The organism is Pseudomonas sp. T8 (assembly GCF_024610635.1).
Lineage (GTDB): Bacteria > Pseudomonadota > Gammaproteobacteria > Pseudomonadales > Pseudomonadaceae > Aquipseudomonas > Aquipseudomonas chlororaphis_I.
In genome coordinates, this window is record NZ_CP102374.1 from 566567 (window position 1) to 623694 (window position 57128).

Sequence of the window (57128 nt, forward strand, 5' to 3'; positions counted from 1 at the left end):
TACTTCTTGTCGAACAGGTTGTCGACGTTCAGGCGCAGGGTCGCGTCCTTGACCACTTTCTTGTCCACCGGCAGGTAGATACCGGCGCCGAGGTTGAATACGGTGCGGCCGGAAATGGACTCGTCGTTGGTCAGGTCGCCATACAGCTTGCTGGTGTACTTGCCGCCGAAGGTGCCGTAGAAGCGCCCGTCGTCGTAGCCGATGTTGGCCGCCAGCATGTTCTTCGGCACATTGGCGAACTGCTTGCCGCTGGTGGGCAGGACAATGGCCTTGCCGGCGTTGTAGACGGTCAGGTCGTCCTGCTGCTCGGCGCGGGTGTAGGTGTAGGAGGCGTAGTAGTTGAAGTGGTGGGGCAGCAGGCCGCTCCATTCCAGTTCCAGGCCGCTGTTGTCGACGGAACCGGCGTTGATGTCGGCGAAGTCGCCGTTGATGTCCCTGGAGGAAACCTGGCGGTCCTTGAACTGCATGTAGAACAGGGTGGCGGCCAGGGTCATGTCGTCACCGCTGTAGCGCCAGCCCAGCTCGTGGTTCCAGCTGGTTTCCGGCTTGGAATCGATTGAGCCGACGCCCTGGTCGTAGAGCACGTAGTTCTGCGGGATGCGCATGTTGCGCGACAGGCTGTAGAACAGCTGGTCGCGCTCGTCGAGCTGGTATTTCAGGCCGACGTTGGGCAGCAACTTGTTATAGGTCTGGCTGCGCTTTTCCGGCTGCTCGGTGAGGCTGCCGTGGTTGGTGCCGTCGCGCTTGACGTCCATGTAGGCCAGGCCGGCCACCAGGGTCCAGTCCGGGGCGAAGTACCAGGTGTCCTGAGCCCAGACTTTCTGCGCCGGGGTAACGGTGAAGCGGTCGCGGCCCTGGACCTTGTTGCCATTGGCGTCCACCACGTTATCCGAATCCGGCCAGGTACTTTGCGGCTTGCCGCTGCTCTTGAGCGGAATGAACGGCTGGGTCTGGCTCTGGCGCGCGCGCTCGTACCAGTAGCCGAATTGCAGGCTGTGGTCGCCCAGGTCCCAGTTCAGCTTGGTGGTGATGCCCGGGCGCCAGGTCTGGGTTCGCGAAGGGCGGTAGTAGACGCCGCTGGTGGAGGAACCGTCGGCGTTGTACTGGGCGGCGGTCTGCAGGTTACTGAGGTCGAACACGCCGCCCCGGTTCGAGCCGCTGTTCAGCGCATAGCTGGAGGCGCCCACGCCACTGCCATTGCCCCAGTAGTAATACGGGATGACCGACAGGGCCAGGTTGTCGGCCAGTTTGAATTGCGTGTTGAGCACCGCGGTAAAGGTCTGGAACGGGTTCTGCGCCAGGGCGTAGTAGCTGCTGACCTTGCCGTTGCTGCCCAGGGCCGGCGTCGAAGGGTAGGGGTCGTACTTGCGACCGTTCTGCTGGAACTGGGCCTTGGTCAGCTGGCTGTAACTGTTGTTGTCCTGCTCGTGGTACTTGAGGATCAGGTTGGCCGTGTTGCCGCTGCCCATGTCGAAGAAGCTGTTCCACTCCACCTTGTCCGCCCGCACCGCACCGTCGCCGCGCCATTTCTCGCCCTCGGTGTGGGACAGCGAGAGCCAGTTGCTCAGGCCGTTGACTTCGCCGGTATTGAGCCGGGCGAAGGTCTTGAAGGTGCCGTTGCTGCCTGCCACCTGCTTGACGAAGGCCCCGGTTTCCTTGGTCGGGCGGATGGTCACGATGCCGATGTTGCCGCCGCTGGAGCCGATGTGCGGGCCATCGGCTTCGGCCGCGCCCTGGGTGACGAAGATCTGCTCGATGTTTTCCGGGTCGCCCAGCAGGTTGGAGTACAGCGCGTAGTTGCCGGAGTCGTTGATCGGCATGCCGTCCACCGACATCCCCACCTGGTCGGAGTTGAGCCCGCGCATGGTGAAGCGGAACCCCGAAAGCCCGGTGGCGTCTTCGCTGGAGATGTTCAGGCCCGGGGTGTACTTGAGCTTGTCGACGGCGTTGCCGGTGGCGGTCTGTTTGTCCAGCGCCTCCTTGGTCACCGTGGAGCGCGCCTTGATGCTCTCCTCCTGGACCATGTAGCCACCGCCCGCCGTGGCCTTGCCTTGCACACCAATGGTGCCGACGTCGCTGTCGCTGGTGTCTGCCATGGCGATCCCATGGCCCATGCTCGCGGCAACGAGTGCCAGGTGAATCCGGGTGAACTTCATCACTGTCGTCCTGCTGTTGGGTGCTTACTGCACGCTGTAGTTGAAGGTGGCGGTAAAACGTTGCTCGTTGCGCCCACCGAAGGCTTGCTCGGGGAACGGCTTGACCTGCTTGATCCGGCGCAGGCTGTTGGTGGCGGCCCGGTTCAGCAGCATGCTCGAGGCCTGGGTCTGGATCCCGGAGTCGAGGACGCGGCCCTGGCGATCCACCAGCAACCAGACCACCACCTCGCCACTGGGGCGTTCGAGGGACGCCTGGCGTCCGCTGGGGTACTGCTTGTAGGTGTCCAGCTCGTTGCGCAGACCTTTGAGATAGCCGCCTTCCAGGGCCTGACCGTCGACTTTCGGCGCCGGCGGTGGGGCGGGTGGTGCCGGGGTCGGGGCGACGGCGGGCTGCACGGGCTTGGCGGCGACCGGAGGTGTGGGAACCGGCGTTGGCTTGGCGGCCACGGGCGCTGGCTTGGGCAGCGGTTTTGGCTTGGGCTTGGGTTCAGGTTTCGGTTGTGGCTTGGGCGGCGGCGGAGGAGGGGCCGGCTCGGCTTCCTGGTCTTCGATGACCGGCGGCGGTGGCTCCTGTTCCACCACGGGCTCGGGGGCCACTTGCGGCTCTGGTTCGACCAGGGCGATTTCGACCGCCGACTCGTCATACACCGGCTGCACTTTCAGGGTTTGCGACTGGATACCCAGTGCGATCAGCACCAGCGCGATCAGGGCCGGAACGCTGCCCAGCAGCTGACGCGCACGAAACAGGGCGTACATGATCAGGACTTGCGCGTGGCGATGGACACCGAGGTAAAGCCACCCAGGCGCAGGGTGTCCATGACCTCGACCAGGCGCGAGACTTCCACGCCCTTGTCGCTGTTGACGATGATGGTCGACTTGCTGTCAGGCTTTTGCGCGGCCTTGAGCGCCGGCACCAGGGCTTCGACGCTGAGGTCCTTGCCATCGAGCTGCAACTGGCCTTCCAGGCCCAGGGTGAGGATGAACTTGTTCTGCGGCTTGAGCTGTTGCGAACTGCTGGCGCTGGGCAGCTGGGTCTTCATGCCCAGTGCCGGAATCACGTTCAGGCTCACCAGTACGAAAAACACCAAGAGGAACATCATCACGTCGATCATCGGGATCAGTTCGATGTGCGCCTTGCGTTTTTTCGGTTCGTCCCAGGTTCTCATTCCGTTACCCCGTCATTGATTAGGGGCGACACGCTAGCAACGAAAAATGACCGAATGGTTAACTTTAATTTAAGCTTTTAGGTGTCTAGGACGGGGCTTGCAGAAGACCAGTCAGTCATTTTTTGATGGTCATGAAACTGACATGACCGGGGTGCATTTTTGCGAATTTATCCGGCGAGCACCCCGACATGAGCGCTGCACTTCCTTCTTTATTCACCCCGCGACTGGCGCTGAAAGCGCTGCAGAAGCAGCAGGCCGAGACACTGTCCGAGCTGGCCAACGGGGCCGGGATCGCTGACAACACCGTAGCGATTCCATCACCGTACACCCTGGAAACGGCGCTGACTTTTATCGATGGCCAGGAGGCGAATTTCCGTTCCGGGCAATCCCTGGGGTTGGGCATTCATCTGCGCGAGAGCGACGAATTGATCGGCGTGATCAGTCTCAGGTTGTCCGCGGCTCATCGCAGCGGTCACTTGGGGTATTGGGTCGCCGCTCACCGCCGCAACCAGGGCTATGCCGCCGAGGCGGCCGGCGCAATCATGGCGTTCGGCTTTACCGAACTGATGCTGCACCGCGTCGGTAGTCAGTGTTTCGCCCGTAACAAGGGCTCGGCCCGGGTGATGGAAAAAATCGGCTTGGGTTACGAAGGCTGCATGAAAGGAGCCATCCTCAAGAACGGGATTCATGAGGACATGTTGCTGTATGGGCTGTTGCGTGCCGATTGGCAGACCGCGTCATGAGCGACGATATCCGCAAGCCGGTGGATCTCGACCGTCGCCGGGTGCTGTCGGGCCTGGCGGTGGCGACGGCTTTTTCGATCCTCAGCCCCTTTGCCCGCAGTGCCGGCATCGACTATCCCTTCACCCTGGGCGTGGCCTCGGGCGATCCGCTACCGGATGGCTTTGTCATCTGGACCCGCCTGGCGCCACTGTTCAACGCGGCCGATGGGCGTGGCGGCTTGAGCCGCGCGGTGCCGGTGCGCTGGCGGGTGGCCAGTGACGCGGCGATGAAGCGGATCGTGAAACAAGGCGTGGTCACGGCCACTGAGCGTTTCGCCCATTCTGTCCACGTCGAGGTCGCGGGGTTGGAGGCGGGGCGGCCCTATTGGTATCAGTTTGAAAGCCTCGGGGCGCAGAGTCCGACAGGGCAGTCGCGCACGGCGCCGCCGCTGCACGCGATGGCGTCGGCGCGGCTGGGCTTTGTCTCCTGTTCTCACTGGGAGCGCGGCTACTTCAGTGCCTACCGGCACTTGGCCGCGGAACAGCCTGACCTGGTGTTCTTCCTCGGCGATTACATTTACGAAAAATCCTATGCGCCCGACTCCGGCAAGATCATTCGCCCCCACGGCAGTGACGAGGCGCTGGACCTGGCGGGTTATCGCAACCGCTATGCCCAGTACAAGACCGATCCCGACTTGCAGATGCTCCACGCCAGCGCGCCCAGCGTGGCGACCTGGGACGATCACGAGGTGCAAAACGACTACGCCAACCAATGGTCCCAGGATCCGGGGACTCCGGTAGCCGCGTTTCTCAAGCGGCGGGCGGCGGCGTATCAGGCTTTTTATGAGCACATGCCACTGCGCGCCCGTAGCCTGCCCAAGGGCGCGGACATGCGTATTTACCGGCGCCTGGACTTCGGCCGGCTGGCCCGTTTCCATGTGCTGGACGGCCGGCAGTACCGCTCCGAGCAACCGTGCATTGCGCCCAATGGCAGCCATCAGGGGCATATCGCCGAAGACAGTTGCCTGGATTTGCGCAACCCCAGGCGCACCATGCTGGGCTGGGAACAGGAGGCCTGGCTGGACCAGGGCCTGGCCCAGTCCCGGGCGCAATGGAATGTGATCGCCCAGGACCTGCTGGTGGCGCCGCTGCTCCAACGGGTCCCGGCGAGCCAGGCACTGGGACACTGGACCGACGGATGGGACGGTTACAGGGCGACTCGCGAGCGCGTGCTGGCCTCCATCGAACGCCGACGAGCCAGTAACCCGGTGTTCTGGGGCGGCGACATTCATTCGTTCTGGGTCACGGACCTGCATGCGCGGGCCCATGACCCGGATTCGCGGATCGTCGCCAGCGAATTCGTCGGCACCTCGGTCACCTCCGACGGCCAGTCGTTCAACGCCATTCTGCCCCTCAATCCCCATGTCAGGTTTTTCGAGAGCCGCTGGCGGGGGTATGTGGCGGTGGAGCTGGAAGAACGAAAGATGCTGACGCACCTGCGGATCATTTCCGACCCCCGGGATCCGCATGCCAGTGTCTCGACCCTCAAGTCCTTTGTGGTGGAGTCGGGGCGGGCGGGGGCGCTTGCGGTCTAGTCCGTCCAGTTGTAGCGCATTACCCGCCTGACCTTTTCTTCGACAAGGCCAGGCGGGTTTTCGAGCGGTGAGGGCAGGGCAGGTGGCCCGGATTACGGCTTTGGTTTCCAGGCCGTCGACTCCGCCGCCGCCTTGAACTTGGCACGGTTTTCCGCGGTGGCCGGGGGTTCCGAATCACCGAAAATCGCCTTGAGCCAGTGGCCGTCGGTAGGGTTCGGGAAGAGCACGAACTTGCGTCCGAACTGCTCTTTGTCTTCCGTCATCAGGCTGTTGCGTTGCTTGACGTCCGCGACGTAGTACTTGCGTTTGAAGTCATTGAGGTTGTCGCCCAGCATGACCACCACCTCGTAGTCCTTGGCGATTTCCGTTTGCCGGGGCTCTTTGTTGGAGCTGTCGCGATAGACCGTCAGGTGTTTTTCATCGGCAAACGGCAGCTGGTTCTTGCGCAAGTTGGCCAGGGCGTATTCCTTGGTTTTTTCGCCCTGGTCACGACTGGTGACGTAGAACACCTCGACCCCCTTCGACTGTGCGTAATTCAAGAACTCCAGGGCACCGGGCGTGGCGACCGGACCATTGTCGGCGACCCATTGGTCCCAGGCGCTGTCATCGAAAAACTCTTTCCCCGAATTGATCATGTAGCCCCAGTAGCTGTTGCTACCCAGCACCGTATCGTCGACATCGCTGATGATGGCCAGCGGGCGATCGCCATCCTTGTGGGCTTGCAGGGCTTGATCCAGGCGCATCCTGGCGATGTTGAAGCCTTGATAGTAAAGCGCATCGAACTCAGCCGCGGTCTGCTTCCAGGCAACCGCCGCAGTCAGCAGGTTGGAAGGTGGGCTGGCCGCCTCCTCGGCAGAGGCGGGAGTCCAGGGCAACATAAGAAGGGAGAGGAGCAGGGGGGCGATCAAGGGCTTGCTGGTTTTTATTGTCATACTCGACACCTTGGAGTGAGTTCGAAACTGCGTGAACAAATACCGCCAAGCCGTTCTATAGCAAGCGGGTTTGCTGCTCAATACAGATGTCGTGTTTTCAGATTAATGAGGCGTAATTCTCTACCTGGCATCGCCTGGGTCGGAAACAGCGAAGCCAGGGTATCTTTCGCGACACCCTGGCTTCGCTGTTCCGGCCTGGTTACTTGATCAGCGTTTCGACGATGTTCAATGGCGCTTCGGCGTACTTGGAAAACTCCATGGAGTAGCTCGCGCGCCCCTGGGACATGGAACGAACGTCGGTCGCATAACCGAACATTTCACCCAGCGGCACTTCGGCACGGACAATCTTGCCGGAGACCGAGTCTTCCATGCCCTGGATCAGGCCACGACGACGGTTCAGGTCACCCATCACGTCGCCCATGTAGTCCTCGGGGGTGACGACCTCGACCCGCATGATCGGCTCAAGAACCACGCCCTTGCCCTTTTCCCGCAGCTGCTTGGTAGCCATGGAGGCCGCTACCTTGAACGCCATCTCGCTGGAGTCGACGTCGTGGTAGGAACCGTCGAACACGGTCGCCTTCAGGCCAATCAGCGGATAACCGGCGACAATGCCGTTCTTCATCTGCTCTTCGATACCTTTCTGGATGGCCGGGATGTATTCCTTCGGCACCACGCCACCCACCACCTCGTTGGCAAACACCAGGCCTTCAGTGATATTGCCTTTTTCGTCGACGTCAGCCGGAGCAAAACGAATCCAGCAATGGCCGAACTGGCCACGACCACCGGATTGACGCACGAACTTGCCTTCGATTTCACAGCCGACGGTGATCTTTTCGCGATAGGAAACCTGCGGCTTGCCGATGTTGGCCTCGACGTTGAATTCACGACGCATACGGTCAACAAGGATATCCAGGTGCAGCTCACCCATACCCGAAATGATGGTCTGGCCGGTTTCTTCATCGGTCTTGACGCGGAACGACGGGTCTTCCTGGGCCAGCTTGCCCAGCGCAATACCCATCTTCTCCTGATCAGCCTTGGTTTTCGGCTCTACCGCCACCGAAATCACCGGCTCAGGGAAGTCCATACGCTCAAGGATGATCGGCTTGTCGATATCGCAAAGCGTGTCACCGGTGGTGACGTCTTTCATACCGATCAGAGCAGCGATGTCGCCGGCACGTACTTCTTTGATCTCTTCGCGCTGGTTCGCGTGCATTTGCACCATACGACCAACACGCTCCTTCTTGCCCTTGACCGAGTTGATCACGGAGTCGCCGGAGCTCAGGAAACCCGAGTAAACGCGAACGAAGGTCAGAGTACCCACGAACGGGTCGGTGGCAATCTTGAACGCCAGAGCCGAGAACGGCTCGTTGTCGTCAGCGTGACGCTCGTCGATGATTTCGTTGTCGTCGGTGCTGTCCGGGTGATGGCCCTTGATCGACGGGATCTCGGTCGGCGCCGGCAGGTAGTCGATGACGGCATCGAGCACCAGGGGAACGCCCTTGTTCTTGAACGAGGAACCGCAGACAGCCGGAACGATCTCGCTGGCCAGGGTGCGCGCGCGCAGGCCGGCCTTGATCTCTTCGACGGTCAGCTCACCTCCCTCAAGGTACTTGTTCATCAGCTCTTCGTTGGCTTCGGCAGCGGCTTCGATCATCTTGGCGCGCCACTCTTCAGCCAGTGCCAGCATATCGGTGGGAATCTCTTCCTCGCGGTAGGTGGTGCCCTTGTCGTCGTCGTTCCAGTAGATCGCCTTCATCTTGATCAGATCGACCTGACCCGCGAAATTATCTTCAGCGCCGATCGCCAGCTGGACCGGAACCGGGGTGTGGCCCAGGCGGCTCTTGATCTGCCCGACGACGCGCAGGAAGTTGGCGCCGGCACGGTCCATCTTGTTCACGTAGACCACTCGTGGCACGCCGTACTTGTTGGCCTGGCGCCATACGGTTTCGGACTGCGGCTCGACACCGGCGGTGCCGCAGAACACCACGACCGCGCCGTCGAGTACGCGCAGCGAACGCTCCACTTCAATGGTGAAGTCGACGTGGCCCGGGGTGTCGATAATGTTGACCCGGTACTTGTCATCGTATTGGCCGCGCGAACCTTTCCAGAAGGTGGTCACGGCAGCGGAGGTAATGGTGATACCACGCTCCTGTTCCTGCACCATCCAGTCGGTGGTGGCAGCGCCGTCATGCACCTCGCCCATCTTGTGGCTCAGGCCCGTGTAGAACAGGATCCGCTCGGTCGTGGTGGTCTTGCCCGCGTCTACGTGGGCGACGATACCCAGGTTGCGGTAATGATTGATGGGAGTTGCACGACTCATGATGCTCTCCTTGAGGCGGGACAAGGCTGATGTTCACTGGTTCCGACCGCAAGGCAGACGCGGGGCTCGCCGCCAGGTTGCCAGGCGGCCCGCGCACACCGAGGGCAGATGTCTCGCCCGGTATTAAAAATGTCCGAATGCGTCGTCGAACACCTGAGGATGGGCAATGAAGCCAGCGTTACAAGCAATGTAGTCCTCCTCGCGGACAAGGTGCTTGAGAACTTACGGTTGACCTCACCCAAAGGGTTATATAGCCCTGGCTGGCATATATCCTATGGACCTTGATGGTGCTGCCCTCAGCCATGGCGCCATGCGTATTCATCCGGCTGACCGAGCCTGCCCATGGCAGCTCTCGCCAGGCAACGTGCTTCACCGTCTGATTCGCGAGTGCACGCCCGACACTTTTGCTGGCACCGATGATAAGGAAAGTACAAGTTTTTCATTGCACCCGGCAGCATCCGGGATCAGGGGAGGGGGGACGCCGCCAGGAGATGCCGCGCAATCAACCAGGGCGATGTCAGAAGTGTGTTTTGTCCATCGTCGGCGCGTTGCCGTTGGGGGGCTAGCTGTGATGGGTCTATGCCCAGTTATAGTGCATTCACGAAGTTGATCCGCCATATACCAGGGCGCGAACTATAAAAGTATAAATAAAGACAAGCCCGCAATGGTGTTGTCAGCCATGGGCGGTAACCCTTTACGTATACGCTTTTGTTTCGGATGAGTATTTCGCTGAGCGTTGATTGCACTAAAAGAGGGCGATAGTGCCCACTTAAAAACAAGTGAACACTATCGCCCTCTGAAAGATTCCCCGCTACCTGTTGAACCCTTGCCGCCATCAACAAAAAAACATCAGTTTCTGGCCGGTTTGGATAAGACAGCTGCTGCTGTTAGTTATTATCCTGGTAATAGCGCTGTTGCTGATGGCGGCGATGTTTTGGTGGTGGCGGGGCGTAGTCGTCATCGGAACTGTATCGGGGAGCACCGAGCGCAGTGCCAGTCACATTGGCGGCCCCACCGAGTGCTGTTCCTGTAACATTTGCTGCGCCGCCGAGCGCTGTTCCAGTGACATTCGCCGCACCTCCCAGCGCGGCCCCGGTGACATTGGCGGCCCCACCCAATGCAGCACCGGTGATATTGGCTGCACCGTTGAGTGCCGAGCCAACGATGCCTTCAGCCTGAACGGATGATTGAAAAAAACCACCCATCAGGATGCCCACCATTGCCAAGCTCGGTGCTTTCTTGACGATATACATACGCCACCTCTACCTGAGAATTGAATCGCGCTGTAATGACCGAATCAGACCGGCCAAGTATTTTTTTGATAACAACTGATCACCGTCAATCTTTAAAAGTATTACCAAGAGCAACCGTGGTGGACAGTGCTGTTTCTTAGGTTCTCGGGTTAATGCTCGAGTCACTATAAGTGGTAGGACGATACCCACTCCAACTACCTACGACAGGTAATGCAGGCATGACGTCATTGAACTTTTTTGTTGCGTTCAATTGACCGGAATTTTTCCTGTTAGTTCAGGCGACCGGTTAGTGATGAATGCCATCTCTTTTCATTTATCAGGTAAGAACGACCCTGAGTTTTCCGTCGTTTTTCGGCGACTTTGCCGACGTCACGTCACTCTTTCAGGCAAAAAATGCTGGGGAGAAGGGATAGAACTTTGAGCTAGGTGGGATTTTGGGATTGTCTATCCAGCTTGGTGAAATTTTCCGGCATGGTGCTCATCCAGGGTGATTTCGAAAGCCACGCGGCAGGTATCGTTCGGCAATAGCCGCAGGCTCATCCACTGGTTGTCGCCCAGGGCAATGCGCCGGCCTTCGCTGCGTGAGTTCCAGGCGTTGAACACTGGGGAAACGGCAGTTCGAAGCCGGCGGTGCGCGCAGACATGCCCTCGGGATACAAGGCTGCCGGTTCCATGTCCTGGCGAGCCGCGGCATTGATCACCGCCCGCTGCACGCACTTGATCACGGCTGCCAAGGAAAACAGAGTGTGCTTGTTCATCGGTTTATGTTCATGGATCGCGAATGGCGGGCTTTGGCACAATTTCCTCACACGACCACCAGGTTTCTTCGACTGTTGGGCGCAGCGCTATTTTTGGCGGTATCGCCGTTATCACTCGTCCGTCGCTTTTTTGATCCTTGAAGCAGGGAAGGGTGTGGTACCTCCTGACGCTGCTGAACCGCTTATTAAGGACAAGTGCGCAGGCTGTTCGGCATTACTCGCGTTATGCCTTAAGATAGCCGGTTGCCGAAAGAACCGTCATGGCCATAGCCATGAAGGGCTTTCATCCTTTACAAATAAGTGTGGTGAAGATGAACAAGCCTTTCATTTCGCTGTGCCCTGAAATTACTCGGGCACATGCGCTGACGTTGAAGGATTGGTTGGAGGATGAGCGCGTCACTTGCTATCTGAGCGATTCACGTGACGTTTCCCGCTCCATCGAGCAAGTCATTGATCGGACTCAATTACCGATCCTGACCCATCTATTCAACCGGGGTGGCCGATTCTTCATGGCCTATGACCGGCATGACGCCCCGGTGGGCTTTGTCCGTCTCATCAAGACCGGCACGAATTGCGAAATAGTCCTGGTCATCGGAGACAGCGACAAATGGGGCCGAAACCTTGGCGCCCGCACGATCCGCGAAGGCATGAAACTGGCCTTCCTCGACATGCGGGCCGAGAAGCTCATCGCGAAGATCCACCCCGACAACGCGCGCTCGCTGAAAGCCTTTCTGCGCAGCGGCTTTCTGCTTGAGAGCGAAACGCCGGCATTGAAGTCATTTTCCATGACGGCGGGGCGCTATCTCCAGTTCTTGCGCGAAGGTGCCGTTGGCGGCTCCACGGGGATCTACATCACTGAAATCGACAAGGCCAGGCTCGAGAGTCTGATCGCGCTTGAGCAAGGCCCGACCGTTGTTGAACTCGAACATGAGCTTGAGCGAGCCATTGTCGTCAAGCCGCAGCAGGTGGCGCGCAATGTCGTCACGATGAACTCCAGGGCCTTGCTGCAGTTGGACGACGAGGAGATCGAAGTGGCCTTGGTCTACCCTGACGACGCGGACAGCAGCGCCGGGAAGCATTCCGTGTGTTCCGACATCGGTGCTGCCATCCTGGGCTATCAGGAGGGGGACGCCATCGACTGGCGAATTTCTGATCGGACCCGCCGGATTGAGATCAGGAAAGTGCTTTACCAGCCGGAGGCCGCGGGCGATTTCCACCTGTAATCGCGCCTTTAGCTCAGTGTTCGTCCATCAGGCGCGAAGATCCCCCAAAGGACGGGGCCGCGCTTTCCGTGCCTGATGCCAACCGTCTGCCACAGGCCGCGCCGTTCAATGACGCCGGCGACATCTGCAAATACAACCTCGATATTAGCCAGGGTGGTTGAGTTCTGACGGGCACGCGGGATGTAACGAGTAACACACTAGGACAGGAACTGCTTGAGCAACCGCAGGTTCTGGTCCCGGGTACGCGAATCGATCTGCGGAAAAGGTGCCGTTTCAGTGACGAGAATGGGTAACGGCGCCGCATCTCCAGTTTGCACGAGCAACGGTACACGCTGACCGGAAGAGAAACGACACTGAATCAGCTTCATCGGTAACCACCTCATTAATGGCCCTTTAAGAAAGTGGATGATAGAAGCGGGTTTGCCGAATCAAGGTAGTGCTCAGAACTAATAATTAGAAATTACCACAAGAAAGAAAGCTTTTAATTTGGGCTGGGATCGACCCAGCCTCTCTTTTGTTTGAATAATTAGTTATGCGCACGAATGCACATTCGGCAGAACTCTGCTGAGTGATAACTAAAGATTGGTAGATGTGCGAGCAAAAAACGAATCATGGATATTCCGAAATAATATAATTCTACATGTGGGCTTGGCTAGCCATGAGCGCATGATTGATAGTGAACATATCGCTATCGCTTAGCCACGGTGGTACATTCTCCGAGTCCAATCGATTTTTGGTTTTCAGAATACGTGTTTTTGATGATGTTTTTTGATAGAAAGGGAGTACCTCTAGGATTTTATGCCGGGACCAACCGTTGGCAGCTAAAAAAAAATATAAACTGTAGTGTTGATCGCTTGTGTTTGCGCTCGCGCCAGGAGTTGCTGCAATTAATCTTTTAACGTAAGCGTGAACTGATCGAGAGCTGATAGGGCCAACCAGTGATTTCCGGGTAGTCCTCGGAAACAAGTAATCAACTGGGCCATTGGAATTTCTGAGCCAAACTTCAAGTGCTGACACGGGACATATAACCGGAAGGCGAGTTAGCCTGAACGAGAACTTGGCTTCGCTTTGGTCGTCTATCCATTTCGTGGTGATCGTCAGGGAGTTTTGATCCAAATGCACATCCCGGGTTCTCAGTCGACAAACATCAGAAGTGCTCAATCCGAACCAAAAGGCAATAAGCCAAATCGCCCTGTTTCTACAGGCGGATTTTTGGTGGAACTTGAGTGTTTGTGGAGTAGCGCCAGTAGGGTGAAAATATTGCCGTAGTACATCCGTGATGCACTTGACATCGCTGATTGTTGGAGGAGGCCGTAGCGCGTTCGCCTTTAGTTCTGTTAAAGCCCGGATCAGTTGCGTCAGTCGCATAACCGATCGGCATTCGGTAGGGTCGGGAAATCCGTTTTTCGTGTGCCAGCGCCCGATTGCCAAGAGTTTGGACTTGAGTAGTCTGACGTTGCCACAGGCGTAGCATTCCGCCAGGTAAATACAGACTTCGTACGGCAGCGCCGGCAAATTTCGCTGGGGTGATTGGAGGTAGTGTTGTATTACACCCTGAGAATAGAGCTCTTCCTGGCGAGAGTTTAGAGCACTCCTATTCATATGTGCCTTACCTCCTAGGGTTGGTATCCTTTCAACTGATTAGCATAGCTCTTGGTCGGCCAGCGCATTTGCGTCTCCTGTGGACCGCATGTGCACTGTCCATGTCCGGCTGGGCGGCCCCTAGGATGATAATTTGAATCCGACCTCAGCTCAGAGTAACGGCCTCGTGCGCCGATGTGCCATGCAGGATATAATGTGCATAACGCGTGTAGTATGGACATGTTGCAGGACGCTTTGGCACAGGGGGAATGCGCGATGCTACCCACCGATGTAGACGTGCTCAGGTCCGAGCACGGAGGTCGAACGCCAACAAGATGTCTTATTCCTGGCGAACCTGGTGAGCAAAGCCGGATTGTGCTTTACCGCCATATCCGGCAAGGTATCAATCTGAAAGATGTATGGGACATGCTGTCGGTTTATGACGCTAGTTTTAGGAAACAGGTTATGAACTACATTCTCGGTGTGTCCATCCCCATAAATCAGAGGCGGCCCAGCAGTAAGAACCCTGCGCGACTCAGTCCTCAACAAAGCGCAGTGGCTTATCTGTATGCGCAGGTTTTCGAACAGGCAATCGCGGTGTTTGGCACTCGAAAGCTGGCGGCAAACTGGCTCCTTCGTCCGTGCCCATACCTTGAGGGGTGTGTACCACTGAAAATGGTTGACAACGTACTTGGTTATCAGGTTGTCCAGGATTATCTCGCTGGCATTCGATACGGCGTGTATCAATAATCGACACCTCCATGACGATGTAGTGCCTTTGCACGTATTAAATAGAAACGCCTTCTACTAGTACTCTCCGTAGCACACCTCTGCAGGTGTCGGGTCAAGTATTTGGTCTGAAGCGTACCGCTGAATATGGTTATCAAAGTAAAAACGAACAAGCTATAGGTAGAACATTGCGGTCGCTTTCAAAGATCCGAAAAATAGATGCGACTGAGCGGTTGTGGTGAACTCGGCCCGATTGCCAAAATTACGTATTATGAACCCTTGGTCTTGCTTAACGGCCCCCATAAGTCGGCGTAGAGACGTACGATCGACGGGAAGGTCCAGCAGGTAGTGATAGCATCCCTCTAATCGCTTTCCCAGCAGTCGATCGAGCATCCCCAAGGCCGAGCCGTCATCCAGTATTTGGAAGAAGTGTTCGGGATCGATATGTACGACAAACCTAGATGCTGAGCGACTCCAAAACCAAAGACGGGAAACGAGCTGGTAGAACATTATCTGAAAGAAGTGATGTGCCGTACTGGGTGTCATGGCGAGCGCTCTTAACGCCAATGCCGCCGGTCCTGATAAGTGTGGGTGCTGGTCATTACTCAAGTATTCAAATTTTTGCCTGAACAAGGAGAGCGCCGCAGCGTAAATACACGTGTTGTATTGTTGCTCGCCTAGATCAGGTCGCGAGAGTGACCTGCAACAAACGCAGTCATGGTGTGCCTTCAGCAGCCGACGTTGATGAAAATGTATGAACCGGCGGTAATACATATCTGAGGCAGGGGGAGATAGGTTTGGCGCGGTCACCTCCAATCGCTTGTACCACTGTCTTGCGGTGGTGTCAGGCAAGAATTCACGGGCATCGTAAATGTTCAAAGCGTTGGTGTCAGCGGCGGCTGATGGACGGTAATGGAGCACATCCAGTACCGAAAGCCTCGCTAGGCTGTCTAAATTCAAGAAAAAGGCGCTGCTGGCCCTGTGCAACGGATCAGCAGCTCGATTACGGCAAATTTCGAAAATGGCTGCGCGCCTCGGCACCCAGTACTCACAGTCAGGGCACATATAACCGATCCAGCTGCCAAATGGACGCGGCACAAATTTATGAATATTCAAGCATTTCTTGCACATTGGTCTGAGTGCTTGATTGTGCCATGGGCAACGGACCATAAATTGTAGTGAAAAAAAGCTTGGAACAAATCCAGCTTCCGCCAAGCACCGAGGGCAATATTTTGCCACGCCTTGGGAGCTGACTGGAAAATGACTAATAATCCAGCTGCCTTCATTGAGCGACGATAAAGAGTTTAGGCCATAAATTTCGTCCAGAACCTTCGACATATGGAATCTTCTGCCAGTTGCTGAACTGACATGCGTCTTTTTCATTGGGCAGGTGCGCAGTAACACGCTGCCACTGACACCGTTTATTACTGCAACTTTATGCAGGACGGAGATGGTAGAGTCGTATGGGCACGGAAAGTTATCGGGAAGAAATAGGCCTTTCTTGTATTGCATCGCAAAATACTCCGACACCTGAACGCCGTACTGCCTCATTGACCAGCTTGTCATCAGCTTCGAGCAACTCGCTGTCATGGGGTGAGATAAGAAGCAATAGGCAGGCGATTGATTCGCGCAGGTGCTGCATGGGTAGATTTTTTATATATTTACCGGCGACGCTATCGCCGAAGGCGTTCCAGAATAATTCGGCCAGAGGGACGAGTCTAAATCCGGCCGCATAGGCTTGAGGTACAAAGTAGGCGGTGTAGCTCACACCGGAGCCAGAAGGGAATTCTGATCCGGTATCGCAAGCCTGCAAAATTGTCGCTAATTCGTCGACACTTTGACAGCCTCTGAATGGGATGATTTCGGAGAAAAAGCGCGCGATGATCTGGTAATGCTCGACCGCCTTGAGCCCATTGCGACGCTCGTAGATTTCCGGTTGGGCAAATCCTATCAATGTGAGCGTTATGCCTTGCAAGTGCAGGTAATTATATAAATCTGCCAATACATGGAAGTCATTGGGTTCCCAGCTCTGGATCTCATCAACGATCAATACGCAATGCGGTGCCGACCGGCCGGTTACATGGCTCTCGATATATGCCAGCAAATGCTGAAGGTGATCTACTCCGCGCGCTTGTGGAAGTATGCGCTCTGAAATGCAGAGTTCCTTCAAGACGGATTGCCGTTGTCGAGCTACTCGCGAGCGGGCTACGTGAAGCATCACCAGTACCGTCGGTAACTGGATTCTCATGTGTGCGGCAACAAACTCGGAACAGCAGGTTTTTCCTGTCCGCGACGAACCTTCGAACAACACTGCGGCGCGCCGCGCAGCGACTCGGTCCAGACACAGTTGATAGACTCGCACCATCTGTTGGGTGATGATCTGCGCCTGATTGGTGACCAGAGGGTGACCGGAAGCCTTCATCGTTCACCTCGGTTCAGCGCTTTTCCTGGTGTGGGCAGCTCTCCGTAGTCGACATTCGGCTGTAAGAAATAGTCCGGGCGCAGTGCTCGTTGCTTTTTCGAGGTGTGCTTTTCTGCTGGAGAGGTGGCGGCGTCCCGACTGATGGACAGCGCCACGGTGGCCTGCCCGTGCTGGGTGAAGTAATCGACGAGTTGTGGCACAGGGGCACGGTCGCTATCAATCCGCAAGTCACCAGTACGGATCAAGCTATTGATCCTGCGCCGCACTGTGGGCGTATGCTTGAACTCCCCCCAGTAACCTTGGGCGCGGAGAAAGCCGAGGCATCCACCATTCGGCAGAAACGCTTCGATGGCACGGTAATCGTGATAGTCCACTTTGATCAGCAGTTCCATCCCCACAAACCCAAAATCGCCTGCTAACACCTCATTGGTGTAGTGGGCTCGATCCAGTTGGATATAAGGCCTGCGACCACTGTTTAACCCGCCCCGTACCGTCGCCTTGACTGTACTTATGTCCGCCTCTAAGCGTTGTATCTGATCTGCCTCATAGCGGGGGTGGAGCACGCCTTGATTGAAGTATTGCCGCAGGTAAGCCAGGGGAGAGAGCCAGCCCAAACCCTCAGTCGGCTTAGCGTTGTAATTGCACAGGAAGACATCCATCGCATCCTCCATCAGCAGGAGGTCAATTTCGTACGTGACTGCTTTCTGTTCCGCCCCTGCGGCACGCCCTTGGTGAGGGCTGCTGCCGGTCGATGACATGAGCTGATGTACTGTACGCGCCACTTCCAGGAAGGAGCGTTCGATTTCTGCGCGCGTCTCGAAGTGCCCGACCGGTCCAATGCACACGTGGAAACCGAAGTCGCAGCGCGCCATAGTAGTGATTTTCTTGGCCAGGTTGGACAGGGCGCTGTCAGCGAAAAACGCACCGAAACCAATCCCACGGCATTCGTCAATAATGCCCGATGGTAGTCCTGCCCCTGCTGCGTAGGGGAATGCTTGATTGACCAGAGCCCTCGGCTGCCAGCGGCCAAGACAGGCCTGGGCAATGACTTCGCGGACATCAGTTGCCGACACCTCGCTTTTAAATACCAGCTTGTGCGCCAAGACAGCATTGGAAGCGGCTTCAATCATTGCCAATAGCCAGATTCGATCAACGGTAAGCCACTGGTATATCCCCGGCGCCTGCTCGACCCGCAAGGCAAAGAAAGCGTCAATGTAATGACCGTCCAGTTGCACACAATCAAAAGGTCGTTCTGCTTTGATATAACGTTCATGGCCGGTACCCGTGGCGAGATGCGCCACAGCTTCCGGACTTCCGTGACTGCGTATATATTGAACCGCATACCGTGCTCGCAGCTTTATCAGGTACTTGCGGATACTGGTGCGCCCCGCATGTTTGGTGTTGAAAGGCCAAGCGGGGGCTGAGATCCCAGCTTTATCCAACAGCTTGTAAAACTCGTTTATCAAATAGCTCAGTTCGCTTCGAGTGCTGTCGCGCGGAGCGCCAGGTCTACGTAAGCGTTCGATCATGGCCAATTCGATGTTGCTGTATTCACCCAGCAGCTTGTTGAGCAAGCCAGACATGCCACCCCGCTGTTCCGTCCGTTTTGGCCCTGCAGCTTTCCGGCGCTCATAGAGCGTCACTCGCGCGTGAGCCAGCAAGGCCCGCTCGCCAAAGTAATGTCCGTCCGCATCAATGGCGCAGAAACGATCAACGATTCGATTGACTTCGCTGGCTGGAAAACCGGTTCGCAGTCTGATTTCAGTCATGGGACGACCGTCAATGTACAGTTCCACCGCCAGCCGTTTGCGGGCGAAAACCGGCCACTGTTCTTGCGGGACGGACGTTGGTAGGACACGTGGCCAGGCGCCGTTCTTGATTGCTCGCGGAATGCGAACACGCTTCATCGCGACGCGCTCGCTGACCACCGCGTTTGCCGCGTCGGAGTGGTGTGCTCAATATCGAGTGTCACCCGGCCTTCGATCGACAGCTGGATCAGCGCTGCAATGAGATGGGTGGACGGGAGTGCAGAGTAGGCTTGCAGCATCTCACCCAAGGTCCCCGACTGCGCTTCGCTCACATAATTCAGGAGCACCTGTCGCACATAATCAAGGGACTCGCTGCGGCTAACGGCAACGAAATGCATGAGTCGCAGTCGCGGCATTAACTCATATCGGTGCGTCAGGCGTGTTGATTCATCAAACAAGCGGTAGATAGCGCCGTTGTCGGTAGCCATCTGCCGTTGCAAAATGATCTGCTCACTGACTGTATTTTCCTCGACATACCCCGCCTTGACTTCGTGCCACTCCAGCCCGCCAGAGGCACTCGTGGCAATCACGTCCGGCCGGGTCTTTCGACCGCCGCGTTGGTCAGCGTAGAGTTCGTCCGCTCCTGGAATCCAGAAGTTGATGATGCTTGGGTCAAACTCCAGGTGCAGCAACCAGTGAGCGAGCTCCTGATTGCTTTCCAAAATGAGGTCAGAGCGAATCTTATGGCTGTAGACCAGCCACAAGTTGCTGCGCGTCGACTTGCGTCCCCGCAGCCGCGCCAAAAAGGCATTTTCCGGTGTCTTATTAGGCATAGCCATCCCCTCGACTTAGATCGATCGCGTCGTGGAGTGACTCGCCACACCCTCGCGTGAATTCCGTTTAATCGGGGGGGCATGCACCGTCTTAAGAGTATAGACGAGACCTCCTGGGGCAGAGCGGCACAGCTCGCGGCGTGGTTGTCGGCGCATGATTGAAGCGTGCCCACAACCCGACCACTTCACTGCCTTCGTATTCTCCGCCTGAGTCGCTGCACCCGCATTGGCCAGCCTGCGCGGTGGCCTGAATCAGTGAGCCGCACTTGAGGTGTTCATGCAGGGCAAGGACGAGGTGTTACCCGCTCGTAGGAGGACGGCATTGGTGGATTGCATCAGGTCTTGGTCGGGCAGTGCATCGCGTGCTCGTACCAGTGAGCGTCGGGGGTACTGCCATCACGAGGGACCTGCTGGATCCACCTTCGCAGGGGGCGAGGATTGGTTCGACGTGGCGGACATTACAACCCTGTGGCGACCCGACCGTAAAACGGTTCGGAAGGGCGCGGCCCTTACGCCTGTTCAAGCAGCCCGGCCGCCACGGGAATCTTGGTGCGGGGTATTGGTCACAATTGATGGCATTATGCGAGCACTGGGTTAATATACAGCTGTGTGCGACTGGGTCTCCACGAGGACGCTGATGATTACTTCGATTGAAATTGTTGAGCTGAGAACGCTTACGGATTTGAACTCGCTTTATCACCTAGCATCCGAGCGCACCTTTACCAGGGAGCAGTATCGGACTCCTCTGCGACCCTATCGGTTGATAAAGGCCGAGGCGAGCTGTCAGTACCAGAAGCATGGAAAGCGCTGTGCTCAGTTGCATCAGCATGGTTACGTCGTCGAGCTTCATGATGCTTCACAGGTGCTGATCGGTAACTGCTGCGCGCTCAACCACCTGGGTTTGGATGATGAGCAGGTCAGGGGTGAGTTCAAGCGGCTGAGCGCTACCGAACGGCAGAACATCCGGCGCCACAGGGTCGAGACCCTGCTCAGCCAGCGGGAATCTTTGATTGACCGAGTTCGCGCGGCGAATAGCAAGCACCGTGAACTGCAAGGCCGCGCCAGTGCGGTCCTGTCTGCCCTTCCTCAGCGCATTGGGGAACTTTTGAATGACCGTTGGAAGAGAAGTGCACTGGGAGTCTCCTGGGACTACCAAGTCGTCAAGAAGGGGGTCGACGAGAAGGGCAAACCCTACGAGGAGCGGCACTGGTACCCGCATTCATTCGGCAAGCTTAAGGGTTTGGGATTGTGGTTACAGCTAGGGGAGCAGCGGTATCAGGAGCGTTTGTTTGAGATGCGCAAGCGGCTTGAGGCGATCTCACCTAAATTGCGGTTGAACACTGCAGAGCTGGAGTCAGCCGAAGCTGCGCTCAATGATATGACAGAGTTGGCCGTCATCGAACGAGAGCTGCATGCCCAGGCCACGCTGCTCAATGACTTTCTCGAACCGGGTAATCTTCAGCTAACGGTCCAGCTTATCAGTAGTCATCAGGCGCGGGCTGACACCGTGAAAGCCGTGTACTGTTTGCTAGGGCAGTCGCTCGACGTCTCTCCAAGCAAACACGTCGCGGCCATCGACCTGGCGTTCAAGCAGCGCTACTCAACCGGTGCTATCCGCATCGGCTCCTGATCTGGTGCCCAACGTTCGCGCTTAGCCGCTTTCGTTGCTGCGCCTGTGGGTAGGAATTACGGCAGATAGGATCAAGTACGTCCCATGAAGCTTTACGAAAACATCACCATCGGCAATTTCCTCTTCTCGTTGGGCTACTCGATACGCGATAAACAACGAGACTCCGGCATGGGAGCGGCGGGATCTGTCAACTTGCTCCAGCAAACGCCTGCCGACCAACTGTTGGGCGACGTGTTGGTGAAGTTTAGCGGAGTGGTCCGGCTCTTGGAGTTCAAAGCGGAAGGAGCGGACTTAAGGAAGGAACGGGGCAAGCACGCAGGACTCAAGCAAATCATTGACGACCTGGGGCTCGCCGAAATTTCCCGAGAAGTGCATTGGTACGTTGAGACTAAAGCTACCGCCGATACGTTAGGCCTGCTGACAGTCCCGTATCTGGATGTCTTCCCCAGGGATCATCATCCACGCAGCGGCCGACTCGAGGACCTCGTTCAGTCGACGGCTGAAGCCATTGCCACCCAGAAAACCAGGTTTTCCGGCGCGCAAATCAACCAGTACCTCTTGGCCATCAAGACTGTAAGTGGCAAAGCCGCTTCAGGAACTGGTGGGTTGTTGCTTTTGGCTGAACCCGGTGGCGTACTGAAGTTCGCGCCGCTGGAGGACATGCTGGAGCTCAATATGAAGCACCGCGAATGGGTGATGGAGCGGATCGCACGTACTGAGCGCAGCCACGAATTGATGCTGCGGAAAGAGCAAGAAAAGGCGCTCACCAAAAAGATGACTTACGACCGAGGCTTGAGCCGATGACGACGCTCGTGACTGCGCGCGAATACGAAAGCTACGACGAGAAAATTCGAGCGCAAGCTGAAATGCTCACTTCATTACTCTCGGCAGGGTTGCAGACACAGGACGCCGCTGACAAAGCCGTTCTGGCTCTGAACAGGCTTCAGCAAGAGGTGCACAGGCAGATCTCTACCGCGAGAGATGACCTCTCGACCCTTGCGGATGCAACTGCTACCGAGGCTGCAAAATTGCTGACCGAGAAATTCGACCGAGCCAATGAGGCAGCAGCGGTGGCAGCCCAGCGCTATGAGAAAGCAGGGCGCCTCTTGGGGTTGAAAACATTTGTGACCTTGGTCGGATCTCTTGCCGTGTTCGGTGCGACCGCATGGTTCCTGGCGAGCCCCCTGTTACCGAGCCATGAGGAGATCGAGTTTCGACGCAGGCAAATCGTTGAGATGGAGGCCAAGGCCGCGGCACTTGCAAGGAAAGGGGTCAATCTCGATTGGACCCAATGCAAGGCGGGCCCCTTGAACAAAAGGAGGCTGTGCTTCAGGTCGGATGGTGAGATTTACACGATAGAAGGGACTGATCAGCACTACGCGCTACCATACCATTGAGCTACGTGGCCGAGCGCCACAGGGGCGTAAGCCGCCTATGTTAAGCATTGAGGGTTTTTCTGGCCTGCGCCAGCTCTATGCGTGCGCCTCAGTCGCCGCGGTTCCTTGCGTTGTTGCTGTAGATAATGTGGATCGAGTGGGAAGCCGCGGCGCGGCGCCGTCTGCCCGAGGTATGCCCCGATCGCCGAATGACGGTGACGCTGCAGGCTGACGCTGCGGATCAGGCATTTTGATCAGAGCGATGCCGCTCTTCGTCTTCCAGTAAGCAGGTGGCACGACTGGACAGCATGGATCCGGCTTGGAAATAGCCCATCACCGTGCTGACGCTGCGGTGCTCGGTCATCGCCATCACCTCACCCAGCGGCACGCCCTGACGCCCGGCCTCGGTGACAAACCCCGACCTTAAACTGTGCGCCGCCCAATCGCCGTCCAACCCGGCCAATTGGGCGCGGCGTTGAACAATCCGCGCCACCTGGTCAGCTGACAAGCCTTGGGTACAGACCTTGCCACCTTTAAAGAGGCGACGAAACAGCGGGCCGTCGTCGGCGGGCGCGACTGTCAGCCAGGCGGTTAGTGCCTGGGCCGCCGGCCCACGTAGCGGCTTCTCGCGGCGCACGCCGCCGGTGTCGGTCTTGGTTGCCCCCAAGGCGTACAGCCAGGTGTCAGCATCCAGTTTTCGTACATCGCCGATCTGCAACCCCACCACTTCCGAGCGCCGACGGCCGCCACCACTCCAGGCCAGCAGGAGTAGGGCGCGATCGCGTACGCCGCGCACGCCGTCGGTGCAGGTGGCCAGTAGTGCTTGCAGCGGCTCGACCACCACCGCGGTCTTCTTGCGTACGGTTATTCCTTGGCGCGATTGCGCCTTGCGTGCGTCGCGCAGCAGGGTCTTCAGGGCTGGAGCTTCGGTCGGGCTGTCCCAGGCGTTGAGCCGGTGCCATTTGCCGAGTACCGCCAGGCGGTGGCTGACGGTGCTGAGCGCCAATGGCCCAGGCTTGGCCTTGACCCGTGCGGCCACCAGCGCAGCGTCAACCGACGGCGGCAGCAGGTGGGCCCAGGTGCCGTCGGCCAACGGTCGGGCCAGGTGATCGAGGACAAATTGCACGGCCACCGTGGTCGGCAGGGGCGCATCACCCAGCGCCTGGTCATAGCGCAATTGCAGCCAGGCCGACCAATAGGCGAGGGCGCTGCGGTAGCTGCGCACGGTGTTGGCGGCGGTGCCGGCAGCGATAAACGCTGCTGCAGCCTCTTGGGCGTTAAGGGCCAGGGCATGCGGATCCAGGGGTATTTCGTCGGCCAGCGGTAACTGATCTGTAATATCTATTACGTTCAACGTATTATAATTCCAATATCGGCCAAATAAGGTCGGATAATCTTTCATTATCAGACCTAATATAGCGGAGGGTAGGGTATGGCGGTAGGGGTGCCGGAAAGCGAGGTGTTTACCGCGGCGGATGCGGTGTTGGCGCGTGGCGAACGGCCGACGGTCGAACGGGTGCGCCTGGAGCTGGGGCGCGGCAGTCCGGCGCGGGTTGGCGGCCTGTTGGACCAGTGGTGGGCGCGCCTAGCCGAACGTCTGAATGGCGAGACGCGCCTGCCGGCCCTGCCCGCTGAGGTATCGCAGGCTTTTGTCGCGGTGTGGCAGCAGGCGATCCACCTGGCACAGGGCGTCGCCGAACAGGCGCTGGCCGAACAACGCCAGGTGCTGGATGCCGAGCGCGAACGAGTAGCAGCGGTCGAGGACCAGGCGCGTCAGGATGCCGCGCAGTTTCGGCAACTTGCGGTGGAGGCCGTGGCCGGGCGCCAGGGCGTCGAGGCGCGTCTGGCCGATTTGGAACTGCTGTTGGCGCAGCGCCAGACGCAGATCGAGGACTTGCAGCAGCAGCGTGAAGGTTTGCTGCGCGAGCGCCGTGAAGCGCAGCAGTACAACCAGACATTGCAGCAGGATCTAGAGGCGCTACGACTCAAGGCCGAGCAGGAGCGCGTGGCGCAGGAGAGCTACGTGCGCGGAGTTGAAGATCGCGCGCACCGCGAAGTCGACCGCGTCCGGGACGAGGGCAAAGCCATGACGGCCCAATTCAAGGAGGCCGGGCGACATGTCGGGCAGTTGCAACGGCGGCTGGAGTCGATCCAGACCGAGCTGAGCCATACCCAGCAACGTGCCGCGGCACAGCACGCCCGCGCTGAAACACTGGAGCAGCAATTGACGCAGGTGCGTCAGGTTCCCGCCACGAAGCGTAAGCCGCGGAGTCGAAAACCCACGGCGTCGAAAAGCGAACCCTCAGGATGATGTCGGTAATGTCCGTAAGACCACAATGTCGAGGCACACCAGGGCGCTTCGACAACGAGAAGCTCTCAGGCGCTTTTTGATCGACGGGACCGCATGAGAGACATCCCACACCCCAGTGGCATGGGGTCAATGATTTGTGGAATGAAAGCGAGTCAAAGGCTGTCGCTGCTTTCCGAAAAGTCCGCAAACCGAGGAGGAATAGCTCGCAAGGTCAGCTCAGGACTCATCCGCAAGGAGCTGGTGGCTCGATTTGTCGAGTGGTTCCTCAAGGAAAGGCGTCCTGGTGAAGCAAGACACGTTAAACGCCTGATGGCTACAGTCGCGAATACGTGCCGCCGTGAATTCCGACGTCGGGCTCACTATTTTCCTTGTCATCTGACCTACACCAAACTGCCAACCTCTATATACGGTAGGTCCGGTCACCTTCCATAATCGATCAAGCGCCACTGGCGAGCTTCTCAAGCAGCGGCTACCTATTGCGAAAGCAAAGGCAATGTCGCTCCATGAGCGGCGGCTGTCTGCACAGGCATTGAAGTATTACCCAAATTTCCGGTGGCTAGCCGTAGTCAACGTGTCGGATTGTGATGAGCAGACGTCCGATCTTTTGGCCGAGAAGGCTGTTACCCGTGCCTTAGACATGCATCCATGTACTCATCGGCGCGCCTTGGACCAGTCGAATGCAAATAGTCGGAATGGGTGTGCGGCACTAACTGTTACTGAGAGCGGTGGCCTTGAGCCTTCCGTCTCTCTGGCATATTTGGGAGAGTCCGCTTCGATGATTCTTGGGCAGCCGATCTTGATGATGACGTCGGAGCCGACTTCTTGACAATCTTCGGGACCGCGCTTGAGAGCGTGGTAAATCCAAATCTGATTCGGCCCTTGAGCCGAAGATATCTGCACGCGGCTCAGTGGCTTGGAGTAGCAGCGCGCGATAAGCATCCCGCGACCAAAATCGTGAAAGATATGACTGCGCTTGAGCGCATGCTGCTTCCCATCAAAGTCGAAAATTGCTGACGTGATTTCCGGTCGTATTGCCGCTCTATGTGTCTGTCCTTGCAGGACGCTGGACGGGACGAGCTTCAACGAATGGCGGGGCTGCTTGGACGAGTCTCGTTGGAATGCATTATCCAGAGTGGTTTCCGGATTTTTTGTTAGGTTAAGTGAACCTTTCAGTTCGGATCATCTTATTTGGTCCTTCTGATAGCTTCCTGGCTGCCTGAAGCAGGTCGACACTTGACCACCTCAGCAGGGAAGTCGCTTGCATCAGATATCTATGTATAGGTGGATTCGGTTTTCCAGAGCCATAGTTCCTTGGCAATAATCTGAGTACTTTCCCTTCCGATGTGTTGAACAACCGTCGCTACCAATGTGAGCTCGGCTTGGTGCCAATCATAGGCCCCAAGGAGGAGCGACACTTCCAGCTCAGTTTCATACTGCTCGCCAATGCGGCGGATGTGGATCAGGCCCTACAGCGGATTGACGAAATCCAAGCGGACCGTCCGACCGAGGTCTGTGAAACACCGCTGTTCGAGCCAAGCGAGGAGTAATTGCGCCTGAAGTCTGCATCCTTACGCCGGCACCATAACCGGCGAATAGAAGTCTCTCAGATGACTCTGAAAAACCAGAGGCGATTCAATCTGGAGACTTCTAAGGGCGCAGGATCAGCGTTTAGGCTGGTTTAAAGCAATAAACGGCTAATTTATTGCCGTCGAGGTCGCGGACATAGGCGGCATAAGCGTTCGGCGCCCAATCGCGAGTTCCTGGCGCCCCTTCATCGGTACCACCGGCCGCCAGTGCTGCTGCGTGGAAAGCATCAATCGAGGCACGATTCGGAGCTTCGAAGCTGACGGTAACCCCGTTACCTACGCTGGCAGGGGCGCCATTGGCTGGCTTTAAAACGAAGAAAGAGGGGGCGTTCTCACCCCAGATTGAACCATTGTCGGCCAGATCGGCGATGCGCTTATGGCCCAACTGACCCAAAGCACTGTCATAGAAAGCACGGGCTTTGTTCAGATCGTTGGTGCCGACGGTAACGTGGGTAAAGATGCTCATCTATTGACTTCTCCGAGTGTAAACACAGTGGGTGGTGCAGTTATTTCAGGGCAACCCTGACGAACGTCGCTGCGCCTAGGCTCAGCGATCAAAATGAATGACGGTGCGAATGCTTTTGCCTTCGTGCATCAGGTCAAAGGCGTTGTTAATGTCATCGAGAACCATGGTATGGGTGATGAAGGTATCCAGCGGGATTTCGCCCTTTTGCGCCTTCTCGACATAGCTGGGTAGCTCACTGCGCCCCTTCACGCCGCCAAAGGCCGACCCGCGCCAGACGCGACCGGTCACCAGTTGAAATGGCCGCGTGCTGATTTCCTGGCCAGCACCGGCGACGCCGATGATCACCGACTCGCCCCAACCCTTGTGGCAGCTTTCCAGCGCGGCGCGCATCAACTGCACGTTGCCGACGCACTCGAAGGAGTAATCGACGCCGCCTTCGGTCAATTCAACGATGACATCTTGAACTGGCTTGTCGTAATCCTTCGGGTTGACGAAGTCGGTCGCCCCTAGTTGTTTGGCTATCTCGAACTTGGCCGGATTGATGTCCACAGCGATGATCCGCCCCGCCTTGGCCATGGTGGCGCCGATGATGGCAGCCAGGCCGATACCCCCCAAACCGAAGATCGCTACCGTGGCGCCTTGCTCGACCTTGGCGGTATTGAGCACTGCACCGATGCCGGTGGTGACACCGCAACCAAGCAAACACACCTTCTCCAGTGGCGCTTCCTTGGGGATTTTCGCCAGCGAGATTGCTGGTAGTACGGTGTATTCAGAAAAAGTCGAACATCCCATGTAGTGATAGATGGGTTCGCCTTTGTATGAGAAGCGACTGGTGCCATCAGGCATCAGGCCTTTGCCCTGAGTAGCGCGGATTTTCTGACACAGGTTAGTCTTGCCGGACAGACAGAACTTACATTCACCACACTCAGGGGTGTAGAGCGGGATCACATGATCGCCCACCGCTACTGAAGTAACGCCCTCGCCAATCGCCTCGACAATACCGCCGCCTTCGTGACCGAGAATGGTTGGAAAGAGGCCTTCGGGGTCAGCACCGGAAAGGGTAAAGGCATCGGTGTGGCAGACGCCGGTAGCGACAATGCGCACCAGTACTTCACCCGCCTGGGGTGGCGCCACATCGACTTCAACGATTTGCAGGGGCTGGTTGGCCGCGAAGGCTACGGCGGCTCGCGATTTGATCATTTTCTTGATTCCTCAGTGCAACGAAAGCGCTAGGCGGTAACTGGTCGTGACAGGAAGGATCACTGCCGCAAGTCCACCGTCACAGCGGTGGTCGGGCGGGTGCAACAGAGCAGGATGTTGCCGCTTTCAGGGGGATCCAGTGGCTCTTCGAAATACTCGACAGAGCCTTGCCGAAGGGGGACTTGGCAGGTGTTACACAGGCCTGCCCGGCAGTTGAATGGCGGAGTCAGGCCGTTCTGTTCGGCAAGTTCAAGCAGCGATTGGCAATTCTGATCCCAGGCCACACGCGTACCCGATGGCAGAAACTCCACGGTTAGCGCACCTTCAATCGATGCGGTCGGCACTTTGGGTACAGGCGACGCGAGGGGGAGGGACGCCACTGGTACGACTTCGTCCTCCTCGAGGATGGTCGCCGGACCGAAGAACTCATAATGAATGCGCTTGCCGGCGATCCCGAGGTCGCGCAACAGGCGCCAGTTCGCCTGCATAAAGAATCTGGGGCCGCACAGATAGACGTCGTAGTCGTCCAGCGGAAGAAGTCTTTGCAAGGTTTCCCGGCTGACCAGGCCCTGGCTGTGAAAGGCAGCGTTGGCATGATCGTCGGCATTCGGGTTGCGATAGCAGAAGTGCACGCTGATCCCTGGACGACGGCTGGCCAGTGCCAAAACCTCGTCGCGAAAAGCATGTACCGTTCCACTTTCGCAGGCATGGATGAAATACACCGGACGCGACGAACTTGTACTCAGTTGATGGAGCATGCTCAACATTGGTGTGAGTCCCACTCCGCCACTGAACAACACCACTGGCCGAGGGCTCTCGTCGTCCAGCACGAAGGTGCCCGTAGGACCGGCGATTTCGAGTGCGTCGCCGACTTGCACATGGTCGTGCAGGTGGTTGGACCCCTGACCCGGCGGCAGCTCTGGCTGGTCGAACGGTGCAGGCTCGCGTTTGACCGAAATGCGTATGCATGAAGGGTCATTGGCGTCTCCGGAGAGACTGTAGTTGCGCAACGCCGTTACACCGCTGCCCAGGGACAGGCGAACGATGAGGAACTGTCCTGGGCGAAAGCGCAAATTGGAAACGCCGTCGCTCGCCGTCAGGACGAAGGAGGTGATGACTGCGCTCTCTTGTTTTTTTTCAATCACCCGGAAGGGTTTGAAACCTGCAGAGGAAGACAACGCTTGCAATTGAGTGCCCATCTCATGCCTCCGTCTGTTGTTCCGCAGTGTGTCGTTGGGTCAGCGGAATCAAGCTGCCAGGCTGTTCCTGGGCAATCAATTTATCGAGGTTACGGCGAAAACGTAGCGGTCCCGAGTCGGAAGCCAGATCGATGTTGGGCGTGCGCTTGTTGGCCATCCCTTTATGTACGGCGCTCAGCACTACTCGATCTTCGGCAAAGGCGTGCCGGACGTCTTCGTCGAACTGGCGTGACACCTCTTCATTTTCTGTATCGAAATTACGCACCTGGAACCAGTAATAACGCGTGTTCGATTCGTCGATGGGGGTCATGAAGTTGTAGGAGTTCATCAGGAACACATGTTCGTGCAGTTCACCTTCATCACTACCGGTACCAGCGGGCGTGAACAGGGCCTTGATAATGGCCTGGGACGGGTAATGCACTTCGTAGTGCTGCTTGCGATCACAATGACCGCTGAACTTGACGAACTTGGCGTAGAACGGTGCTACTTCGACATCGCGCATCCAGCGCGAAACGATTACACCGACATTGGTGACCGTGGTTTGCAACGGTTCCTCTGCGCAGGCTGCGTTACCAAAGGAAGATTGATGCACCCACGCGACGTGTGCGGGGTCCAGCAGGTTGTCGGTCATGTACAGGTAGTTGCACGGGATAACCATGCTGTCGCCGCGATTGAGGCCCCACGCGGGGTCACCCCATTCAGGCACGTGACAAATTTTCGTTTCGTCTGCCAGTTCGAGATCACCCATCCAGATCCAGATCAAACCGTAGCGCACGGCGAGGGGGTAGCTGCGAACCTTGGCGCCTTGGGGAATGCGTTGACTACCGGGCGCGCGGACGCAGCTACCCGAGCAGTCGAAGGTCAAACCGTGGTAACCACATTCAATGTCATCACCTTTGCGACGCCCCATTGACAGTGGCAGCTTGCGGTGAGGACAGGCATCCTCGAGGGCTACCGGGGTGCCATCACTCTTGCGGTAAAGCACCACAGACTCACTGAGAAGAGTTACCGGATAGAGGTCCTCACCCAACTCGGCTTCACTGGCGGCTACATACCATGCGTTTCGCAAGAACATCGGATTTCTCCTTGTTGTTTTGTTGTTCGCCTTTTGCTGACGAACGATGGCTAACGAGGAGGATAGGTTACGAGGATCTGGTTGAGTGAGAATAGATGTTTAAATCTGTTCGTTTATTTAGATTTACTAATAGGTAATTGGGTTGAATGAGTGCGAGGAACCTGGACTTTCGCCAGTCTCTGGCAACGCATTCAAGACCGCGCAAGGCAGTCTTGAATGTGGGGGGATATCGATGGTTTTCAGCCGTTGCGGTGGGTCAGGGATTTACTGATGAGTTGGCGGTTGAATGAGTGGTAGTGCCACCAAAGCACGTTCCCAAATTTGCCGAGTGCGCTGCCAGACGACGGCTTGCCAATCAAGATCGGCTGGGTAGAACTGTTCGAGTAATTCTCGTTTGATTTGCCCGGCATCTGGATCCGTGAAATCCCCGTGCAGGTGCAGCCAATGGTCGTTGCGCAAAACAGTGTGGACCTGCTCTCCCGGATAAGTGCCGCATTCAATGACGAATGGCATCAAGTGTATGTACGGCAGCGCGTCAATGATGGCTTGTGATGTGTAGCCAGTCGCAGTTGCAGCTACGCCTGTATCGCTCTGGCTGCCGGGTCCGGTGATCAGGGTGTACAGCCACGGCCCATAGATCGCTTGAGCATCGGCAAGTGCTGGATAGGCGGACTGGGCAATCGTCATCAGCATCGGGTGGCCATAGTCTCCAGCGCCGGTGTGAAGGTCAAAACACATGACCGCCTGGGTGTGGCTCAAGTGCTCTTGTAAAATTCGGTGCAGGGTTTTGTTCGTCCAACCCGGAGTCTGTCCGCCGTAGTAAAGACCGTCAGGGTGGTTGTACTGGCCGGCCTCGACAATCGACATCACCGCTGCCCAGCCCTCTGTGCGAACTCGATCGTTGAGCAGGGCGTCGGCCTGTTCGCGCGATGGCCCCGACAGCTGTTTGCAGGTATAGATAGCGTGCAATGCCTCGTACTGGCGGTTATCGGGCAATCCTTGAGTGAAGTCTAGATAGTTGCGATTGAGGTCGATGTTGTCTTCATTGACGCGGCGTATCCAGGCCGTACCCCAGGGGTTAATGAGGTGGATCATCAGCACCGCGACATCGGCAGGCAGGGTCCTTTTGTTGAATTCCTGTAACCATCTGATCTGACAGTTCGAGCCATAGAAACCTTCAACACCGTGGGTGCCGCTGAGGGCGACCAGTACTTTCCTGGCGTGTGGATCGCCAAGCCAGGCAACATCGGTACTCAGTGGCTCGCCAAAGGGCCCGCTCAATGGGTGGGGGTAGGTTGTCAGGCTGGCACCTGCCGCTTTAGCTGCGGCCAGAAATTGCTCACGTTGGCTGTTGTAACTCGGGTGCGTGGGAAAGCCTGCGCTCATGGTCACCTCTTGTCGATCGCTGGTACCGGACGCTCATGGAGCGTCCGGTGCCAATGTTTGGAAGTACGACGGGTTATTTCAAACGGCCGGAGAGAAACTGGGTCAATCGTTCGCTTTTCGGGTTGACCAATACTTCGCCGGGATGTCCTTCCTCTTCTACGCGACCTTGATGCAGGAACATGACGTGGTTGGAAATGTTGCGGGCAAAGCCCATCTCGTGGGTGACCACGACCATGGTTCGGCCTTCCTCTGCCAGCGCTTGCATCACTTTCAACACTTCGCCGACCAGCTCCGGGTCGAGCGCTGATGTCGGTTCGTCGAACAGCATCACTTCCGGCTCCATCGCCAGCGCACGAGCTATCGCCACGCGCTGTTGCTGACCACCCGACAGATGCGAGGGATATTTACTTTCCACGCTCGAGTCCAGGCCAACCTTGCGCAGGTACTGGTGGGCTCGCTGCACAGCTTCCTTGCGCTTGATGCCAAGGACATGAATGGGTGCTTCGATGATGTTTTCCAGCACCGTCATGTGCTGCCACAGGTTGAAGTGCTGGAACACCATCGACAGTTTGGTGCGTATTTTTTGCAGCTGGCGCGGATCCGCCACATTCATGGCGCCGTTGATATCTTGTTTCGTGCGAATTTCCTCGTTGTTCACGGTAATTCGCCCGGCACAGGGCTGTTCGAGAAAGTTGATGCAGCGCAGGAAGGTGCTCTTGCCCGATCCGCTCGAACCGATGATGCTGATGACATCACCTGCTTTGGCTTTGAGTGATACACCTTTGAGTACTTCATGAGGGCCGTACTTCTTGTACAGCTCATCTATTTTTAATTTGTACATTATCGACGCTCTCCAAGTGGCGGCAGATCAATGAGCTTGAGGTTTCAAGAAGGCCAGCCAGCGAATTTCGCAGCGACGAAAAAGCCAGACCAGGGTAAACACCATCAAGGCATAGAGCACCGCCGCTATACCGAATGCCTCGAACGAGGAGTAAGTGGCCGAGTTCACATCACGGGCGACCTTGAGCAAATCAGGTACGGTGGCGGTGAATGCGAGGGTGGTGGAGTGCAGCATGAGGATCACCTCATTGCTGTAGTACGGCAGCGCACGACGTAGCGAAGACGGCAAAATGATTCGTCGGTACAAGGTAAAGCTGGACATGCCATAAGCGCGACCGGCTTCAATTTCACCGTAAGGTGTCGCGCGGATCGCTCCGGCGAAAACCTCCGTGGTGTATGCGCAGGTGTTGAGGGCAAAAGCCAGTAACGTGCAGTTGATCCCTTCGCGGAAGAAGGCATTCAATTCCGGTTGGGATCGGACCATTTCCAGGCTGTAGACACCGGTATAAAGAAGCAGCAACTGGATATACAGCGGCGTACCACGAAACACATAGGTATAGAACCAGACGGGCCCACGGATGAACGGGTTTCTTGAGACGCGCGCCACTGCCAGTGGCACAGCGAAGACGCCGCCGATGGCGATGGAAACCACCAGCAGCCACAACGTCATGGCAACGCCGGACAGTTGATAGCCATCGAACCAAAGGTAGGATTGCCAATAGTCCTGGATGATTTCGATCATAGCTGTGCCCCTCTGACACCGGCAGAGTAGCGGCGCTCCAGCCACATCAGGATGCCGTTGGACAGGGTGGTAATCGCTAGATAAATCAGAGCGCCGATCAGACTGAAGTAGAACAGTTGCATCGAGTGTTTGCCGGCATCCTGGGTTACCTTGACGATATCGATAAGACCGATAATCGAGACCAGCGCGGTTGCCTTGATCAGCACCTGCCAGTTGTTGCCTATACCTGGAAGTGCGAAGCGCATCATTTGTGGGAACAGGACCCGCACAAATATTTGTCGACGATTCATTCCATAAGCGATGGCAGCCTCAAGCTGGCCGGCAGGTACAGACTGAAAGGCGCCGCGAAACGTCTCGGTGAAATAGGCGCCGTAGATGAAACCAAGGGTAAAAACCCCGGCAACAAATGGATTGAGATCAACCTGCTCGAAGTGCATCCGTTCGGTAAAAACATTCAACAAAATTTGCAGGCTGTAGAACAACAGCAACATGATCACCAGATCAGGAACACTGCGGATCAACGTTGTGTAACCTGTTGCCAACACTCGCAAGAGGCGCTGGTTGGAAAGCTTTGCCGACGCACCGATTAAACCGAGTGACACAGCCAGCAACATCGAGAGCAACGCCAGCTTGATGGTTGCGAAGGTACCTTCGAGTATCAACGCACCATAACCCTGTAAAAACATGTTTTGTCTCTCCTTCGGCAATAGCGGTCCGTAGGCCGTCTATTTAGAGGCTTGGAAGTCAGGGGAACTGCGGGGGAGGGTATGGCCAAGGCTCTTGATCATCTACGCAAGGACGATCAGAGCCAGCCAGGAAAAGGATTCAGTTATAGATGTCGAAAGTGAAGTACTTCTTCTGAAGCGCCTCGTAGGTTCCATTTTCGTGCATTTCTGCCAGAGCGCCGTTGATGGCTTTGATCAGTGCCTGGTCATCCTTGCGCAGGCCAATCGCAATCCCCTGGCCCAGTAGCTTTTCGTCCTGGACAGTGTCGCCAGCAAAGGCGAAACCGGTATTTTGGGGCGTCTGCAAGAAGCCGATGTCTGCAACGACCGCATCTGTCAGGGTGGCATCGATACGGCCACTGACCAGGTCCGGGTAGAGCAGATCCTGATTGGTGTAGGACACCATGGTAATGCCATGTGGTGCCCAAACTGACCTGACGTAAGCCTCCTGGGTACTGCCTTGGGCGACGCCGACACGCTTGCCCTTGAGCGACTCCACAGTGGGAAGTAAACCGCTATCAGTCTTGGCGATCAGACGATTGGGCGAGTTGTAGAGCCGGTCAGAGAACGCGATATTCTCTTTGCGTTTTTCGTTGACGGTCATCGCAGAAAGAATCCCATCGAACTTCTTCGCCTTGAGTGCTGGGATGATGCTGTCGAAAGCGACTTCCACCCAGACGCACTTGACCTTGAGCTGAGCGCAAATGGCATTACCCAGATCAATATCGAAACCGACTAATTGACCACTTGGCTCCTTTGATTCGAAAGGAGCGAACGTCGGATCTACACCGAAGCGAATCGTACTCAAATCGTTAGCGAACGCGCCGGTCGACGCGAGAGCAAATACCGTGGCGAGAATGATTTTTTTCATTTTTCTTTGCCTTTTTCTGTCATTGGAGTTTGCGCATGGCTAATGCAAGGTCTTGGTGCAGGGCTAATCCAGGTGACCTTCACTGCCTGCAAGAGGCTGTGCTGGCAGGACCAGAATACGAGAGTCTGAACATTCGAAAAGATGTTAAAAACTGTTGCTTTGTGTAGCTGAGCTAAAGTATTAATCAGCGCTCGATTTTCTGGAGGTGCAGATGAATACCTTGCCTTCACTGCGGGCCATACAGGTGTTTGAAGCCGTAGGACGCTTCGGTGGAATTGTCGAAGCGGCAAGGCGGCTGGGCATCTCGGCAGGGGCTGTCAGTCAGCAAATGAGATTGTTGGAAGACAGTCTGGGGATAAGTTTGACCTTCAGGGTGGGCAAGCGTATCCGTCTGACTGCTGCGGGGCAGCGTTACCACGATAGCTGCGTGGCAGCGTTCGAAATGCTGCGTATTGCTCAGGTCGAAGTCGAGCGAGCTAAGAGCGCTACCAACTTGCGAATCAGTGCTTTGCCATCGCTACTTTCAGATTGGCTGGCTCCGCTTATTTACACATGGCAGAGCGATCACCCGGAAATCAATCTGTTTCTTGATGGTAGCCATGCTGAACCCGCACCTGACGGCTATGAAATCGACTTTCGGGTGACATACGGAGATTATGGGGCAACCGAGCACGCCATTGAGTTGTTCCGCGATTGTGTCGTTCCAGTCTGTAGCCCGCACATGTTGCGTGCCGATATGCCGTTACGGACTCCGGCGGATCTGTTGGCTTATCCACTGTTGTCTATCGATTGGCTGCCTAAATTCGCTTCCCCACCTTCTTGGCGCGATTGGTTCAGTACACAACAAGTCGACTGTTCGCACATCTGTGATGGTTATCGGGTCTACTCATTATCGTCAATGGCAATCCAGGCTGCGATCCTTGGGCAAGGCGTTGTATTGGCGCAGTACTCAATGATTGCCGATGCCGTGACGAATGGGCGTTTGATCATGCCGTTCGCGCAGGGGCTGCAAATGCCTTCGTCGTATTTTTTAGTAGGTGCCAAAGATGCTTTCGATAAAGCTCACTGTCGTGACTTCCATCGATGGCTGGTAGCGCGTGGACGGGATCAAATGGCAGTGAGTGAGCAACTGTTGAGCTGACCATCCGTGAAAAATGTGAATGCGCGATTTTTATAAGCAATTGGCGCATTTGTTAGCCACGCCTCACATACTGGGCGTTCGTATAAAATAGCGCTTCCGCTCGTAGGAGCCCTCTGGAAATAGGAGTCATTGTGTCCACGACTGTCAATGGCAGACCACCCCTTGAGTCTTTGACGATTGAAAGTCCCTCTCCTCTGTACGCCAGGGTCAAGCAAGCCATTGTGCAAAAAATCCGCTCAGGGGACTGGCTGCCAAACTCGAAATTGCCATCGGAAAGTGAGCTGCTAAGCCTGTTGGGGGTCAGCAGAATGACCATCAACCGCGCCTTGCGAGAGCTGACGATCGAAGGGGTGTTGGTACGCAAATAGTGCCTATGGGCACATGGATCTTGGCGTCTATCTCATCGCAAATAACAGCGTCCGTGTGCGCTGCGGTGACAGCGTTTATCAGATAGGGCATTCAGACTGAGGTTTCGCAAAAAACTCTCACGTCAGCAGATGATGCGGTTCTTCAGCAACCTTCCGGCGTGTACCATGGCGATGGAGGCCTGTGCCGGAGCGCATTTCGTTGCTCGCCAACTGATGGTCATGGGTCATGAAGCCAAACTGATTTCCCCGCAGTTCGTCCGCCCTTACGTCAAGGGCAACAAAAACGATTTTGTCGATGCCGAGGCCATCTGCGAAGCGGCATCACGCCCGTCTATGCGTTTCGTTTCACCTAAGACCGAGGCCCAGCAGACGCTTTCAGTTTTGCATCGTCTACGTGAGTCACTGGTGCGAGACCACACCAGAACCGCCAACCAGAGGCATGGTTTCCTGTTGGAGTTCGAGGTTAGCCTACCCAGAGGTTGGCCATCATGAAGCGTCTGCCTGTCATCCTGACGAACATGAGCTACCCACTCGACTCATGACCCTCCTGGATCGTTTGCGCGAACACTTCAACTACCTGGACGCCCAAATCAAGGATCTGGATAAGGATCTGGCTTGCCAACTGGCTGACTGTGGAAATGGGCGATGGCAAGCAGTACGCAGGTAGTCGTGACTTCGCTGCCTCCTTTGGCTTGGTACCCAGGCAATACAGGACCGGAGGCAAGGCCAATTTGCTGGGGATCAGCAAGCGCGGTGACAAAAATCTTAGGCGACTACTGGTTCAGTGCACTCGAGTTTATCTTCAGCAATTGAAGAGCCAGCACGGCGCGTTGGCGGAGTGGGTTCGTTCGCTGCTGATACGACAGCACTCGAACGTGGCGGCCTGTGCCTTGGCCAACAAACTGGCTCGGAACGCTTGGGCGATCTCAACTGGTCATGGAATATTTAACGCAGGGCCAGATGTCGTGGCTATCTGACTCAGCTGTTGTTCTAGTACCACGAGCCACCTTCAGGTTTTGCGATAGCTGAACAATGGATGACGTGAATGGCCTACCGGCCTGGCGAAGAACCTGCTTTAAAAATCGGGTCTGCAAGAAGCCGTTAGCCTTTTCAGGATCTCATGGCGCGGGTGACGCATCCAATAGACGCCGGATAGATTTAAGCAAGCCAATCACTTCGCCCGTTAATCAGCATTGCAAAAAATGGGGGTGACCATAGATTTTTAATGTTGCTGCCCGAGGTGTTCATGGGCAATACGGCGGAAGAAAGGTTAGCACTACTGTTTGGAGGTCAGGCGCAGTGCCAGGTAGTACAGAGGTTTTTTACCTGGCCTGCGTGCCGTATCAGTGCGGCTGCAATCCGCTGAAGAAACGGCTGAAGATATCTTCGCCTTCGACCGGCTCACTGCCTGCGATCATCGCTAGTGCAAAACCCAGCGCCGAACTGTGTGCTGTATGGCCGCTGCCCCCGTCGGCCCGCAAGTCGAGCACCAGGGTCGGGCAACAGAACAGCGCTAGGCGCATGACGCGCTCCCAATCCGTCGGTAGCCAGTGCCTCTCGTGTAGCTCGGCCAACAACGGTTGCCAGTAATGACGGCTTTTGCTCTCCAGGAACGCGCTACGCAACGGCGTCAGTTGCCAGCTGTGTTCGACGAACATCTGTTCGCCCTTGATGCTGGTCGTCACATGAAACTGACTGGCGACCCGCGTTGGCTCGTAGAGCCACACCGGATGAGCAAAGATGTTGTGGAACGTCGCCTTGATTTCTGCCAGCAGCGCCGGGATCTGGCGACCGGCGAAGGCAGGGTCGAAACTCACCAGACGCGGAGCCTGGCCGCTGACTTTCTCGTACCAGACATTGGCGTTATGCGCATCGCCGTGGGCAGTGACCACACCATGATCGGCCAGCCGCTGCGGGGCTAAACGCTGGCCGCTCTCGGCAAACAACTCGCCGAGCGAAGATGCATAAGTTACGCCATTGATCGTCCAGCGCAGACCCTTGAGTTGATCCCACTCGACCACAGTGCCTGGGAAAACAAAGGTTTTACCGACGTAGGCGCGCTCGACACGACCGCCAAAACCGGGAACGTTATTGGCCGATACCAGGCGGTGATGAAACAGCTGATGTATCGGTTCCCGGCAGACCGCGTCCGCCTCTCCTGGCCCCAGAGTGCGCAGTACGCCGGCCAGTCCATCGTGATCGTATTGGCGCTGGGCCTCGACGACCTGAGACATTTCATGCCAGGCTTGGCGCTCCTCGATGTCACGACAGACGTCGGCTAGACGCAGGTTGTCGCGCAAGGTGTAGAACAGGATCTGCCGGCCCGGTTCGCCGCATGCAAACAGGGGCACGTCAACTCGATAACCCGTATCGCGTAGCAGTTCGGCGTTGTAGTACTCCTCAATGGTTTTATCCTCGCCTTCTTCATTGTGGTACTTGAAGAACAGTTGGCGCGCATCGCTTAGGGTGACGCGCCCGTTGAGAGAGTTGAGGCTGTATTGATCTCGATTGATGATCAGATCTGTCGCAGTGACTCCGATCACCTCATCGACCAGTTGCATGAGCTTGGCGCGCGCTCCAGCCCAATCGCCCTGACGGGCGAGTGTCCGGGCCTGTGCGGCGAGTGGTTCGGGAGTAGGGGGCATGAAGGTGTTCCTCATTGAAAAGTGGGGGCAATGATGAGAGGGGGGGCAAGGACGCGTGCAGGTGTTGACTGTCTCCGGGTTCAGATACTCGCCAGGTAGCCACCGTCGACATACAGCACTTGCCCGGTGATGTAGCTGGCCGCGGACGAACAGAGGAACACTGCGGCGCCGGCCAGGTCGCGCAGTTCACCGAAGCGCCCGAGCGGGATCTTTGCCTGCATCTGCTCGCGCCAGCCGGCATCCTGATAGAACTCATCGGTTAAATCGGTATGGAAATAGCCAGGGCCGATGGCGTTGACACGAATGCCGGACGCAGCCCATTCGGCAGACAGGGCCCGGGTCATGCCAAGTAGCCCGGATTTGGAAGCACCATAGGCGGTGGCACCCGGCACGCCGACTTCGCTGGTCAGCGAGCACAGGTTGAGGATGCAACCGCCACGCACCATCATCGCTTTCGCTGCATTCTGCGCACAGAAAAAGCTCCCCTTGAGGTTGGTGTCGACGATCCGGTCCCAGGTCACCTCGTCCAACTCCAGGGCTGGTTTGATCTGCTCGACTCCGGCATTGTTGAGCAGAATGTCGATTCGGCCTTCGCGCTGCAGTAATTGCTCGAATGCGGCAGTGCGAGACTGTGCATCGGTGACATCCAGGTACAGCGTCGAACACGTTCCGCCAGCGGCTTCAATGGTCGCAGCCACCTCAAGCATGGCTGCCTGGTCGCGAGCGGCCAGCACCACCCTGGCTCCTGCTTCGGCCAATGCGATGGCGAGCGTCCGCCCTATGCCTCGCGACGCGCCTGTGACCAACGCCACTTGCCCATTCAGGGAAAAACCTCGCATCAGGTTGCTCATGACCCAATCCTCAGGGTTTGATAATGGTTTTCAAGGCTCCAGCGTTACCGAATGGAAGGTCGCGGTAGGCGCCAAGCCCCTGTTCCAGTGAGATCGGTTCGCTGATCAAGGCCTGTAACTTCGCAGACAGGCGTGGCAGCAGTTCGAGGGCTTGGCGTTGTTCGTCACGAAAAACGCTGCAGCCCAGCAGATCGATTTCGCGCTCGACCAATTGATTGATATTCAGGTTCGCGGCGCCATGAAACAACCCGACCAGCGCGATACGCCCGCCAGATGCCACATTGGCGATCAACTGCTCAAGGACCACTGGCGAGCCGGTTGCTTCGATGCACCAGCGCGGTTCGCGACCGTCACAGGCCTTGCGGACTTGCTCAGCATTAAAGGCTACCGGTTGCACCCCCACCACTTCACGCAACAGGTTTGCTCGAGCCACATTGCGCTCGACCAGCAGTACCGGATGCTCGCCTAGTTCGCGCAACAATAATGCTGCGAGCCCGCCGATGGTTCCGCCTCCGGCGATTAGCACCGGTTCGCCGGGGGCGGCCGCCAACCGGTTGACCACTCGCAGGGCTACCCCCAGCGGCTCAGCCAGAGCGGCAATTTCGTCGGATACACCGGCCGGCACCTTCAGCAGGCGATGAGCAGGCTGAACACTTTGTTCGGCAAAACCGCCATCGCAGACCTCGCCGACGAAACCCAATTGCCGGCACAGGTTGCCTGCGCCATCCAGGCAGTGATCGCACTCGCCGCAGATGGCCCGAGAATCCACTACCACCCGTTCGCCGAGGGCAAAACCCTCTACGTCCTGACCCAGAGCAATAATCTCGGCGCAGAACTCATGGCCCGGGGTGACTGGCAGTTGCGAAATCCACTGACCGGTCTGGTAGTTGTGAAGATCGGAGCCGCAGATCCCCGCTGCACGCACCGCCAAACGCACAAAGCCCGCCGGAGGGGGCGCCGGCTCGGCGACCTCCTCGAAACGCAAGTCGCCCTTGCCGTAAAACCTTATCGCTCGCATATATGCTCCTTGAAAGTCTCAGGTGTAGAAGGGCGTGCTTTCAGTCACTGAGCACCCGCAACTCAGGCGCGAGCCTTGAGGATTTCCAGGCGCAACGGCGACACCGCCAACGCATGTGCACTGAAGCCTTCGTAGAGGGCAAAGCCATGAGCCTTGTCGGCGAGCGGCTGGTAGCCGGCGTGAGTCACATAGCCAACTGAGATACGTTTCATGTAGTCGAACACTGAGAGCGGCCCGGCGGTTTTCGCCGCACCGTTGGTTGGCAATACCGCGTTCGGGCCAAGGATGAAGTTGCCTAGGGTCACGGGTGTGTAGTTACCCAACAGAATCTCCCCGGCGTTGCGAATCCTACCCAGTACTGCCATGGGCTCTTCGGCAAGAATCTCCAAGTGCTCGGGGGCGTATTGGTTGACGAATTCGATCGACGTGGCGAAATCTTTGGTCAGGACGATCCCGCCGTGCTCGCCACATAGAACACTTTGCGAGAACTCGGCACGTTTCGGCTCTAGCCTGGCCCAAAGCCCAGGGAGTGCAGCCATGGCCGCTTCAGCGACTGTACGGCTATGAGTGACCAGATAGGCCGATGAATCCGGGCCGTGTTCGGACTCAATGATCAAATCCAGTGCGGCCAGTTCGCCATTGGCGGTTTCATCTGCGAGGATCAGGCTTTCGCTCGGGCCGGCAGGTACGCCGGGGTCGATCAAACCGGACAGTTGCCGCTTGGCAGCCACTACCCAGGGGCTGCCGGGGCCAACAATCTTCAGGCACTTGGGCACGCTTTCGGTGCCATAGGCCACGGCTGCAACACCCTGAGCGCCACCGCATTTGTAGACTTCGCGGATACCGACCAGACGTGCCGCCACCAGGGTCGCATCGTCTACCTTGCCATCCGGACCGGGTGGGGTGATTACCACCGGCCGCGGCACACCAGCGACCACTGCGGGTATCGCCGTCATCAACAAGACGCTGGGAAACGACCCCTTGCCGCGTGGCACGTAACATGCGACCGAATCAATGGCCACGTGCCGATCGCCGGCGAATGCACCCGGCTGCATTTCCTTGAGCCACATCTCTTCAGGCTTCTGCGCTTCGTGGAACGCACGGATGTTTTCGGCGGCATATTTGATTGACTCGATCACCTTTGGGTCCATGCGGGCGAAGGCCGCTTCGAACTCACTCTCTTCAGCGCGGATCACCATCTGCTCGGTGCTGACTTTGTCGAACTCCTTGGCAAATCGCTGCAAGGCGGCATCGCCTTCGCGTCGCACGGCCTCGATGATCGGCTTGACCTTTTCGATGAAGAACGCAAGGTCGGCTTCGGTGCGTTGAAACAGCTCGGTGGGCAATTCACTGGACGCGCTGAGGTCATGGAAAGTTGGTTGTTTCATGGGGATTCCTCGTAGGTGCAAGGCCACGCGGAGGTGGCGGACTGAGAAGGTCATGCAGATTCAACAGTGTCTTCACGAATCGAGCGCAGCACCTGTCGTTGCAAAGCGATGAAATCGGGGCTGGTGCACATGTCTTCGTGACGCGGGCGTGGCAGCGGGACCTCGTAGGTGCTTTTGACGGTTCCGGGGCCCATCACGACGATGCGGTCGGAAAGGTAAACGGCTTCCTCTACGTCGTGGGTGACGAACATGACCGTGAGGCGATGGGTTTCCCAGACCTGGGTCAGCAGCTCCTGCATTTGCCGGCGGGTCATGGCGTCCAATGCACCGAAGGGTTCGTCCATCAAGAGGATTTTCGGTCGATAGGACAAGGCGCGGGCAATCGCCACTCGCTGCTTCATACCCCCCGAAAGCTCGTTCGGGTAAGCCTGAGCCGCGTGGTTCAGATTGACCTGCGTCAGGTGCTCATCGGCAAGCTCGCGGCAATCACTGGCGCTGTATCCGGCGGCCTTGAGGGCGAACTCGACGTTTTCTCGAGCGGTCAGCCAGGGCAGTAGGGTGTAGGACTGAAACACCACGCCGCGATCCATGCCGGCGCCGCTGATCGCAACGCCGTCGACGCAGACCGAACCATCGTCATAGTCCTCCAGCCCGGCGGCGATGGAGAGCAGGGTGCTTTTGCCGCAGCCGGAGGTGCCGACGATGGACACGAATTCGTTGTCGGCCAGGGTCAGGTTGATTCCCTTGAGCACCAGTCTAGATTGCTTGGCGCTGTAGAAACTCTTGGTCAACCCATTGATCTGCAGGGTGCTCATGGGCGCCTCCGGTTGTAGCGAAAGAGGATTTTCTCGGCGGCGCGCATGGCCTGATCGGTGACCAGCCCGAGTACCCCGAGCAGCAGGATGTAGCCGATGATCGTGTCGGTCTGGAAGAAGCGCTGTGACACGGTGATGCGATAACCTAGGCCTGAAGTGGACGCCACCAGTTCAGCCAACACTAACCAGGTCCACGCCCAACCAAGGCTGATGCGCAGGGCGTCCCAGATGCCCGGAAAGGCGCTCGGCAGGACAATCTTCAAGAGAATGCGACGGTCCGCCATGCCCAGTGTTCGGCCCAGGCCGATGAAATCTGCTGGGACCCGTTTGACGGCATCCATCACCATCAACACTTGTTGGAAGAAGGTGCCCAGCCAGATGATCAGGAATTTTTGGAAGTCGCCGGTACCGCTCCAGAGAATGCTCAGCGGCACAAAGGCCACCACCGGCATGTAGCGGACGAAGTCCACCAGAGGTTCGAACGAGGCCTTCCAGAAACCGTAACAACCGGCCAGAACTCCAATCACGATCGACATCAGTGAGGAGACCAGAAAGGCGACAGCGATCCGATAGAGACTGACCTTCAAATCTGCCCATAAGGTGCCATCGGCGGCCAGCTTGCTCAGACGTAAGCCAACTGCTTCAGGGGTTGGCAGGAAGATCGGCGATACCAACCCCAGTCCACTGGCCAGCCACCAGGAGCAGGCCAGCAAAAGGAACACGCTAGCGGCGATGGCGATATAGCCGGCTCGCCCTGGCTGGCGACCAATTACGAACAGGTTCCCGCGCTTGCGGCGCGACACGATGGTCGGGGGGGTAGGCCTATCGTGTTTTGCTGTATCCACGTAACCCATTGAAACTCCGTACCGCTTTCAATTGACCAGCAGCATTCGACTGCCGCTGGTGGGTAATGCACTGGACGCCGGCGATGACGGTCGGCTGCCGATGTGCGATGACGTTCGCGTTGGGGATCACACTTAGTGCGGTCACTTGAGGGCTTCGACGAACCGCGCATCGATTGTTTTGGTTGCGTCAACCGGCTGCTGTATCAAGCCGGCAGCAGTGGCTGACTTCAAGACGTGTGCAAAGGTCTCATGACTGAAACCTTGAGTGAGTTGTGCCTGGTTATCGGCAAGGCTGTAGAAGTGCACACCGTCGAAGGCGCTGGCCAGATCTGTGGCGGTCGAGCCGACGGCTTGAGCAATCACTGCGCGGTCGGCCTGAGTATTGTTCTGGTAATGACTAAGCGCTGCGTCCCAGGCTTTGATCATCGCCAGCACTTGTCCGGGCCGCTCTTCTAGCACCGAGTCACGTACCACCAGCACATCACTGATAATGCCTGGGTCGTCTTTGCCGCTGTAGAGCATATTGACCTTGGCATTCTGCTGTTTGGCGGCACTCAGGTAAGGTTCATACGTCACCGCAACCGGTACTTTGCCGGCGATCAGCGCTGCACCAGCAGTACTTGCCGGCATAGGGACTGGCTGGATGTCGCTCCAGAGCATGCCAGCCGAATCTAGTGCGCTATGCAGCAGAATGTCGCTGGTAGTGCCTTCCTCGAACGCAACCTGCTTGCCCTTGAGCTCTTTGAGCGATTTGATCTCTGGCGCGGCAATGATCGCGTCGGCGGTCATGCTCTGATCGAGCATCAGTACGATTTTCACTGGAAGACCGGCCGCAACCATGCCCATGGCGGTATGGGTAGCAATTGTGGCCGCATCGATCTGCCCGCTGGCAAGGGCGGCGTTGATGTCTTTGTCCTCACTGAAGTTCACGATGCTGACGGTTTCCAGACCCTGTTTGCGGTACAGGTCATGGGCTGCGGCGACATGCAGTTGGCCATACCCGAGCCAAGGTTCTACTCCGATTTTGAACGTGCCGGGTTCGGCTTTCATACCGGCGCTTGGTTGAGCAGCCACTGCTACACCGGCCGCCATCAAAGCGCAGGCTCCCAGAAGATTTCGCATGCCGTTCTTGAATCGCTCACTCATGACGTTTCTCGCTTGTTTGAGAGGATAGGTTCTGCTCGATTGACCGTGCAGCAGGTCAATCTCGTCCATTCATTACCGATCGGACGGGGCATAGAAGCGCGTTCGGTCGAGCCGTACTGACTGGTATATACATGTATGCAGGTAGCGTGCCTATTTTTGCTTTCTCATCGCTCGATTGCTCAAGACTCTCTCTGCTGTAAGGGGCTTGAGACGTCGCCGGAGTTGGAATTACATCGTTGGTTATCCCTAGGCGCCTCTAAAATGTGCATGGAGTGCACCCGAAGATCCGTAGGAGGGCATGAGTTGGACAGGGTGTCCGAGGAAAGGAACTGCGAAAGAGGGAGCGCCTGCGCATCAGAATGCGATTTGCTTTGCTGTATAGACAGGTTTCGGAGTGCTGCCCCCCCAAAAAATAACCAACGCAGACGAACCTAGCGTCGGTCGAAAGCGATCCCTTTACCGATCACGTTATCAGTAATCGTGGCTGAGACTCAGCTGTCGCGGTGAGCGCCATTCATCGGCAGACGACTGCCGAGGCGATAGCGCGACGAGGGGTGAGTTAGCCGAACGTAGGTGACGATTTTGTTCTGGCTCCAAGTGCGACGTACTAGGATCAGGCAGGGTTCATTGGCATCGATCTGCATATGTTTGCTTTCGTCGCTGCTGGGGTGACCGGCTTCGACAATGTGCTCCATCTCGTCGGGCCTAATGACTTGCAGCAGGTAGCGCGCCGGTTGCAAGTGTTCGCCAAAGTCCTGTTGCAGGAAGTCCGGCACCAGCTCGGGGTTGACGTAGCGATCCTCGAACTGTACTGGCACGCCTTCTTCACTGTGCACGCAAATCAGATGAAATACCGACGAGCCAGTGGGCAGCGCCAGGGCGGCAGCTACCGGCATTGAGGCGGCTTCGCGGCCAAGGTGCAGCACACGGCAGCTATAACTGTGCCCCCGTGCGAGGATTTCGTCGGCGATATTGGTGATGCGCAGCAGGTTCGATTGCGGCTTGCTTTCAGCGACGAACGTCCCGACGCCGGAGATCCGCACCAAATGGCCTTCCTCGGTCAGCTCGCGCAAGGCCCGATTGACGGTCATGCGCGAAATGCCCAGCTCTTGCACCAGGCGATTTTCCGACGGAATCAGGTCTCCGGGTTTCCATTCACCGCTGCGCAGCTTGTCTTGCACAAAGTCCTTCGCACGCTGATAGAGGGCTTGCGGTGCATTTTTGATCATGGGTCAGTCCACGCCTTTTTGAGCGGCAAGAACACTTGCCAGGGCTTTGAGAAAAAGGTCGTTATCCTCACAGCTACCGATGGACACACGCAAGTACTGTGTATACCCGTCTTCACGCCAGGGTTTGAGGATGACGCCCTTGCGCAGCAAGGCCTGATTGATGGTTTCGGCCGGATAGGGCGTGCTGAAGTACAGGAAGTTGGCCATCGATGGCGCCGGGCTCAATCCCATGTTTTGCAGGGCAATCACCATGTGCTGCCGCTCGTGGGCGACATGGGCGAGGGTGACCTGCAAATGCTCTTCGTCCGCCAGTGCTGCAATGGCCGCGGCCTGGGCCACGCGATTGATGTTGAACGGGGTGCGTAGACGGTCGATCAGGTCGGCCAGCAAAGGATCGCTGACGATGCCATAGCCGATGCGCAACCCGGCCAGGGAATACGCCTTGGAGAAAGTCCGCAGCAGGATGAACGGCTTGCCACTGGCCTGAATCAATCCGAGGCAATCGGGGTAATCCGCCTCGAAATCGGCGTATTCGTAATAGGCCTCGTCGAATACCAGCAAACATTGCGCCGGCAGCGCTGCCAATAACTGTTGCAACTCGTCGGCGTCGAGGGTGCAGCCAACCGGGTTTGAGGGGCAGGAGAACATCAACAGCCGGGTCTTCGGCGTCAGCGCCGCAATCATCGCTGGCACGTCGAAGCGACCCTCATCCGTCATCGGCACCCCTGACACCAGGGCTCCGGCGGCGAGGGGGTAAATGAAGTGCAGACCGAACGACGGCACTACCGTGACCACTTCATCGCCGTGGTCCAGAAACACGCGGCTGATAATACTTAGCAAATCTTCCGAACCATTGCCGAACACCAGGTGATTGCCCGGTACGCCGAGCTTTGCCGACAGCGCCGCGCGTAATTCCAGGCAACTGGCATCCGGGTAGAGGGCGATGCTGGAACAGGCTTTGACCATGGCGGCTGCCACCGCAGGCGCCGGACCCAAGGGGTTTTCGTTGCTGCCCAGCTTGGCCACGCGGGTCAGGCCGAAACACTGGCGTACGGCTTCGGAGCTGAGGCCGGCGTTGTAGCTGGCGAGATCGCGCACTTGGGGGCGTGCAAGGAGTTGCAGTTCAGCAGCGTTCATACCAGAGAAACCTCTTTGTTGTCCTGCCAGAAGGCATTGCGATCCAGATAGTTCTGCAGAAATTGCTGCAGGCGCTGGTGTTCGGAGTTGTGGAATATCTGCTGCGGCGTACCCTGGGTGACCACTTGGCCCTGGTCGAGGAACACAACCGAATCAGCGACCTGCGCGGCGAAGCCCATCTCATGAGTGACCACCACCATGGTCATGCCTTCTTTGGCCAAGGTCTTCATGACCTGCAAGACTTCGCCCACCAGTTCCGGGTCGAGCGCCGAGGTCGGCTCATCGAACAACATGATGTGCGGCTCCATCGCCAATGCCCGAGCGATGGCCACGCGCTGTTGCTGACCACCGGAGAGCTGGATCGGATAGACATCGGCCTTGTGCGTCAGACCGACTTTGTCGAGCATCGCCATGGCCCGCTGACGGGCTTCGGCCGTCGATAACTTGCGCACCCGCAGCAGGGCTTCGCTGACATTGCCCAGCGCCGTCATGTGCGGCCACAGGTTGAATTGCTGGAAAACCATGCCGACATTACGCCGAACCTGATTGATCTGCGCTTGCGGCGCGCGTTTGCGACCCTTGCCGTTATCCGGCACAAAGCCGAGCAACTGGCCTTCGACATAGATTTCCCCTTCGTCATACTCTTCGAGGAACGCCATGCTGCGCAGCAGGGTGCTTTTGCCCGAACCGGAAGGCCCGATCAGGCATACCACTTCGGAGTGTCGGACCTGTAGATCGATGCCTTTGAGTACACGCAGGGTGCCGAAGCTCTTGCCGACATTGTGCAGGCGCAGCATAGGTTGCTGGTCGCCGGGGAGTTGCTCGGGAGTCTTCATGGGGTCACCTTGTTTCGGGGCAATGGGTTTCAAGTGGTGTTGTAGGTCATTCATTGCGGTTGTCTGCTCATAAAGCCCCCGACCTTTGTTTCCAGGTACATGCCCAGGCGCGAACAGAGTTCGACCAGTAGCAAGTAGCCGATACACAGCACCAGCAGGGTTTCGACGAAAGCGAAGGTTTGCGAGCCGATACCGGTCATGACCATCGTCAGTTCCGGGATGGTGATGATCGACAGGACCGCAGTTTCCTTGCACAAAATCGTCACTAGATTGACCAGCGCCGGCAGGATGATCACCAGCATCTGCGGCAACTGAATGCGCAGGATGCATTGCCAGCGTGTAATCCCCAGACAGTCGGCGGCTTCCAGTTGACCGCGGGCCACCGACTCGAAGCCGGTGCGGAAGATCTCCGCAAAGTAGACGCTGCCATAAATACCCAACCCCAGAACCCCGGCCGGAATCGGCTCCAGGCTGAGGCCGAAGGACGGCCCGCCGTAGTACACCAGGAACAGCTGGACCAGAAACGGCGTGCTGCGGATCACTTCGATGAACACCCGCAGCGGCGCCCGGATCAGGTTGTTGCCAAACAGCTGAGCCACGGCAATCAGCAAGCCGAGGAACAAACCGAGCACGACGCCGGCGGACCAGGTGCCGAGGGTGACCGCAAAGCCTTGGGCGATGTCATCGAGGTGTTCGGTGATGATCCGGTGATCGAAGATCATGAGCGTTGCTCCTTCATGCGTCGCTCCAGCAGACCGCCGCAGAACGCCAGGGGAATGTTGATCAGGCAATAGAAGCCGGCGAGCATCAGGTAGTTCTGAACAAACAGGTAATCGCTGGCCGCCAGGTTCTGCGCGGTGCGGGTCAGGTCAGCGAGGCCGACCACCGACACCAGCGAAGACGCCTTGATCAGCAAGATCATTTCGTTGACCAGCGCTGGCAACGTCAGGCGCACGGCTTGCGGCACGCGAATACGGATCAGCATTTGCCCGGTGCTCATGCCAAGCAGCCCGGCGGCCTCCAACTGACCACCGGGTATGGCGAGGAAGCCACCGCGCAGGATCTCGGCGATGTAGGCCCCGGCGCACAATGACAGGCTGATGATCGCGGCCGTCAGCGGCGAAACATTGGGCAAGCCGACCCGTGGCAGGAAGTAATAAACGAAGAGCAACTGCACCAGCAGCGGAATGCCCCGGAACACAAAAATGTAGCCGCCCCCCAAACGTTGGAACAATGGCACCGGTGACAGTCGCAGGCTGGCGACCAGAGTGCCGATGAAAAAGCCGATCACCAGGGCGGCGCCGGAGACTTCAAGGGTCACCAACAGGCTGGTCAGTAGCAACGGCAGGTTCTGCAAAAACAAAGGCCAATCGAACATCGCGGCGACTCCAACTCAGTTGATCGCCGGCCAGGGCTGGCCGACGATCAGGAGCTCCAATGAACAGACGGGTTTACCAGGTTGGGGTGAAGTCGGCTTTCGGCACATCCATCTCGGTACCCAGCCATTTTTTCTGCAACGCAGCGAGGCGACCGTCGTCGTGCATTTTCAGCAGCGCGCTATCAAGGGCCGCGATCAGGCCTTTGGCGTCGTCATCCTTGCGGCCAAGGTAGGCGAAGTAGGATTTCTTGCCGAACGGCGGCAGGATCACCTTGAAGGCTTTGCTGCGCTCGGCGGCGACGTAGGAGATGTTCGGCAGCGAGTTGGCAACGGCAACGATGCGCTTGGCCGCGAGGTCGGCGTAGGCCTGGTTGTTGTCGACGTATTCGCGGATCGTGACTTTCTCCGGAAGGGTGGCGGCGAAGGTCTTGAGTTCTTCGAGTTGCGCTGAGCCTTTGCCCGCACCTACGGCCTTGCCGGCAATGTCTTGCGGTTTGGTGATGGTCGTGTCGCTGGCGCCGACCATCAAGGCTACGGTGGCTTCGGCGATCGGCAGCATGAAGTGATAACGCTCTTTACGGGCCTGGGTCACGATGATAGGACCGGCAACCATGTCGAATTTCTTCGCTTCAAGCCCTGGCAATACGCTTGGCCATGGCAGGTCGATGAACTTCACCTTGACCCCTAACTCCTTGCCCAACTGATCGAACAACTCGGCGTTCAGGCCTTTCTGTTTACCGTTATCGGTGAAATCGAAAGGCGCAAATTGCAGCTCGGTACCCACCACCAGTTCACCGGTTTTTTTTACCTCCGCCAGTTGATCGGCGTGTGCAGCCAGGGACGCAACAGTCAGGGTCATAGCGAGGCACAGGCCGTTGAATCGTTTACTGAAAAGAGAATCGAGTTGCATGGTGTCACTCCTTCAGGGGATACAGCGAGGTTGGGTGTGAGTCCTGCGGTGATTCAGGAGGGCAATAGCAGTTAACGTGCCACTCCGGTATATACAGGCCCTCAGCCGAGGATTTTTCCCGGATTGAGAATGCCGTTGGGGTCGAAGCAATCCTTGAGTTGGCGCATCACGGCGAGGGCTTCGGGGCCGACCGAGTGATGAAGAAACTCGCACTTGAGCAGGCCGATGCCATGCTCGGCAGAGACCGAGCCGCCCAATTCACCGACGGCGCTGTAAACCAGATCTTCGATGTCGAGAATCGGCGCCGGCTGCGGCAACGACACACAGTCAACGGTCAGGTGCAGATTGCTGTCACCGATGTGTCCGAAATACACGCTGTGATTGCCCGGCCAGCGCTTGTCCAGCCTTGCGCGACAGCGTTCGACGAAGTCGCCGATCAGGCCGATCGGCAGGCTGACGTCGAAATTCAATGGGGTCATGCGGGTCGGAAACTCACCGGTGGCTTCACGGATTTTCCAGAGCCCCCTGGCCTGGCTCTGGGAGCTGGCGAGCACCGCGTCGAGCACTTCACCGGCGCCGAAGGCTTCTTCCAGTGACGCTTCGAGCTGTTCCTGCGAACCGGCAGACTCAAGCAGGACATACAGTGGGTAGTCCAGCGACAGCGGCGGCGCCGCGTTTTCCAGCCAGCTCACCCCGAGTCGAAAGAAGTCCTGCCACATCAATTCATAGGCTTGTGGCGTGCCGACGCTGCGCTGAATCCGCCGCAGCAGGCTGACGGCGCTGGCGTAGTTGGGCAGGGCGCAGAGCAGGGTGCTGGTCGGGCCGGGTTGCGGCGCGAGTTTCAACACCGCGCGGGTAACGATGCCTAAGGTGCCTTCACTGCCGATGAAGCACTGTTTCAGGTCATAACCGCAGTTGTTCTTGATCATCTTGTTGCGCAGATCGAGCACCCGGCCATCGGCCAGGACCACTTCCAGCCCGAGCACCAGGTCACGGGTCATGCCATAGCGAATCACCGCGTTGCCGCCGGCATTGGTGGCGATGTTGCCGCCGATCTGGCACGAGCCGCGTGCCCCCAGATCCAGCGGGAAAACGAAACCGGCGTTGAGCGCGGCTTGCTGGATCTCTTCCAGCGTGGTGCCGGCCCACACGCTGATGGTGGCTGCCGCCGGGTCGATCTCTTCGATGCCACGCAGGCGTTCCAGGGACAGCGCGATGTCGCTGGCCCGAGGCACCGCACCACCGGCCAACCCGGTCATGCCCCCTTGGGGAACCACCGCTTGCCCGGCGACATTGCAGATGTGCAGGGCGCTGGCGACCTGGGCCGTGGTGCGCGGTAACAGCAGCGCCGCGGGGCAGGCCGGGGCGTGGCCGGTCCAGTCGCTGTAGTGACGTTGACTGATATCGGCGCCAGTGATTACCGCGTCGTCACCGAGTGCCTGACACAACTGTTCGAGGGTGTGTTGTAGATCGTTCATCAGCTCAACTCACGGTCGGGGAACGAGGAGGAGGTCGTGATTAGGGCACGACAGTCGAGTTGTTTCAGGTCAGGAGTGCCAAGTAAGGACAAGGCCAGGCGCAGTTCTTGCGCCAGCAGGTCCAGGGCGTGGCCTGCGCCTGCCTGTCCGCCGATGGCGACTCCATAAAGCGTAGATCGCCCTAGCAGCACCGCATCGGCGCCGAGTGCGCAGGCTTTGAGAATGTCAGTGCCGCGACGGACACCGCTGTCGAGCAACAGAGCCAGTTTGCCTTTGGCCACGGCGGCAACCGCTGGCAGGCAGTCGAGGCTGGCGGGAACTCCGTCCAGTTGCCGGCCACCATGGTTGCTCACCACCAAACCATCGAGCCCGAGGGCTACGGCTTTCTCGGCATCCGCCGGGTGCAGCACGCCCTTGAGCAGCAATCGATGGGGCCAACGTTCACGTAATCGGGCCAGGGCATCCCAGTCGAGCCCGCTGTCCATCTGGCTACCGATAAACTGCGCGGCGCCTCCGATGGTGCGTTGTTCGGTCGGCAGATAGCGTTCGATGTTGCCTAGGTTCGGCAGACCGTGTGGCCAAAGCGCCTGGGCCATCCAGCGCGGATGACGCAGCACGTCGAGCTTGTTGCGCAGGCTTAGTTGCCGGGGCCGGACAAAATTGCGCCGGTCCCATTCGCGGTTGCCCAACAGCACCGCATCGCTGGTCAATAGAAGGGTTTTGCAACCAACCGCGTGGGCGCGTTGCAACAAGTCTTCTCGGACGGAAGGATCACGCAGGCAATACAGCTGAAACCAGAGATTGACCTCCGGCACTGCTGCCACTAATTGTTCAAGAGAACTAGTGGACACGGTACTCAAGGTGAAGGGTAGGCCACGCGCCGTTGCGGCCCGGGCCAATTGAATATCGGCGTCGCGGTACAGCATCGCGTTGTAGCCGGTGGGACCAATCGCCATCGGCAGCGGCAGGTCTCGCCCGAACAGCGAGCACTGGGTTTGTGTGGCCGAGCAGGGCACCAATGTGCGAGGCAGCAGCGCGATGTCTGCGAAGGCCTGGCGGTTGCGCCGCAACGTCCATTCTTCTTCGGCGCCACCCTCTAGGTATTCCCAGGCGAAATGCGGCAAGCGTCGCCGAGCCATGACCGCCAGCTCGGAAATGCTCTGTGCCCGGAGAACATCCGGCCCTGAATAATAGCGACGCATGGCGATCCCTTAATGTGAGTATGGCGGCGCAGCGGGGCTGCGCCGATTCGATTGCTATCAGACGTACAGGCGTGCGGCGGGCAACCAGCGCTCGAACGCGGCAAATTCCACCCAGGCCCTGGCGGTGGCGATGTCGGGGGCGAAGTAACGGTCTTCGTCGTAATGCGCGACCTCGCTGCGAATCATTGCCAGGACCTCGCCGAGCTTTTTCGAGGTATTGAGCGGGGCATGCAGGTCCACGCCCTGAGCCGCTCCGAGCAGTTCGATGGCCACCACGGCGCTGCTGTTACTGGCCATGTCCAGTAGGCGGCGGGCCGCAAAGGTTGCCATCGATACGTGGTCTTCCTGGTTGGCCGAGGTCGGCAAGCTGTCCACCGATGCCGGGTGGGCCAGGGTCTTGTTTTCCGACGCGAGCGCGGCGGCGGTCACCTGAGCAATCATGAAGCCTGAGTTCAGGCCGCCTTCGCGCACCAGAAAGGCCGGCAGGCCGGAGAGCGCCGGGTCAACCAATTGGGCGATCCGCCGTTCGGACAATGCGCCAATTTCGGATATCGCCAGGGCCAGAACGTCCGCGGCCATCGCCACGGGTTCGGCGTGAAAGTTGCCGCCCGACAGCACATCACCGTCAGCACTGAACACCAGTGGGTTATCCGAAACCGAGTTGGATTCACGTAAGAACACCCCGGCGGCAAAGCGCAAATGGTCAAGGCAAGCCCCCATGACTTGAGGCTGGCAGCGCAGCGAGTAGGGGTCTTGAACCCGAGAGCAATCGATATGGGATTGACGTATCTCGCTGTTAGCCAGCAGTTCACGGTAGTACTGGGCCACATCGATTTGCCCCGGTTGACCGCGCACGGCCTGGATGCGCGGATCGAAGGGAACATCGGAACCTTTCAAGGCTTCCACGCACAAGCTGCCGGCAACCACGGCGGCGGTGAACAGTTTCTCGGCGGCAAACAGCCCGCGCAGTGCCAGTGCAGTGGATACCTGGGTGCCATTGATCAGCGCCAGGCCTTCCTTCGGCCCCAACACCATCGGTTCCAGACCGGCAATCGCCAGGCCTTCGACGGCGTCCATCTCACGCCCGTTATGACGGACACGACCCACACCAATGAGCACCGCTGACATATGCGCCAACGGGGCCAAGTCACCCGAGGCGCCAACCGAGCCCTGGGAAGGAATGCACGGATAGACCTTGGCCACATACAGCTGAACCAATGCTTGAATCACTTCCCAGCGAATGCCGGAAAAACCCCGGGCCAGGGACCCGACCTTCAACGCCATGATCAGGCCAACACTAGCGTCATCGAGCAATGGACCGGTGCCGGTGCAGTGCGAAAGCAACAGGTTGCGCTGCAACTTGGTCAGGGACTCGGTCGGGATCGACGTTCTGGCTAACAGGCCGAAACCGGTATTGATGCCATACACCGTACGTTCGTTGGCAATGATCTGGTTCACGGTTCGGGTGCTGGCATCCACGGTTTCGCGAGCAGCCGGATCCAGCTCAATCGCCCATTGCTTCTGATAGATGACGCGCAATTGATCGAGAGTGAGTCGGCCGGGTTTGAGCAGCAGAGGTGTGTGCATTGCAATGTCCTAGGGCAGTGGTGGATGGAATAGGTAGCCATATCATCCTGTATATACAGGATTAGCAAGACACGGGCCAAAATTACCGTTTCCGTCAGAGATGCGCATTTCAGGCGCATACTGCGCAGGTTTTAAAAGAGACCTTCGGTCCGCCGATCTTTGGATGTGTAACCGAAAGCCGCACCAAATACGCGCTCGGCGCACGCTGTTGGGGCGCAGGGAAACCAATTAATGCTGGGCATTAAGCCAGGTCAGGATTGTTGAACAATGAGCAGACGCCTTGGTGTACGGCGATTGGTGGTGCGGGAGAGGGGAGCGGCACAGTAAATGCTTTTTGCTGTATATACAGATTGGTCGCTATTGCGTCATACCCCTGAACGACCACCCCCGAATCACGACCCCAGGAGTGAGCATGTCTTCTACTATTCGTCTGCCTCTGATCGATATGTCCGGTGTCCGCGAAGGTAACAAGGCGAGTATTCGTCGAGCCTCCGACGCCATTCGCACTGCCTGCTGCGACATCGGCTTCTTCTACATCATCAATCACGGGGTGCCGCAGCCGGTGATCGATAAAGCGATGGCCGCCGCCAGGGAGTTCTTCGCTTACCCGGCCGAGGTCAAGCGCCAGGTGGCCGTCAACAAGCGGCATCGTGGTTGGCACGCATTGGGCGGGGCGACCATGTATGAGGCCACCAAACCCGATCACAAAGAATTTTTCAGCATCGGGCTCGAACTGGCCGAAGCTGATCCCTGCGTGATTGCCGGTGAAGCGTTGCGCGGGCCGAACCAGTGGCCAGAATTCATGCCGTCGTTGCGTGAAGCATTGGCTGACTATTATCAGGAGGTTGCCAAGGCCGGGGCCGACCTGCTGCGGGTGGTGGCGATAGGGCTGGGCATTGACGAAGATTTTTTCACCGACAAATACACCAAGCCGTTGCAGCGCACCCAGATGGTGTATTACCCACCGCAGCCGCCCCAGGCCGAAGCCGACCAATTCGGGGTGGCGCCGCACACTGATTACGGCTGCATCACATTGCTGTATCAGGACAACAGCGGCGGCTTGCAGGTCCGCGAACTGGGCTCCAATCGCTGGATCGACGCCACGCCGATTCTCGGCAGCCTAGTGGTGAACGTCGGTGACCTGTTGGCGCACTGGTCCAATGATCGTTTTCGTTCAACGCTACATCGGGTGATCAACACCTCGGGCCATGAGCGTTACTCCATAGCAACGTTCTATGACCCGACCTATGGCGCGACGGTCGATCCTTGTGATCTGGGGGTCGCCCCGGCGCTGAGCCTGTATCCGCCGGTGGCAGCGGGAGACTACATCCTCAAGCGGATCGACGACTCGATGGCGTATCGTAAGAAGGCTTAATGAAGCTCGGGCTGTCAAACAGAACCTGGCCTTAGGCGGCACGCTGGCACGCTACTGGCTCGACTATGTCGGCATTGGCCGCTTCGCTGGCGAGTTGGCAACCCCCTTTCCTACGGTGATCAGCGTCGACTGGAGATAGTCCAGAACCGTAACGGGATCGCGTAAGCCCATGACCAACTTCACGTCATGCTCAATCAGCAGGACCGTCTTGCCATCGCCCTTCATCTTGCACATCAACTGACGCAAGCCTTCAGTTTCCGAGGCATTCATACCGGCCGCAGGCTCATCCAGGGCGACCAGCAGTGGTTCGGTTGCAAGCGCCCGAGCTATGGCAAAAAAATCGCTGATGGCCTGCCTGCGCAGGTACAAAAAGACCCTTGGGTGATCGAGGCCTATTGGGGCACTGAGACGGTGGCTTAAGCATGAAAAATATCCTTCAGGTAAACGATCTCAAGGTTTCCTATGGCGCCATTCAGGCCATCAAGGGGCTGAACGTTCATGTCGGCGAGGGCGAGGTGGTCCCTTGATCGGGGTGAGTAATTGCACAGACTTGCCCACCCATTTGCATTCGACCTGACCAGTCATTTACATCGGATTTGACCATCACGCTTCGTGGCCATGAGCGGCAGAGAACAACCCAAACCGGCCGATCATTTTTGGATAGATAGCCTCTCCCCGAACCGTTTCACGCAATCAACTACATCTACCATCCGGGTCAAGACGGCAGGTGTATGTTTTCTTTAGTTTGCGGTGCGCCTCGCTCAACCATCGCGCGCCATTCCCGCAGGCTGGGTCTTTCCTGCATTCTTGCATGCCATGCCTGCAACGCAGTGCATTCATCAGGCACTGGAAGCTTGACCAGCGCCGCGAAGATCATGCCGCCCAGCACCGCGATATCACCCATTGAAAATGCGTCCCCAGCAACGAACGGTCG

At 57.6% G+C, this 57128-nt stretch carries 51 protein-coding genes and 2 pseudogenes (2 of these 53 running past the window's edge); 13 read left to right on the top strand and 40 right to left on the bottom strand.

Going from position 1 to position 57128, the window contains the following annotated elements; translation table 11 throughout:
* The 3 genes in view from NRG23_RS02430 to NRG23_RS02440 are tightly spaced (at most 24 nt apart) and all read right to left on the bottom strand, a layout consistent with a single transcriptional unit that may run on beyond the window.
* Nucleotides 1-2156: the 5' portion of a TonB-dependent receptor gene (locus NRG23_RS02430; protein ID WP_028684007.1), read on the bottom strand. 124 nt of this gene lie to the left of the window's left edge; 2156 of the gene's 2280 nt are visible here — the first part of the coding sequence; its start codon is at nucleotides 2154-2156; its stop codon lies off the left edge, out of view.
* A gap of 24 nt (nucleotides 2157-2180) precedes the next feature.
* Nucleotides 2181-2912 (bottom strand): energy transducer TonB, encoded by a 732-nt coding sequence (locus NRG23_RS02435; protein ID WP_028684006.1) that lies wholly within the window; start codon nucleotides 2910-2912, stop codon nucleotides 2181-2183.
* 2 nt (nucleotides 2913-2914) lie between these two features.
* Nucleotides 2915-3322, bottom strand: a complete 408-nt coding sequence (locus NRG23_RS02440; RefSeq protein WP_007925526.1) for a biopolymer transporter ExbD — start codon at nucleotides 3320-3322, stop codon at nucleotides 2915-2917.
* A 188-nt stretch (nucleotides 3323-3510) separates the two neighbouring features.
* Between NRG23_RS02440 and NRG23_RS02445 the strand changes: the two genes are divergently transcribed.
* Complete coding sequence (locus tag NRG23_RS02445; protein ID WP_028684005.1) at nucleotides 3511-4065, top strand: GNAT family N-acetyltransferase; 555 nt, start codon at nucleotides 3511-3513, stop codon at nucleotides 4063-4065.
* Nucleotides 4062-5639 (top strand): alkaline phosphatase, encoded by a 1578-nt coding sequence (locus tag NRG23_RS02450; RefSeq protein ID WP_257373626.1) that lies wholly within the window; start codon nucleotides 4062-4064, stop codon nucleotides 5637-5639. The genes NRG23_RS02445 and NRG23_RS02450 overlap by 4 nt, the downstream gene beginning before the upstream one ends.
* A 92-nt stretch (nucleotides 5640-5731) precedes the next feature.
* On the opposite strand, the gene NRG23_RS02455 is transcribed toward NRG23_RS02450, so the two are convergent.
* The 4 genes from NRG23_RS02455 to NRG23_RS02470 form a co-directional block, all read right to left on the bottom strand.
* Nucleotides 5732-6571 (bottom strand): 5'-nucleotidase, lipoprotein e(P4) family, encoded by an 840-nt coding sequence (locus tag NRG23_RS02455; RefSeq protein WP_257373627.1) that lies wholly within the window; start codon nucleotides 6569-6571, stop codon nucleotides 5732-5734.
* A 199-nt stretch (nucleotides 6572-6770) separates the two neighbouring features.
* The gene (gene fusA, locus NRG23_RS02460; protein WP_124340188.1) at nucleotides 6771-8891 is read right to left on the bottom strand and encodes an elongation factor G; all 2121 of its coding nucleotides are present in this window, start codon (nucleotides 8889-8891) and stop codon (nucleotides 6771-6773) included.
* 887 nt (nucleotides 8892-9778) lie between these two features.
* Nucleotides 9779-10144 (bottom strand): hypothetical protein, encoded by a 366-nt coding sequence (locus tag NRG23_RS02465; RefSeq protein WP_155499989.1) that lies wholly within the window; start codon nucleotides 10142-10144, stop codon nucleotides 9779-9781.
* Nucleotides 10145-10680: 536 nt separating this feature from the next.
* On the bottom strand, nucleotides 10681-10902 hold the full coding sequence (locus NRG23_RS02470) for a hypothetical protein (RefSeq protein WP_016705262.1): 222 nt from the start codon (nucleotides 10900-10902) through the stop codon (nucleotides 10681-10683).
* Nucleotides 10903-11162: 260 nt separating this feature from the next.
* Between NRG23_RS02470 and NRG23_RS02475 the strand changes: the two genes are divergently transcribed.
* Nucleotides 11163-12125, top strand: a complete 963-nt coding sequence (locus tag NRG23_RS02475) for a bifunctional GNAT family N-acetyltransferase/nucleoside diphosphate kinase regulator (protein WP_257373628.1) — start codon at nucleotides 11163-11165, stop codon at nucleotides 12123-12125.
* A gap of 197 nt (nucleotides 12126-12322) precedes the next feature.
* Here NRG23_RS02475 and NRG23_RS02480 read toward each other — a convergent pair whose 3' ends face one another.
* On the bottom strand, nucleotides 12323-12493 hold the full coding sequence (locus NRG23_RS02480; protein ID WP_157756474.1) for a hypothetical protein: 171 nt from the start codon (nucleotides 12491-12493) through the stop codon (nucleotides 12323-12325).
* A gap of 1447 nt (nucleotides 12494-13940) precedes the next feature.
* Here NRG23_RS02480 and NRG23_RS02485 point away from each other — a divergent pair.
* Nucleotides 13941-14456 carry an MbcA/ParS/Xre antitoxin family protein gene (locus NRG23_RS02485; RefSeq protein ID WP_257373629.1) on the top strand — a complete coding sequence of 172 codons (516 nt, stop codon included), beginning with the start codon at nucleotides 13941-13943 and terminating at the stop codon, nucleotides 14454-14456.
* Between the two features lie 153 nt (nucleotides 14457-14609).
* Here the strand turns inward: NRG23_RS02485 and NRG23_RS02490 are convergent, their stop codons facing one another.
* The 4 genes from NRG23_RS02490 to NRG23_RS02505 form a co-directional block, all read right to left on the bottom strand.
* The gene (locus NRG23_RS02490; RefSeq protein ID WP_257373630.1) at nucleotides 14610-15773 is read right to left on the bottom strand and encodes a hypothetical protein; all 1164 of its coding nucleotides are present in this window, start codon (nucleotides 15771-15773) and stop codon (nucleotides 14610-14612) included.
* Between the two features lie 139 nt (nucleotides 15774-15912).
* The gene (locus tag NRG23_RS02495) at nucleotides 15913-16857 is read right to left on the bottom strand and encodes an ATP-binding protein (RefSeq protein WP_041983785.1); all 945 of its coding nucleotides are present in this window, start codon (nucleotides 16855-16857) and stop codon (nucleotides 15913-15915) included.
* On the bottom strand, nucleotides 16854-18764 hold the full coding sequence (locus tag NRG23_RS02500) for a hypothetical protein (RefSeq protein WP_257373631.1): 1911 nt from the start codon (nucleotides 18762-18764) through the stop codon (nucleotides 16854-16856). Before NRG23_RS02500 ends, NRG23_RS02495 begins: the two co-directional genes overlap by 4 nt.
* Nucleotides 18761-19438 carry a hypothetical protein gene (locus tag NRG23_RS02505; RefSeq protein ID WP_257373632.1) on the bottom strand — a complete coding sequence of 226 codons (678 nt, stop codon included), beginning with the start codon at nucleotides 19436-19438 and terminating at the stop codon, nucleotides 18761-18763. The genes NRG23_RS02500 and NRG23_RS02505 overlap by 4 nt, the downstream gene beginning before the upstream one ends.
* A gap of 637 nt (nucleotides 19439-20075) precedes the next feature.
* On the opposite strand from NRG23_RS02505, the gene NRG23_RS02510 reads away from it, so the two are divergent.
* The 3 genes from NRG23_RS02510 (at nucleotide 20076) to NRG23_RS02520 (ending at nucleotide 22465) form a co-directional block, all read left to right on the top strand.
* Nucleotides 20076-21068 carry a hypothetical protein gene (locus NRG23_RS02510; protein WP_257373633.1) on the top strand — a complete coding sequence of 331 codons (993 nt, stop codon included), beginning with the start codon at nucleotides 20076-20078 and terminating at the stop codon, nucleotides 21066-21068.
* Nucleotides 21069-21152: 84 nt separating this feature from the next.
* A complete protein-coding gene (locus NRG23_RS02515) occupies nucleotides 21153-21872 on the top strand; it encodes a hypothetical protein (RefSeq protein ID WP_257373634.1) in 720 nt (239 codons plus the stop codon).
* Complete coding sequence (locus NRG23_RS02520; protein ID WP_257373635.1) at nucleotides 21869-22465, top strand: hypothetical protein; 597 nt, start codon at nucleotides 21869-21871, stop codon at nucleotides 22463-22465. Before NRG23_RS02515 ends, NRG23_RS02520 begins: the two co-directional genes overlap by 4 nt.
* A 220-nt stretch (nucleotides 22466-22685) precedes the next feature.
* Here NRG23_RS02520 and NRG23_RS02525 read toward each other — a convergent pair whose 3' ends face one another.
* Complete coding sequence (locus NRG23_RS02525; protein ID WP_257373636.1) at nucleotides 22686-23798, bottom strand: site-specific integrase; 1113 nt, start codon at nucleotides 23796-23798, stop codon at nucleotides 22686-22688.
* A 78-nt stretch (nucleotides 23799-23876) separates the two neighbouring features.
* Here NRG23_RS02525 and NRG23_RS02530 point away from each other — a divergent pair, with 78 nt between their 5' ends.
* Complete coding sequence (locus NRG23_RS02530; protein WP_257373637.1) at nucleotides 23877-24755, top strand: DNA-binding protein; 879 nt, start codon at nucleotides 23877-23879, stop codon at nucleotides 24753-24755.
* A 1668-nt stretch (nucleotides 24756-26423) separates the two neighbouring features.
* Here NRG23_RS02530 and NRG23_RS02535 read toward each other — a convergent pair.
* The 9 genes from NRG23_RS02535 to NRG23_RS02575 form a co-directional block, all read right to left on the bottom strand.
* A complete protein-coding gene (locus NRG23_RS02535) occupies nucleotides 26424-26807 on the bottom strand; it encodes a VOC family protein (protein ID WP_257373638.1) in 384 nt (127 codons plus the stop codon).
* Nucleotides 26808-26888: 81 nt separating this feature from the next.
* Nucleotides 26889-28007: an S-(hydroxymethyl)glutathione dehydrogenase/class III alcohol dehydrogenase gene (locus NRG23_RS02540; RefSeq protein WP_257373639.1), complete on the bottom strand. Its 1119-nt coding sequence runs from the start codon at nucleotides 28005-28007 to the stop codon at nucleotides 26889-26891.
* Between the two features lie 59 nt (nucleotides 28008-28066).
* Complete coding sequence (locus tag NRG23_RS02545; protein ID WP_257373640.1) at nucleotides 28067-29206, bottom strand: FAD-binding oxidoreductase; 1140 nt, start codon at nucleotides 29204-29206, stop codon at nucleotides 28067-28069.
* A 1-nt stretch (nucleotide 29207) separates the two neighbouring features.
* Entirely contained in the window at nucleotides 29208-30281 is a 1074-nt protein-coding gene (locus NRG23_RS02550; protein ID WP_257373641.1) for an aromatic ring-hydroxylating dioxygenase subunit alpha, read from the bottom strand.
* 264 nt (nucleotides 30282-30545) lie between these two features.
* Nucleotides 30546-31667 (bottom strand): M14 family metallopeptidase, encoded by a 1122-nt coding sequence (locus NRG23_RS02555; protein ID WP_257373642.1) that lies wholly within the window; start codon nucleotides 31665-31667, stop codon nucleotides 30546-30548.
* Nucleotides 31668-31740: 73 nt separating this feature from the next.
* Complete coding sequence (locus tag NRG23_RS02560) at nucleotides 31741-32508, bottom strand: ABC transporter ATP-binding protein (RefSeq protein WP_257373643.1); 768 nt, start codon at nucleotides 32506-32508, stop codon at nucleotides 31741-31743.
* Nucleotides 32509-32535: 27 nt separating this feature from the next.
* Nucleotides 32536-33249: an ABC transporter permease gene (locus NRG23_RS02565; protein WP_257373644.1), complete on the bottom strand. Its 714-nt coding sequence runs from the start codon at nucleotides 33247-33249 to the stop codon at nucleotides 32536-32538.
* Nucleotides 33246-33935, bottom strand: a complete 690-nt coding sequence (locus tag NRG23_RS02570; protein ID WP_257373645.1) for an ABC transporter permease — start codon at nucleotides 33933-33935, stop codon at nucleotides 33246-33248. Before NRG23_RS02570 ends, NRG23_RS02565 begins: the two co-directional genes overlap by 4 nt.
* A 139-nt stretch (nucleotides 33936-34074) precedes the next feature.
* Complete coding sequence (locus NRG23_RS02575; RefSeq protein WP_257373646.1) at nucleotides 34075-34845, bottom strand: ABC transporter substrate-binding protein; 771 nt, start codon at nucleotides 34843-34845, stop codon at nucleotides 34075-34077.
* Nucleotides 34846-35056: 211 nt separating this feature from the next.
* Here NRG23_RS02575 and NRG23_RS02580 point away from each other — a divergent pair, with 211 nt between their 5' ends.
* The 3 genes and pseudogenes from NRG23_RS02580 to NRG23_RS02590 form a co-directional block, all read left to right on the top strand.
* The gene (locus NRG23_RS02580) at nucleotides 35057-35986 is read left to right on the top strand and encodes a LysR substrate-binding domain-containing protein (RefSeq protein ID WP_257373647.1); all 930 of its coding nucleotides are present in this window, start codon (nucleotides 35057-35059) and stop codon (nucleotides 35984-35986) included.
* A gap of 131 nt (nucleotides 35987-36117) precedes the next feature.
* Nucleotides 36118-36348 (top strand): annotated as a pseudogene (locus NRG23_RS02585) (GntR family transcriptional regulator); the annotation flags it as partial.
* A gap of 87 nt (nucleotides 36349-36435) precedes the next feature.
* Nucleotides 36436-37331: pseudogene (locus NRG23_RS02590) on the top strand (IS110 family transposase); the annotation flags it as partial.
* A 366-nt stretch (nucleotides 37332-37697) separates the two neighbouring features.
* Here NRG23_RS02590 and NRG23_RS02595 read toward each other — a convergent pair.
* The 16 genes from NRG23_RS02595 to hutH form a co-directional block, all read right to left on the bottom strand.
* Nucleotides 37698-38999 carry a hypothetical protein gene (locus NRG23_RS02595; protein ID WP_257373648.1) on the bottom strand — a complete coding sequence of 434 codons (1302 nt, stop codon included), beginning with the start codon at nucleotides 38997-38999 and terminating at the stop codon, nucleotides 37698-37700.
* A gap of 80 nt (nucleotides 39000-39079) precedes the next feature.
* Complete coding sequence (locus NRG23_RS02600) at nucleotides 39080-39850, bottom strand: SDR family NAD(P)-dependent oxidoreductase (RefSeq protein WP_197678106.1); 771 nt, start codon at nucleotides 39848-39850, stop codon at nucleotides 39080-39082.
* 10 nt (nucleotides 39851-39860) lie between these two features.
* The gene (locus NRG23_RS02605) at nucleotides 39861-40868 is read right to left on the bottom strand and encodes a zinc-binding dehydrogenase (RefSeq protein ID WP_257373649.1); all 1008 of its coding nucleotides are present in this window, start codon (nucleotides 40866-40868) and stop codon (nucleotides 39861-39863) included.
* A gap of 62 nt (nucleotides 40869-40930) precedes the next feature.
* A complete protein-coding gene (gene hisD / locus NRG23_RS02610; RefSeq protein ID WP_257373650.1) occupies nucleotides 40931-42256 on the bottom strand; it encodes a histidinol dehydrogenase in 1326 nt (441 codons plus the stop codon).
* A gap of 50 nt (nucleotides 42257-42306) precedes the next feature.
* A complete protein-coding gene (locus NRG23_RS02615; RefSeq protein WP_257373651.1) occupies nucleotides 42307-43071 on the bottom strand; it encodes an ABC transporter ATP-binding protein in 765 nt (254 codons plus the stop codon).
* The gene (locus NRG23_RS02620) at nucleotides 43068-43925 is read right to left on the bottom strand and encodes an ABC transporter permease (RefSeq protein WP_081360984.1); all 858 of its coding nucleotides are present in this window, start codon (nucleotides 43923-43925) and stop codon (nucleotides 43068-43070) included. The genes NRG23_RS02615 and NRG23_RS02620 overlap by 4 nt, the downstream gene beginning before the upstream one ends.
* 132 nt (nucleotides 43926-44057) lie before the next feature.
* Nucleotides 44058-45131: an ABC transporter substrate-binding protein gene (locus NRG23_RS02625; RefSeq protein ID WP_257373652.1), complete on the bottom strand. Its 1074-nt coding sequence runs from the start codon at nucleotides 45129-45131 to the stop codon at nucleotides 44058-44060.
* 422 nt (nucleotides 45132-45553) lie between these two features.
* Nucleotides 45554-46291, bottom strand: coding sequence for a histidine utilization repressor (hutC, locus tag NRG23_RS02630; RefSeq protein WP_257373653.1), 738 nt, complete (start codon nucleotides 46289-46291; stop codon nucleotides 45554-45556).
* 3 nt (nucleotides 46292-46294) lie between these two features.
* Complete coding sequence (gene hisC, locus NRG23_RS02635) at nucleotides 46295-47428, bottom strand: histidinol-phosphate transaminase (RefSeq protein ID WP_110175341.1); 1134 nt, start codon at nucleotides 47426-47428, stop codon at nucleotides 46295-46297.
* The gene (locus NRG23_RS02640) at nucleotides 47425-48264 is read right to left on the bottom strand and encodes an amino acid ABC transporter ATP-binding protein (protein WP_306674800.1); all 840 of its coding nucleotides are present in this window, start codon (nucleotides 48262-48264) and stop codon (nucleotides 47425-47427) included. Before NRG23_RS02640 ends, hisC begins: the two co-directional genes overlap by 4 nt.
* A gap of 50 nt (nucleotides 48265-48314) precedes the next feature.
* Nucleotides 48315-48986 carry an amino acid ABC transporter permease gene (locus NRG23_RS02645; RefSeq protein ID WP_081360987.1) on the bottom strand — a complete coding sequence of 224 codons (672 nt, stop codon included), beginning with the start codon at nucleotides 48984-48986 and terminating at the stop codon, nucleotides 48315-48317.
* Nucleotides 48983-49642, bottom strand: coding sequence for an amino acid ABC transporter permease (locus tag NRG23_RS02650; RefSeq protein ID WP_257373654.1), 660 nt, complete (start codon nucleotides 49640-49642; stop codon nucleotides 48983-48985). Before NRG23_RS02650 ends, NRG23_RS02645 begins: the two co-directional genes overlap by 4 nt.
* Nucleotides 49643-49715: 73 nt before the next feature.
* Complete coding sequence (locus tag NRG23_RS02655) at nucleotides 49716-50552, bottom strand: transporter substrate-binding domain-containing protein (RefSeq protein WP_257373655.1); 837 nt, start codon at nucleotides 50550-50552, stop codon at nucleotides 49716-49718.
* A 101-nt stretch (nucleotides 50553-50653) separates the two neighbouring features.
* A complete protein-coding gene (locus NRG23_RS02660) occupies nucleotides 50654-52030 on the bottom strand; it encodes an FAD-binding oxidoreductase (protein ID WP_257373656.1) in 1377 nt (458 codons plus the stop codon).
* Nucleotides 52030-53232, bottom strand: coding sequence for an alpha-hydroxy acid oxidase (locus NRG23_RS02665; RefSeq protein ID WP_257373657.1), 1203 nt, complete (start codon nucleotides 53230-53232; stop codon nucleotides 52030-52032). The genes NRG23_RS02660 and NRG23_RS02665 overlap by 1 nt, the downstream gene beginning before the upstream one ends.
* A 57-nt stretch (nucleotides 53233-53289) precedes the next feature.
* Entirely contained in the window at nucleotides 53290-54819 is a 1530-nt protein-coding gene (hutH, locus tag NRG23_RS02670; protein ID WP_257373658.1) for a histidine ammonia-lyase, read from the bottom strand.
* Nucleotides 54820-55231: 412 nt separating this feature from the next.
* On the opposite strand from hutH, the gene NRG23_RS02675 reads away from it, so the two are divergent.
* Nucleotides 55232-56194, top strand: coding sequence for an isopenicillin N synthase family oxygenase (locus tag NRG23_RS02675; RefSeq protein ID WP_041988089.1), 963 nt, complete (start codon nucleotides 55232-55234; stop codon nucleotides 56192-56194).
* Between the two features lie 63 nt (nucleotides 56195-56257).
* Here the strand turns inward: NRG23_RS02675 and NRG23_RS02680 are convergent, their stop codons facing one another.
* Nucleotides 56258-56563, bottom strand: a complete 306-nt coding sequence (locus NRG23_RS02680; protein WP_041988086.1) for a hypothetical protein — start codon at nucleotides 56561-56563, stop codon at nucleotides 56258-56260.
* Between NRG23_RS02680 and NRG23_RS32750 the strand changes: the two genes are divergently transcribed.
* Complete coding sequence (locus tag NRG23_RS32750; RefSeq protein WP_353857165.1) at nucleotides 56546-56614, top strand: hypothetical protein; 69 nt, start codon at nucleotides 56546-56548, stop codon at nucleotides 56612-56614. The genes NRG23_RS02680 and NRG23_RS32750 overlap by 18 nt on opposite strands.
* A 295-nt stretch (nucleotides 56615-56909) precedes the next feature.
* On the opposite strand, the gene NRG23_RS02685 is transcribed toward NRG23_RS32750, so the two are convergent.
* On the bottom strand, nucleotides 56910-57128 hold the 3' portion of the coding sequence (locus tag NRG23_RS02685) for a glutathione S-transferase (protein WP_110175483.1). It continues 462 nt past the right edge of the window; 219 of the gene's 681 nt are visible here — the last part of the coding sequence; its start codon lies off the right edge, out of view; it ends in the stop codon at nucleotides 56910-56912.

Coding starts and splice junctions, on each gene's coding strand:
- NRG23_RS02605 (WP_257373649.1), bottom strand. CDS start 40,868: ATGCGAGCGATAAGGTTTTACGGCAAGGGCGACTTGCGTTTCGAGGAG.
- NRG23_RS02550 (WP_257373641.1), bottom strand. CDS start 30,281: ATGTTCTTGCGAAACGCATGGTATGTAGCCGCCAGTGAAGCCGAGTTG.
- NRG23_RS02575 (WP_257373646.1), bottom strand. CDS start 34,845: ATGAAAAAAATCATTCTCGCCACGGTATTTGCTCTCGCGTCGACCGGC.
- NRG23_RS02465 (WP_155499989.1), bottom strand. CDS start 10,144: ATGTATATCGTCAAGAAAGCACCGAGCTTGGCAATGGTGGGCATCCTG.
- NRG23_RS02565 (WP_257373644.1), bottom strand. CDS start 33,249: ATGATCGAAATCATCCAGGACTATTGGCAATCCTACCTTTGGTTCGAT.
- NRG23_RS02530 (WP_257373637.1), top strand. CDS start 23,877: ATGGCGGTAGGGGTGCCGGAAAGCGAGGTGTTTACCGCGGCGGATGCG.
- NRG23_RS02485 (WP_257373629.1), top strand. CDS start 13,941: ATGGACATGTTGCAGGACGCTTTGGCACAGGGGGAATGCGCGATGCTA.
- NRG23_RS02435 (WP_028684006.1), bottom strand. CDS start 2,912: ATGTACGCCCTGTTTCGTGCGCGTCAGCTGCTGGGCAGCGTTCCGGCC.
- hisC (WP_110175341.1), bottom strand. CDS start 47,428: ATGAACGCTGCTGAACTGCAACTCCTTGCACGCCCCCAAGTGCGCGAT.
- NRG23_RS02580 (WP_257373647.1), top strand. CDS start 35,057: ATGAATACCTTGCCTTCACTGCGGGCCATACAGGTGTTTGAAGCCGTA.
- hutC (WP_257373653.1), bottom strand. CDS start 46,291: ATGATCAAAAATGCACCGCAAGCCCTCTATCAGCGTGCGAAGGACTTT.
- NRG23_RS02545 (WP_257373640.1), bottom strand. CDS start 29,206: ATGGGCACTCAATTGCAAGCGTTGTCTTCCTCTGCAGGTTTCAAACCC.
- NRG23_RS02570 (WP_257373645.1), bottom strand. CDS start 33,935: ATGTTTTTACAGGGTTATGGTGCGTTGATACTCGAAGGTACCTTCGCA.
- NRG23_RS02440 (WP_007925526.1), bottom strand. CDS start 3,322: ATGAGAACCTGGGACGAACCGAAAAAACGCAAGGCGCACATCGAACTG.
- NRG23_RS02475 (WP_257373628.1), top strand. CDS start 11,163: ATGGCCATAGCCATGAAGGGCTTTCATCCTTTACAAATAAGTGTGGTG.
- NRG23_RS02665 (WP_257373657.1), bottom strand. CDS start 53,232: ATGCGTCGCTATTATTCAGGGCCGGATGTTCTCCGGGCACAGAGCATT.
- NRG23_RS02660 (WP_257373656.1), bottom strand. CDS start 52,030: ATGAACGATCTACAACACACCCTCGAACAGTTGTGTCAGGCACTCGGT.
- NRG23_RS02640 (WP_306674800.1), bottom strand. CDS start 48,264: ATGAAGACTCCCGAGCAACTCCCCGGCGACCAGCAACCTATGCTGCGC.
- NRG23_RS02505 (WP_257373632.1), bottom strand. CDS start 19,438: ATGCCTAATAAGACACCGGAAAATGCCTTTTTGGCGCGGCTGCGGGGA.
- NRG23_RS02495 (WP_041983785.1), bottom strand. CDS start 16,857: ATGAAGGCTTCCGGTCACCCTCTGGTCACCAATCAGGCGCAGATCATC.
- NRG23_RS02480 (WP_157756474.1), bottom strand. CDS start 12,493: ATGAAGCTGATTCAGTGTCGTTTCTCTTCCGGTCAGCGTGTACCGTTG.
- NRG23_RS02510 (WP_257373633.1), top strand. CDS start 20,076: ATGATTACTTCGATTGAAATTGTTGAGCTGAGAACGCTTACGGATTTG.
- NRG23_RS02620 (WP_081360984.1), bottom strand. CDS start 43,925: ATGGGTTACGTGGATACAGCAAAACACGATAGGCCTACCCCCCCGACC.
- NRG23_RS02560 (WP_257373643.1), bottom strand. CDS start 32,508: ATGTACAAATTAAAAATAGATGAGCTGTACAAGAAGTACGGCCCTCAT.
- NRG23_RS02445 (WP_028684005.1), top strand. CDS start 3,511: ATGAGCGCTGCACTTCCTTCTTTATTCACCCCGCGACTGGCGCTGAAA.
- NRG23_RS02625 (WP_257373652.1), bottom strand. CDS start 45,131: ATGGACGAGATTGACCTGCTGCACGGTCAATCGAGCAGAACCTATCCT.
- NRG23_RS02540 (WP_257373639.1), bottom strand. CDS start 28,007: ATGATCAAATCGCGAGCCGCCGTAGCCTTCGCGGCCAACCAGCCCCTG.
- NRG23_RS02490 (WP_257373630.1), bottom strand. CDS start 15,773: ATGTCGAAGGTTCTGGACGAAATTTATGGCCTAAACTCTTTATCGTCG.
- hutH (WP_257373658.1), bottom strand. CDS start 54,819: ATGCACACACCTCTGCTGCTCAAACCCGGCCGACTCACTCTCGATCAA.
- NRG23_RS02645 (WP_081360987.1), bottom strand. CDS start 48,986: ATGATCTTCGATCACCGGATCATCACCGAACACCTCGATGACATCGCC.
- NRG23_RS02520 (WP_257373635.1), top strand. CDS start 21,869: ATGACGACGCTCGTGACTGCGCGCGAATACGAAAGCTACGACGAGAAA.
- NRG23_RS02650 (WP_257373654.1), bottom strand. CDS start 49,642: ATGTTCGATTGGCCTTTGTTTTTGCAGAACCTGCCGTTGCTACTGACC.
- NRG23_RS02675 (WP_041988089.1), top strand. CDS start 55,232: ATGTCTTCTACTATTCGTCTGCCTCTGATCGATATGTCCGGTGTCCGC.
- NRG23_RS02515 (WP_257373634.1), top strand. CDS start 21,153: ATGAAGCTTTACGAAAACATCACCATCGGCAATTTCCTCTTCTCGTTG.
- NRG23_RS02615 (WP_257373651.1), bottom strand. CDS start 43,071: ATGAGCACCCTGCAGATCAATGGGTTGACCAAGAGTTTCTACAGCGCC.
- fusA (WP_124340188.1), bottom strand. CDS start 8,891: ATGAGTCGTGCAACTCCCATCAATCATTACCGCAACCTGGGTATCGTC.
- NRG23_RS02535 (WP_257373638.1), bottom strand. CDS start 26,807: ATGAGCATCTTTACCCACGTTACCGTCGGCACCAACGATCTGAACAAA.
- NRG23_RS02450 (WP_257373626.1), top strand. CDS start 4,062: ATGAGCGACGATATCCGCAAGCCGGTGGATCTCGACCGTCGCCGGGTG.
- NRG23_RS02595 (WP_257373648.1), bottom strand. CDS start 38,999: ATGCCCCCTACTCCCGAACCACTCGCCGCACAGGCCCGGACACTCGCC.
- NRG23_RS02655 (WP_257373655.1), bottom strand. CDS start 50,552: ATGCAACTCGATTCTCTTTTCAGTAAACGATTCAACGGCCTGTGCCTC.
- NRG23_RS02555 (WP_257373642.1), bottom strand. CDS start 31,667: ATGAGCGCAGGCTTTCCCACGCACCCGAGTTACAACAGCCAACGTGAG.
- NRG23_RS02600 (WP_197678106.1), bottom strand. CDS start 39,850: ATGAGCAACCTGATGCGAGGTTTTTCCCTGAATGGGCAAGTGGCGTTG.
- NRG23_RS02455 (WP_257373627.1), bottom strand. CDS start 6,571: ATGACAATAAAAACCAGCAAGCCCTTGATCGCCCCCCTGCTCCTCTCC.
- NRG23_RS02500 (WP_257373631.1), bottom strand. CDS start 18,764: ATGAAGCGTGTTCGCATTCCGCGAGCAATCAAGAACGGCGCCTGGCCA.
- NRG23_RS02470 (WP_016705262.1), bottom strand. CDS start 10,902: ATGAACAAGCACACTCTGTTTTCCTTGGCAGCCGTGATCAAGTGCGTG.
- hisD (WP_257373650.1), bottom strand. CDS start 42,256: ATGAAACAACCAACTTTCCATGACCTCAGCGCGTCCAGTGAATTGCCC.